49 protein-coding genes, 1 tRNA gene and 1 pseudogene (1 of these 51 running past the window's edge) are annotated in these 55985 nt (G+C 67.8%); 28 read left to right on the top strand and 23 right to left on the bottom strand.

The genetic code is table 11. From position 1 onward, the window contains the following. Both LRG10_RS09275 and recJ read left to right on the top strand, forming a co-directional pair. Nucleotides 1-852 carry the 3' portion of a hypothetical protein gene (locus tag LRG10_RS09275; protein WP_238632870.1) on the top strand. The gene continues 150 nt to the left of window position 1, outside the view, so 852 of the gene's 1002 nt are visible here — the last part of the coding sequence; its start codon lies off the left edge, out of view; its stop codon occupies nt 850-852. Continuing rightward, nucleotides 845-2578, top strand: coding sequence for a single-stranded-DNA-specific exonuclease RecJ (gene recJ / locus LRG10_RS09270; RefSeq protein ID WP_201167657.1), 1734 nt, complete (start codon nt 845-847; stop codon nt 2576-2578). Before LRG10_RS09275 ends, recJ begins: the two co-directional genes overlap by 8 nt. A 39-nt stretch (nt 2579-2617) precedes the next feature. Here the strand turns inward: recJ and LRG10_RS09265 are convergent, their stop codons facing one another. Next, nucleotides 2618-4738: a carboxy terminal-processing peptidase gene (locus tag LRG10_RS09265; RefSeq protein WP_201167653.1), complete on the bottom strand. Its 2121-nt coding sequence runs from the start codon at nt 4736-4738 to the stop codon at nt 2618-2620. 51 nt (nt 4739-4789) lie between these two features. Then, nucleotides 4790-7426 (bottom strand): aminopeptidase N, encoded by a 2637-nt coding sequence (pepN, locus tag LRG10_RS09260; protein ID WP_238635256.1) that lies wholly within the window; start codon nt 7424-7426, stop codon nt 4790-4792. A gap of 102 nt (nt 7427-7528) precedes the next feature. Here pepN and LRG10_RS09255 point away from each other — a divergent pair, with 102 nt between their 5' ends. Together LRG10_RS09255 and LRG10_RS09250 are read left to right on the top strand one after the other, a co-directional pair. Next, the gene (locus LRG10_RS09255) at nt 7529-8389 is read left to right on the top strand and encodes an alpha/beta hydrolase (protein WP_238635254.1); all 861 of its coding nucleotides are present in this window, start codon (nt 7529-7531) and stop codon (nt 8387-8389) included. 209 nt (nt 8390-8598) lie between these two features. Next, nucleotides 8599-8907: a cytochrome c5 family protein gene (locus LRG10_RS09250; RefSeq protein WP_238635252.1), complete on the top strand. Its 309-nt coding sequence runs from the start codon at nt 8599-8601 to the stop codon at nt 8905-8907. A 77-nt stretch (nt 8908-8984) separates the two neighbouring features. Here LRG10_RS09250 and LRG10_RS09245 read toward each other — a convergent pair whose 3' ends face one another. After that, on the bottom strand, nt 8985-10115 hold the full coding sequence (locus LRG10_RS09245) for a ChaN family lipoprotein (RefSeq protein WP_238635250.1): 1131 nt from the start codon (nt 10113-10115) through the stop codon (nt 8985-8987). Nucleotides 10116-10291: 176 nt separating this feature from the next. Between LRG10_RS09245 and lipA the strand changes: the two genes are divergently transcribed. Genes lipA through LRG10_RS09230 form a run of 3 tightly spaced genes read left to right on the top strand, consistent with a single transcriptional unit; the run spans nt 10292 to nt 12980 of the window. Then, nucleotides 10292-11296, top strand: coding sequence for a lipoyl synthase (gene lipA / locus LRG10_RS09240; RefSeq protein ID WP_201167630.1), 1005 nt, complete (start codon nt 10292-10294; stop codon nt 11294-11296). 7 nt (nt 11297-11303) lie between these two features. Beyond that, the gene (locus tag LRG10_RS09235) at nt 11304-11909 is read left to right on the top strand and encodes a CoA pyrophosphatase (protein ID WP_201167624.1); all 606 of its coding nucleotides are present in this window, start codon (nt 11304-11306) and stop codon (nt 11907-11909) included. A gap of 36 nt (nt 11910-11945) precedes the next feature. Next, nucleotides 11946-12980, top strand: a complete 1035-nt coding sequence (locus LRG10_RS09230) for a L,D-transpeptidase family protein (RefSeq protein ID WP_238635249.1) — start codon at nt 11946-11948, stop codon at nt 12978-12980. Nucleotides 12981-13141: 161 nt separating this feature from the next. Here the strand turns inward: LRG10_RS09230 and LRG10_RS09225 are convergent, their stop codons facing one another. Genes LRG10_RS09225 through LRG10_RS09215 form a run of 3 tightly spaced genes read right to left on the bottom strand, consistent with a single transcriptional unit; the run spans nt 13142 to nt 14333 of the window. Continuing rightward, complete coding sequence (locus tag LRG10_RS09225; protein ID WP_201167612.1) at nt 13142-13441, bottom strand: Lpp/OprI family alanine-zipper lipoprotein; 300 nt, start codon at nt 13439-13441, stop codon at nt 13142-13144. Nucleotides 13442-13494: 53 nt separating this feature from the next. Beyond that, a complete protein-coding gene (locus LRG10_RS09220) occupies nt 13495-14073 on the bottom strand; it encodes a murein L,D-transpeptidase family protein (protein ID WP_207189875.1) in 579 nt (192 codons plus the stop codon). A gap of 5 nt (nt 14074-14078) precedes the next feature. After that, on the bottom strand, nt 14079-14333 hold the full coding sequence (locus LRG10_RS09215; RefSeq protein ID WP_201167597.1) for a glutaredoxin family protein: 255 nt from the start codon (nt 14331-14333) through the stop codon (nt 14079-14081). A 97-nt stretch (nt 14334-14430) separates the two neighbouring features. On the opposite strand from LRG10_RS09215, the gene dusA reads away from it, so the two are divergent. Next, the gene (gene dusA / locus LRG10_RS09210; RefSeq protein WP_238635247.1) at nt 14431-15417 is read left to right on the top strand and encodes a tRNA dihydrouridine(20/20a) synthase DusA; all 987 of its coding nucleotides are present in this window, start codon (nt 14431-14433) and stop codon (nt 15415-15417) included. A gap of 19 nt (nt 15418-15436) precedes the next feature. Here dusA and LRG10_RS09205 read toward each other — a convergent pair whose 3' ends face one another. Beyond that, on the bottom strand, nt 15437-16165 hold the full coding sequence (locus LRG10_RS09205) for a UDP-2,3-diacylglucosamine diphosphatase (RefSeq protein ID WP_238635245.1): 729 nt from the start codon (nt 16163-16165) through the stop codon (nt 15437-15439). A gap of 115 nt (nt 16166-16280) precedes the next feature. Between LRG10_RS09205 and gltX the strand changes: the two genes are divergently transcribed. The 3 genes from gltX to LRG10_RS09190 are packed head-to-tail and all read left to right on the top strand — an operon-like array spanning nt 16281 to nt 19532. Then, nucleotides 16281-17714 (top strand): glutamate--tRNA ligase, encoded by a 1434-nt coding sequence (gltX, locus tag LRG10_RS09200; protein ID WP_201167591.1) that lies wholly within the window; start codon nt 16281-16283, stop codon nt 17712-17714. Then, the gene (cysS, locus tag LRG10_RS09195) at nt 17714-19093 is read left to right on the top strand and encodes a cysteine--tRNA ligase (protein WP_201167589.1); all 1380 of its coding nucleotides are present in this window, start codon (nt 17714-17716) and stop codon (nt 19091-19093) included. Before gltX ends, cysS begins: the two co-directional genes overlap by 1 nt. 13 nt (nt 19094-19106) lie before the next feature. Then, nucleotides 19107-19532 (top strand): DUF2802 domain-containing protein, encoded by a 426-nt coding sequence (locus tag LRG10_RS09190; protein WP_201167587.1) that lies wholly within the window; start codon nt 19107-19109, stop codon nt 19530-19532. On the opposite strand, the gene LRG10_RS09185 is transcribed toward LRG10_RS09190, so the two are convergent. The 3 genes from LRG10_RS09185 to LRG10_RS09175 all read right to left on the bottom strand — a co-directional run bounded on the left by LRG10_RS09185 (nt 19493) and on the right by LRG10_RS09175 (nt 22380). After that, nucleotides 19493-19762: a hypothetical protein gene (locus tag LRG10_RS09185; protein WP_201167585.1), complete on the bottom strand. Its 270-nt coding sequence runs from the start codon at nt 19760-19762 to the stop codon at nt 19493-19495. The two genes, LRG10_RS09190 and LRG10_RS09185, sit on opposite strands and share 40 nt — an antisense overlap. Next, on the bottom strand, nt 19749-20807 hold the full coding sequence (locus tag LRG10_RS13165; RefSeq protein ID WP_274519777.1) for a flagellar hook-length control protein FliK: 1059 nt from the start codon (nt 20805-20807) through the stop codon (nt 19749-19751). The genes LRG10_RS09185 and LRG10_RS13165 overlap by 14 nt, the downstream gene beginning before the upstream one ends. A 73-nt stretch (nt 20808-20880) precedes the next feature. Then, nucleotides 20881-22380, bottom strand: a complete 1500-nt coding sequence (locus LRG10_RS09175; RefSeq protein ID WP_238635233.1) for an AAA family ATPase — start codon at nt 22378-22380, stop codon at nt 20881-20883. Nucleotides 22381-22508: 128 nt separating this feature from the next. Here LRG10_RS09175 and LRG10_RS09170 point away from each other — a divergent pair. From LRG10_RS09170 to LRG10_RS09155, 4 genes are all read left to right on the top strand, one after another. Further along, nucleotides 22509-22585, top strand: a tRNA-Glu gene (locus LRG10_RS09170). 376 nt (nt 22586-22961) lie between these two features. Next, a complete protein-coding gene (locus LRG10_RS09165) occupies nt 22962-23576 on the top strand; it encodes a hypothetical protein (protein WP_201167579.1) in 615 nt (204 codons plus the stop codon). A 95-nt stretch (nt 23577-23671) separates the two neighbouring features. Then, complete coding sequence (gene sohB / locus LRG10_RS09160; RefSeq protein WP_238635226.1) at nt 23672-24679, top strand: protease SohB; 1008 nt, start codon at nt 23672-23674, stop codon at nt 24677-24679. A 57-nt stretch (nt 24680-24736) separates the two neighbouring features. Continuing rightward, nucleotides 24737-25966, top strand: a complete 1230-nt coding sequence (locus LRG10_RS09155; protein WP_238635223.1) for a hypothetical protein — start codon at nt 24737-24739, stop codon at nt 25964-25966. 24 nt (nt 25967-25990) lie between these two features. Here LRG10_RS09155 and bcp read toward each other — a convergent pair whose 3' ends face one another. Both bcp and LRG10_RS09145 read right to left on the bottom strand, forming a co-directional pair. Next, the gene (bcp, locus tag LRG10_RS09150) at nt 25991-26461 is read right to left on the bottom strand and encodes a thioredoxin-dependent thiol peroxidase (RefSeq protein WP_201167570.1); all 471 of its coding nucleotides are present in this window, start codon (nt 26459-26461) and stop codon (nt 25991-25993) included. A 75-nt stretch (nt 26462-26536) separates the two neighbouring features. Next, nucleotides 26537-27160, bottom strand: coding sequence for a Yip1 family protein (locus LRG10_RS09145; protein ID WP_201167567.1), 624 nt, complete (start codon nt 27158-27160; stop codon nt 26537-26539). Between the two features lie 274 nt (nt 27161-27434). Here LRG10_RS09145 and LRG10_RS09140 point away from each other — a divergent pair, with 274 nt between their 5' ends. After that, entirely contained in the window at nt 27435-27851 is a 417-nt protein-coding gene (locus LRG10_RS09140) for a CBS domain-containing protein (protein ID WP_238635221.1), read from the top strand. 86 nt (nt 27852-27937) lie between these two features. On the opposite strand, the gene phnE is transcribed toward LRG10_RS09140, so the two are convergent. The 3 genes from phnE to LRG10_RS09125 form a co-directional block, all read right to left on the bottom strand. Continuing rightward, a complete protein-coding gene (gene phnE / locus LRG10_RS09135; RefSeq protein WP_238635214.1) occupies nt 27938-28741 on the bottom strand; it encodes a phosphonate ABC transporter, permease protein PhnE in 804 nt (267 codons plus the stop codon). A 54-nt stretch (nt 28742-28795) separates the two neighbouring features. Next, nucleotides 28796-29587, bottom strand: coding sequence for a phosphonate ABC transporter ATP-binding protein (gene phnC, locus LRG10_RS09130; protein ID WP_238635213.1), 792 nt, complete (start codon nt 29585-29587; stop codon nt 28796-28798). Nucleotides 29588-29666: 79 nt separating this feature from the next. Further along, nucleotides 29667-30248: a PhnD/SsuA/transferrin family substrate-binding protein gene (locus LRG10_RS09125; protein ID WP_338018471.1), complete on the bottom strand. Its 582-nt coding sequence runs from the start codon at nt 30246-30248 to the stop codon at nt 29667-29669. Nucleotides 30249-30328: 80 nt separating this feature from the next. Here LRG10_RS09125 and LRG10_RS09120 point away from each other — a divergent pair, with 80 nt between their 5' ends. After that, nucleotides 30329-32233 (top strand): pyruvate kinase, encoded by a 1905-nt coding sequence (locus LRG10_RS09120; protein ID WP_238635211.1) that lies wholly within the window; start codon nt 30329-30331, stop codon nt 32231-32233. Nucleotides 32234-32318: 85 nt separating this feature from the next. On the opposite strand, the gene LRG10_RS09115 is transcribed toward LRG10_RS09120, so the two are convergent. Continuing rightward, nucleotides 32319-34064 carry a bifunctional diguanylate cyclase/phosphodiesterase gene (locus tag LRG10_RS09115; RefSeq protein WP_238635210.1) on the bottom strand — a complete coding sequence of 582 codons (1746 nt, stop codon included), beginning with the start codon at nt 34062-34064 and terminating at the stop codon, nt 32319-32321. Nucleotides 34065-34219: 155 nt separating this feature from the next. Beyond that, complete coding sequence (locus LRG10_RS09110) at nt 34220-35386, bottom strand: OprO/OprP family phosphate-selective porin (protein WP_238635209.1); 1167 nt, start codon at nt 35384-35386, stop codon at nt 34220-34222. Between the two features lie 196 nt (nt 35387-35582). Here LRG10_RS09110 and phoB point away from each other — a divergent pair, with 196 nt between their 5' ends. The 7 genes and pseudogenes from phoB to phoU all read left to right on the top strand — a co-directional run bounded on the left by phoB (nt 35583) and on the right by phoU (nt 44507). After that, nucleotides 35583-36272, top strand: coding sequence for a phosphate regulon transcriptional regulator PhoB (gene phoB / locus LRG10_RS09105; protein ID WP_201242042.1), 690 nt, complete (start codon nt 35583-35585; stop codon nt 36270-36272). Between the two features lie 24 nt (nt 36273-36296). Further along, nucleotides 36297-37637 carry a phosphate regulon sensor histidine kinase PhoR gene (gene phoR / locus LRG10_RS09100; protein ID WP_238635208.1) on the top strand — a complete coding sequence of 447 codons (1341 nt, stop codon included), beginning with the start codon at nt 36297-36299 and terminating at the stop codon, nt 37635-37637. Between the two features lie 68 nt (nt 37638-37705). Further along, complete coding sequence (locus LRG10_RS09095) at nt 37706-38671, top strand: PstS family phosphate ABC transporter substrate-binding protein (RefSeq protein WP_370645257.1); 966 nt, start codon at nt 37706-37708, stop codon at nt 38669-38671. Nucleotides 38672-38856: 185 nt separating this feature from the next. Next, on the top strand, nt 38857-41190 hold the full coding sequence (locus LRG10_RS09090) for an ABC transporter permease subunit (protein WP_238635207.1): 2334 nt from the start codon (nt 38857-38859) through the stop codon (nt 41188-41190). A 19-nt stretch (nt 41191-41209) separates the two neighbouring features. Further along, on the top strand, nt 41210-42886 hold the full coding sequence (pstA, locus tag LRG10_RS09085) for a phosphate ABC transporter permease PstA (protein ID WP_201167522.1): 1677 nt from the start codon (nt 41210-41212) through the stop codon (nt 42884-42886). Nucleotides 42887-43002: 116 nt separating this feature from the next. Then, nucleotides 43003-43755 (top strand): annotated as a pseudogene (pstB, locus tag LRG10_RS09080) (phosphate ABC transporter ATP-binding protein PstB); the annotation flags it as partial. Between the two features lie 11 nt (nt 43756-43766). Further along, on the top strand, nt 43767-44507 hold the full coding sequence (gene phoU / locus LRG10_RS09075; RefSeq protein ID WP_238635206.1) for a phosphate signaling complex protein PhoU: 741 nt from the start codon (nt 43767-43769) through the stop codon (nt 44505-44507). Between the two features lie 211 nt (nt 44508-44718). Here phoU and LRG10_RS09070 read toward each other — a convergent pair whose 3' ends face one another. From LRG10_RS09070 to LRG10_RS09045, 6 genes are all read right to left on the bottom strand, one after another. Then, entirely contained in the window at nt 44719-45249 is a 531-nt protein-coding gene (locus tag LRG10_RS09070) for a phosphatase PAP2 family protein (protein ID WP_238635205.1), read from the bottom strand. After that, entirely contained in the window at nt 45234-46439 is a 1206-nt protein-coding gene (locus tag LRG10_RS09065; RefSeq protein WP_255772168.1) for a glycosyltransferase family 1 protein, read from the bottom strand. Before LRG10_RS09065 ends, LRG10_RS09070 begins: the two co-directional genes overlap by 16 nt. 77 nt (nt 46440-46516) lie before the next feature. Further along, the gene (locus tag LRG10_RS09060; RefSeq protein WP_201167498.1) at nt 46517-47689 is read right to left on the bottom strand and encodes an ABC transporter ATP-binding protein; all 1173 of its coding nucleotides are present in this window, start codon (nt 47687-47689) and stop codon (nt 46517-46519) included. Beyond that, a complete protein-coding gene (locus LRG10_RS09055) occupies nt 47686-49368 on the bottom strand; it encodes an ABC transporter permease subunit (RefSeq protein WP_238635203.1) in 1683 nt (560 codons plus the stop codon). Before LRG10_RS09055 ends, LRG10_RS09060 begins: the two co-directional genes overlap by 4 nt. 121 nt (nt 49369-49489) lie before the next feature. Next, the gene (locus tag LRG10_RS09050; RefSeq protein WP_238635202.1) at nt 49490-50638 is read right to left on the bottom strand and encodes an ABC transporter substrate-binding protein; all 1149 of its coding nucleotides are present in this window, start codon (nt 50636-50638) and stop codon (nt 49490-49492) included. A gap of 220 nt (nt 50639-50858) precedes the next feature. Continuing rightward, nucleotides 50859-51077 carry a helix-turn-helix domain-containing protein gene (locus tag LRG10_RS09045; RefSeq protein WP_201167496.1) on the bottom strand — a complete coding sequence of 73 codons (219 nt, stop codon included), beginning with the start codon at nt 51075-51077 and terminating at the stop codon, nt 50859-50861. Nucleotides 51078-51269: 192 nt separating this feature from the next. Here LRG10_RS09045 and LRG10_RS09040 point away from each other — a divergent pair, with 192 nt between their 5' ends. The 4 genes from LRG10_RS09040 (at nt 51270) to trpD (ending at nt 55893) form a co-directional block, all read left to right on the top strand. After that, entirely contained in the window at nt 51270-52562 is a 1293-nt protein-coding gene (locus LRG10_RS09040; protein WP_238635201.1) for an acetyl-CoA carboxylase biotin carboxylase subunit family protein, read from the top strand. A gap of 134 nt (nt 52563-52696) precedes the next feature. Continuing rightward, nucleotides 52697-53755 carry a UDP-3-O-(3-hydroxymyristoyl)glucosamine N-acyltransferase gene (lpxD, locus tag LRG10_RS09035; protein ID WP_238635200.1) on the top strand — a complete coding sequence of 353 codons (1059 nt, stop codon included), beginning with the start codon at nt 52697-52699 and terminating at the stop codon, nt 53753-53755. 36 nt (nt 53756-53791) lie between these two features. Next, nucleotides 53792-54784 carry a zinc-binding dehydrogenase gene (locus LRG10_RS09030; protein WP_238635199.1) on the top strand — a complete coding sequence of 331 codons (993 nt, stop codon included), beginning with the start codon at nt 53792-53794 and terminating at the stop codon, nt 54782-54784. Between the two features lie 26 nt (nt 54785-54810). Beyond that, entirely contained in the window at nt 54811-55893 is a 1083-nt protein-coding gene (gene trpD / locus LRG10_RS09025; protein ID WP_238635198.1) for an anthranilate phosphoribosyltransferase, read from the top strand. Nucleotides 55894-55985: the final 92 nt, after the last annotated feature.

Genomic DNA, 55985 nt, shown 5'->3' with positions numbered 1-55985 from the left:
GAGGCGGCCGGTGCCCTGGGATGGCTGGCCGACGGCGGGGATCCGGGCTGTGAGGCTTACTGGAGCCGTGCGCAGCCATTGCACCTGCGCCCGGAGGCAGCGGGTGTGCGCCTGGTGCAGGTCGCGATCAACGAGTTCGAGGCCGCGCGGCTGGAGACCGATCTGGCCGATCTGCTGGCCGGACGGCGCGTGCAGCTGCACCGGACATCCGCCGGGCGTTGGTACTTGCAGAGCCAGGCGCCGCTGCCGGAACGTCCCGCACCGGAACAAGTCTGCGGCCGTTTCATCGACGCCTACCTGCCGCGGGGAGGCGACGCCCTGAGGTGGGCGACGCTCTTCAACGAAGTCGAGATGGCCCTGTGTGACCACCCGGTCAACCGCGATCGGGAAGAGCGCGGCGAGCCGCCCATCAACGCCCTGTGGGCGTGGGGTAGCGGGCGGTGCCCTACGCCCCCGGCGTCGTTTCCCTGGCAGCGCCTGTTCAGCGACGATCCGGCCTGGTTGGGGCTCGGGGTGCTGGCTGGGGCCGAGGTGGCGGATCTGGCTGGATCGACGCCCATCCTCCCGGGGCCGGATACGCTGGTCGCGGTCCCTTGGGCGGAGCAGGCGCTGGCCGTGGATGATGGGGCGGCGTGGATCGACGCCGTGGCGGCGGTTGAGCGCGCGATCGCCGCGCCGGCGCTGGTGGCGCTGCGCGAGGCCGCTGCGCAGGGGTCGCGCTGGGATGCGCTGGAACTGTGTTTTGGGGCCGATGACCACGGTGTCACTTTGGGACGGCGGGAGCTGCGTCGGTTCTGGCGCCGGCCCCGGCCCCTCGGCGCCTGGGTCCGGGAGGGCGGCGAGGATGCCTGAGCGCATCCGGCGGCGTCCGGCGGGTGCACTTCCGGACGGCGTTGCGCAGGACCTGCACCCGGTCCTGCGGCGGGTCTATCAGCGCCGCGGCCTACGCGATGCCGCGGAGCTGGATCTGAGCCTGCGGCGGCTGCAACCGCCGACCGGCATGGCCGATCTGGACCGTGCGGTGGCTGCGCTGGTTCCGGCCCTGAGCCGGGGCCAGCGCATCGTGGTCGTCGGCGATTACGATGCCGACGGGGCGACAGCGACCGCGCTCATGGTCCTTGCGCTCCGACGTCTCGCTGCGGCGGCTGGCGGTGATCCGACGGCCGTCCAGTCTTTCGTTCCGGATCGGTTCTCGCTGGGCTACGGCTTGAGCGCGGCCGTCGTCGAACGGCTGCGCCCCACGGAGCCGGCCTGGCTGGTGACGGTGGATAACGGCGTCAGCAGTCTGGAGGGGGTCGCTGCGGCACACCAGGCGGGCATGGGCGTGGTGGTGACTGATCACCACGCGCCCGGCGCAGCGTTGCCGGCCGCCGAGGCGGTTGTGGATCCGCTACGCGATGACGACCACTTCCCGAGTACGGCCCTGGCCGGGGTGGGCGTGGCTTTCTACCTGGCTCTGGCGCTGCAGCGTGGCCTTGCGGCGGACGGGTGGCTCCGCGAGGAACCGGTCTCGCTGCTGGGGCTGCTGGATCTGGTCGCCGTGGGGACCGTGGCAGACCTGGTTCCGTTAGATCACAACAACCGCATCCTCGTCGAGCAGGGACTGCGCCGGATCCGCGCCGGTGTTGCCCGTCCCGGCATCGTCGCGCTGCTGGAGCAGGCCGGCCGCGAGCCTGCCGAGGCGACGGCGGCCGATCTGGCTTTCGCCGTCGGGCCGCGCCTGAATGCAGCCGGGCGCATGGACGACATGACCGCCGGGGTCGAGTGCCTGCTCGAGGAAGATCCGCATCGAGCCCGGGAGCGGGCGGTCGCGCTGGATGACCTGAATCGTCAGCGCCGCGCGGTGGAGTCGCAGATGACTGAGGAGGCACTGGCCGGGCTCGAGGCCCGCGCCGAGGATGTAGGCCTCGGCGTGTGCGTGGCGGCGGAGGGCTGGCACCAGGGGGTGACCGGGATCCTCGCTTCGAGGTTGAAAGAGCGCTATCACCGCCCGGCGGTGGCTTTCGCTCCGGCAGACCAGGGGATGCTGCGCGGCTCAGCGCGCTCGGTGCCCGGGCTGCATATCCGCGACCTATTGGCGCGCATCCATGGGCGTTCGCCAAAGCTGATCGAGTGTTTCGGCGGGCACGCGATGGCCGCTGGACTCACCATCGAATCCGGGCAGCTGGATGCGTTCCGCCGCGAGTTCGCCGGTGCGCTGGATGAGGCGCTGGGTGGTGAGTTGCCCGAGCTGCGTGTGGAGACCGACGGCGAGTTGCAACCGGAGGAGCTCAACCTGGAGACGGCCTGGGCCCTGCGCTACGGCGGTCCCTGGGGCCAGGGGTTCCCCGAGCCGTGCTTTGACGGCGTTTTCCGGATCCGTCAGAGCCGGGAACTGCGCGGTGGCCACCTGCGGCTGGAGCTGGATGCTGACCATGGCAATGGGCCCACTGTCCCGGCCATCGCCTTCGGTGGGGTCGAACGGGGTTGGAACCAACTGGAGGGTCCGGTTCGCGCGATCTACCGCCCGGAGGTCAACCGGTTTCGTGGCAGTGTCACCCTGCAGCTGCGCATCGAGTACCTAACCACCGCAGGTTGACCGGGAGGCGGGCCGTCCGGCCGCCTCCCGGCTCCGGTCTCAGTCTTCTTCCCGGGCCTCCGCGGTGAGGACCTCGTCGCCCGCTTCGCGCAAGAGCTGCGCAAAATCGGCGATGATCGCTGCGCTGGCATTGAGCAGGGCGTCCGGCAGCTCATCCGCGTCAACATCCGCGTAACGCTCCACCGGCTCCTTGCCGTGGGCCTTGCGGCGCTCATTGTGAAGCTCCAGCAACCGCTCCTCGCGTACCTTCTGCTCCTCCTGCCGGGTGGCCTTGTTCAGGGCGACCGAGGTGTCCTCCCGTATCTCGCGCTTGGCCTCAAGCTCCCGCTCCAGGGCGCGGAAGGTCTCGGTCTGATCCATCCGTGTCTGGTGGCGACGGGCCAGTTCGTCGATGATTGTCTCGAGTTCGATATGCACCGTGACATCGAGCCCGGCGATCTCCGTTGCCGGCAGCGGGTTCCGGGTGGCGCGCTCGCCGAACTCCTCGTGGCTGAACTCCGAGGGCAGGTGGATATCCGGTTTGACGCCCTCGAGCTGCGTGCTCTCGCCGGTGACCCGGTAAAACTGGGCCAGAGTCAGCTTGAGCTGCCCGGAACGCTCCTCGCCGGGGATGGCGTAATTGTCCAGGCCGATCATCTGCTGCACCGTGCCCTTGCCGAAGGTCTGGTCGCCGAGGACGATGCCCCGTCCGTAGTCTTTAATGGCCGCGGCGAAGATCTCGGAAGCCGATGCGCTGCGTCGATCGACCAGCACCCCCAGGGGCCCATCGTAGGCCGGCTCGCCCCTGGATTCGCCAACCTGCTCGGGGTGGCCGCGGGCGTCGCGAACCTGCACTGCCGGTCCGCCGCCGGTGAACATGGCGGTGAGGGCGGTGGCCTCGCGCAGGGCCCCCCCGGAGTTTCCGCGCAGGTCGATCAGCAGGCCGTCGATCCCCTCCTCGAGCAACTCCCCAAGCAGGCGCTGGACGTCACGCGTGGTGCTGCGGAAATCGTCCTGCCCGGAGTGCGCGGCCTCGAAGTCCCGGTAGAACTTCGGGATGGTGATCACGCCGACCCGCTGCTCCTCGCCCTGAGCGTCGGTCTTCTCGATGACCTCCTTGCGGGCGGCCTGGTCTTCCAGATCGACCTTGTTGCGGACCAGCCGCACCTCGCGCGGTGAACTCTCACTGGCCCCGGCTGGCGGCAGGACGTTGAGCCGGACCACTGACTCCTTGGGGCCGCGGATCATGTCCACGATCTCATCGAGCCGCCAGCCGACCACGTCCTTCATCTCGCCGTCGTCGCCGTCAGCGACGCCGATGATGCGCTCGCCCTCGCGCAGCTCACCGGACTGCTCGGCCGGACCGCCGGGGATGAGTTCGACGATCTCGGTGAAGTCCTGGTCCATGGTCAGCTTGGCGCCGATCCCCTCGAGCTGCAGCGACATCTGCATGTCGAATTCCTCCGAGCGCTGGGGCGAGAGGAATGTGCTGTGGGGGTCGTAGGCGCCTGCCCAGGCGCTCAGGAACTGGTCCATGATGTCTTCGTTGTCGGCATCCACGGCACGGTCACGAAGGGTGTTGTAGCGCCGCTCGAGGTTCTCGCGGATCTCCTCGGTGCTGCGCTCGGCCAGCTCCAGGGTCAGGGCATCATGCGTGACCCGCTGGCGCCAGAGGTCGTCGAGGGCGTCGCGATCGGCCGCCCAGTCGGCCTCGCTGCGGTCCTGCTCGAAGCGGCCGTCGCCGTCGAAGTCGAACCCCTCCTCGAGAAGCCCGAGGGCGAATTGGGTCTGCTCCGCGACGCGCTCACGGTAGCGGGCGTGCAAATCGTAGGCCGCCTCGAGGATCGCGTCCCCCTGACCGGGGCCGAGTTCGCCCATGCGCTCGCGGAACGCCTCGACGTCCTCCTCGAGGAGGAAGAAGCGGCCGTGGTCGAGCTGCTTCAGGTAGGTCTCGGTGGCCTGCTCCATGAGCTTCTCGTCGGACTCGGGACCGCCGTAGTGGTAGCGCTGGAGCAGATCGGCAACCACGCGTGCCTTTTCGAACTCGGTCTGGCCGGGCACCACGCCGTTCTCGCCGGCAGCTGCCGTCGGTATACCCGGTGATCCCGGCAGCGGAGCCGTGGAGAACAGGGCCAGGCCGAGTGCCAGCACAGGGGTCAACAACAGGTGACTTCGGGCCAAAATACGCCTCCAATCCAAGTATTCGGTTGCCGCGAGGCTTGTTACCTCACTTTAGCTCATCGCCCCCAGGCTTTTGGAAGCGACCTCGTATACGTCTTTCGACAGCGTATCGCGCTCAAGGATCCGTTCGAGTTGCTGGCGCATCGAGCGACGCCGGCCGGGGTCGTAGCGGCGCCACTGTGTCAGCGGTGCCAGCAGCCGGGCGGCGAGCTGCGGATTGCTCCGGTCCAGGCGCAGCACGTGATCGCTGAGCAGCCGGTATCCGCTGCCGTCCGGGCTGTGAAAGTGGGCCGGGTTGCCCTGGGCGAACGCACCGAGTAGGGCCCGGGCTCGATTGGGGTTTTCCAGGGTGAAGTCCGGGTGCTCGGCGAGCTGGCGCACCCGGTGGACGGTCTCCGGTCGATCGGCCAGGGCCTGCGTCCGGAACCACTTGTCGACCACCAACGGTTCCCCGGACCAGCGCTCGTAGAAAGCGTCCACCGCCTGCTCGGCCTCCGGGCGCGAGCTGTCCGCCAGTACAGCCAGGGCAGCCAGCCGGTCCGTGAGGTTGTCGCTGCGCTCGAGCTGTTCCAGCGCCCGGCTCAGGTGGCGCTCCGAGCCGGCGTGGAGATAGCTCAAGGCCAGGTTGCGCAGTCGGCGCCGGGCGGCTTCGTCCGGGTTGTAGCGCCAGGGGCCTGTCGCCTGGCTGTGCAGGATCAGCCAGTGCCCCTCCAGCGCCTCGCCCAGGCGGGCACGGACGCGCTGGCGGGCGTCGTGGATGGCCTGCGGGTCGACCACCTCCACCTGCTCGGCGAGGTAGGTCTCGGCGGGCAGGGTGAGTGCCTCGGCAACCAGCGCGGGGTCGGCTTCGGGCGCCTCGAGGGAGGTGCGGAATGCCTGCTCGAGCCGCTCCACCCCGTCGGGCCGCGGGGTGCCCCGCGCCTCGTCGAGGAGAACGCGCATGGCCAGCTGTTGCCCCGCTTCCCAGCGCGCGAATGGGTCGGTGTCATGGGCGAGCAGGAAGCCGAGGTCGTCGTCGCTGTACGGGTAGTGCAGCTTGACCGGCGCTGAGAAGCCGCGCAGCAGCGAGGGCACGGGGCGCTCTGGGCAGTCCTCGAAAACGAAGCGCTGTTCGGACTCGCGCAGTTCGAGTACGCGGGTGCGACTGTGTGCGGTGGAGTCCCGGGCCTCGCGGACCGCTAGCGGCGAACCGTCCTGGCCGATTAGCCCCACGGCCAGCGGGATGTGCATGGGATCCCGGTGCGGCTGGGTCGAGTTGCCGGGCAGGGATTGACGGCAGATCAGGGTGTACTCGTTCCGCTCCGGGTCGTAGTCGTCCTCGATCTCGATCTCAGGGGTGCCGGCCTGGGTATACCACAGGGCGAACTGCTGGAGATCGACCCCGGCGGTTTCCTCCATGGCGGCGAGGAAATCCTCGATGGTGGCGGCCTCACCGTCGTGGCGTTCCAGGTAGCGCCGCACGCCGCGCCGGAAGGCGTCGTCGCCGAGCAGCGTGTGGTACATGCGGATGACCTCGGCACCCTTGGCGTAGACGGTGGCCGTGTAAAAGTTGTTGATCTCCACGTAGGCATCCGGGCGGACCGGGTGGCTCATGGGCCCGGCGTCCTCCGGGAACTGGGCGGTACGAAGCAGGCGCACCTGACCAATGCGCTGGACCGCCTCGGAGCCGGTGGTCTCGGCAAACTGGTGCTCGCGGAAGACGGTCAGCCCCTCCTTGAGCGAGAGCTGGAACCAGTCGCGACAGGTGACGCGGTTGCCCGTCCAGTTGTGGAAGTACTCGTGGCCGATGACCGCCTCGATGTTCTCGTAGTCGCTGTCGGTGGCGGTGTCGGGGCTGGCCAGGACGAACTGGGTGTTGAAGATGTTCAACCCCTTGTTCTCCATCGCGCCCATGTTGAAGTCCCCCACGGCGACGACCATGTAGGTATCCAGGTCGTACTCTAGGCCGTAGTGTTCCTCGTCCCAGCGCATGGCTCGCTGCAGCGCAGCTAGAGCGTGATCGGTACGCCCCGTGTTCTCTGGCTCCACATAGAAATGGAGGGCTACCTCGCGGCCCGAGGCGGTTACGAAGGACGCTTCCTGACAGGCCAAGTCGCCGGCAACCAACGCGAACAGGTAGGACGGCTTGGGGTAGGGGTCGTGCCAGATGGCGTAGTGGCGCCCGTCGTCAAGTTCTCCCCGTTCGATGCAGTCGCCGTTGGACAGCAGCACCGGGCAGGTGGCGCGGTCGGCGACCACGGTGGTGGTGAACGGCGCCAGGACGTCGGGGCGATCCGGGTAGGGCGTGATGCGCCGGAACCCCTCCGCCTCACACTGAGTGCAGAACATGCTGCCGGAGCGGTAAAGGCCGGAGAGGGCGGTGTTCGCCGCGGGATCGAACCGGCTGACGGTCTCCACGCGGCAGCGCTCGGGGGCATCATAGAGGATCACCGCCCCCTGCTCATCCTGGTGCGCGCTGGGCTCCAGTTCGACCCCGTCGACGGTCAGCGCTTCCAGCTCCAGGAACTCTGCGTCCAGGCGCAGCGGCGCCTCATCGTCGGTGGCCGCAGGGTTGCGGCGCAGCTCCAGCGCCGCCTCCACGCGGGCCATGCCAGCATGGAGGTCCACGCGGAGGTGGATCCGGTCGACCAGAAAGGCGGGCGGACGATAGTCGCGCAGGCGGATGGTCTGCGGTCGGGGTGCACTCATGGGGACGCTCGTGTTGAATATAGCGAGGTGATCGGTGTGGAATAAGCAGCTTACCTGATCAGGGCACTCCGGGCACACGGGTGACCCAACGCGGGAGGCTGAATGTACGCAAGTTTCGGGGGGATCGGGGGCGGCGGCCCGGAGACGGGGCTGGAGCTGATCCGGTACGCGGGCAGCGACGGGGCATCGGATGCCGTGTTCCCGCCGCTGCTGTTCATCCACGGCGCCTTCGCCGGTGCCTGGTGCTGGGAGGTCCACTACCTGCCGCACTTCGCCGGCCTGGGCTACGAGGCTCACGCGCTGAGCCTCCGCGGCCACGGGGCGAGCGCAGGCCGGGAGACGCTCAACTCGGCCTCCCTGAGCCACTACGTCGAGGACGTGGCCGAAGCCGTCGAGTCGCTGCCACATCCGCCGGTGCTCATCGGTCACTCCATGGGCGGTTTGGTGGTGGATATCGCCCTGCGCCAGGGCGTACCGGCCGCCGGCGCTGTGCTTTTGGCCTCGGTGCCCCCAACCGGGCTCGCCCCCTCCGGCATGCAGATGATGCTGACCGAGCCGCGGCTGCTCTGGCAGATGGGCATTCTTCAGGGGCTCGGACCGGCCTGGGTCGATGTGGATGAGGCCCATCGGGCCCTGTTTGCGGAAGAGATGGATCCGGAGGTGCTGCTCGATTACACCAGCCGCATGCAGCCGGAGTCGCAGCTGGCCCTGTTTGAGATGGGTTTCCCGCGCTGGCCGCGATGGGGCGGCGTGTCCGTGCCGGTGGCGGTGATCGGGGCCGAGGAGGATGTCATCATCCCGCAGTGGATGGTGCGCACGACGGCGTGGCTCTATGGCGTGGAGCCACGCTGGATCCCCGGCGCCGGCCACGCCACCATGCTTGAGCCCAGTTGGCGCCGCGGCGCGGACTGCCTGGAACGGGCGCTGGCCGATCTGGTCCGGACGGGGGCGGGTCGGTCCTGAAGGTTTTCCGGCAACAAAGCAGGGAATTCGTGGTACCGCTTTGCGCCTCGTTAGGCTAGACTGATCGAGATAGTCCAACCCGAGGGGCGCCACTGAGAACGTCGGCTGGCGCACCGGCACCCGTCCAGGGGATGCTCGACGGGCTATTGAGCGGCCCTGCTACCGGGCGCATCAAGCATAGAGACTAAAAGACCGAGGAGTAGCCGATCATGAAACGCATTGTTCTGGCCGCGGGTACCGCGACCGCGCTGATCTTCGGCGGCATGGGGGCGGCCCTTGCCGACGGCGAATCCATCTACATCAACGGCACGGCACCGACCTGTTCCTCGTGCCATGACCGCGGGGTGGCCGGCGCACCGGAGCTCAACGCCCCCGAAGACTGGGCCGACCGGCCCTCCTCGGTGGACGAGCTGATCGAGAGCACGCTCGCGGGCAAGGGCGCCATGCCGGCCTACGACGGGCGTGCCGACCGCGAGGATCTGGTCAAGGCCATCGAGTACATGCTCTCGACCCTTTGATCCTGCGGGGCGGCCGGGTCGCCAGGGCCCGGCCGCCAAAGCGGAACCCCGCGCGAAGCCCAGCCCAACGCTCACGGCTACTCGGCGGGGAACCGCGCCACCTTCTCCAAGGTCTCCCCATTCCGCTCGATGACCAGCGGCAGCCAGGTGCCCGGCGCCTGACGGGACACGATGTGCTGCAGGTCGCGAGGATGCCGGATCTCGGTCTCCGCTGCCTTCACGATGCGGTCGCCGGCGGCCAGCCCGGCCTGATCGGCGGGTGTATCGGGGAAGACTTCGAGGATGGTCACCTTCGAATCGTCCTCCTCCATGGCGATGCCCAGACGCGGCGGATCGGGGGTGGCGCGCTCGGGCTCGAGCGCGAAGACGAAGTCCGCCCGATCGGCGTCCGGGCACGCGGCGGCGGCGTCGAGCGGCAGCAGGATGCGGATCGAGTCGTGGCCGAGATCCCGGAGCTGGTGGGCGATGCCGTCACCGTACTCGGCGTGACCCCTGCCGACGATGCCGACGACCGGGCCGCCGTAGGCCTCTAGGGCGGAGACCATCGACTCGGCCATCGCCCGGTCCCAGAACGTCTGCGCCTCGATGAACCGATCCAGGTCGGCATCGTTCTCGCCGGCGCCGGGGTGATGACGGAAGATACCCTGCAGGCGGTCCCGGTACGCCTCGCTGGCCGCTGCCGGCTGGCCGACGGATTCACGCTCGTCCTCATCCAGATCGTCGAAACCGCGTTCCCGCACGGCGCGCACGGTGTCTCGCTCAACGTTGAGGGCTTCGGCCGGCACGCGGTGCGCGCGGACGAATTCGAACAGTGGCATGTAGAGTTCGGCGTCGTAGCCCCAGACGCGCTGCCATTCGGTCTCCTCGAGGAACGCCTCGCGCGTCAGGTTGCCCGTGCGCCAGTCTTCTAGCGGTTTCTGTTTGCTGCGTGGGAACATCTCGAAGCCAATGGCCCCAAGCTCCCCTCGCCCGTGCAAAGCGGCCAGGGTATGGAGCTGCCAGCGGTGGTGGGCGGCATCGTCGTGGCGCTCGCCGAGCAGGATGAAATCGACGCCCTCGAGGGCATCGAGCACCTCATGGGTGCCGAGGGTGCGTTGGTGACCCGGATCGTACCATTGCCCCGGTTCGGCACAGGGGCTGGTGATGGCGCTGCCGGCAAACAAAAGGCCGGCGAGCAGGGTGGTGCTGCGCAGCAGGGGCGTGGACATGGGGCGATCCTTCCTGTGGCCTCGGCCCCATCTTAGGGCTCCTGGCCTGGGTTGGCGACCGCTGCCGGGCTTCGTCCCCGGCTGGGTGGTTCGGCAGGGCAGCGCTGCTGCGCGTACAATGGGATCCTACCGGATGGTACATCCGGTGCGGTTTCGATGGCGGCCAGGGGTAGGGTATGACCGATTTCAAGGGGATTCCGGTGAGCAGCGGTAGTGTCTTTGAACGCGACGGGGTGCGCACTATCAAGGACGGCGTGAAGCGCCGCGGCGATGGGCAGCAGGCGCCGCGCGCACGCAAGCCGCAGTGGCTCAAGGCGCGTGCTCCCGGCGGCGAGGGCTATCGTCGGGTGCGCGGTATCGTCCACGACCACCACCTGAGCACGGTCTGCGAGGAGTCCCATTGTCCCAATCTGGGCGAGTGCTGGAGCCACGGCACGGCCACCTTTATGGTTCTCGGATCGGTGTGCACGCGCACGTGTCGGTTCTGCTCCGTGGATACCGGCAACCCCAAAGGGCGTCTGGATGACCGGGAGCCGCAGCACTGCGCCGAGTCGGTGCGCCTGATGGGATTGCGCTACGTCGTTCTGACCTCCGTCGACCGTGATGACCTGCGCGATGGCGGAGCGGAGCATTACGCCCAGTGCGTTCGGGCGATCAAGGCGGAGAATCCGGAAACCGCGGTCGAGGCCCTCACGCCGGATTTCCGTGGCGATGAAGAGGCCGTGCGGACGGTGGTCGAGTCCGGGTTGGAAGTCTTCGCTCACAACGTCGAGGTGGTCCGGCGCCTCTCACCGCAGGTGCGCGACCCGCGTGCCGACTATGAGCAGAGCCTGGACGTGCTGCGGGCGGCCAAGCGGTTGCGCCCCGACGTGGTGACCAAGTCGAGCCTGATGGTGGGGCTCGGCGAGACGGATGCCGAGCTCCATGAGGCCTTCGAGGATTTGCGCCGGGCGGAGGTGGACATCGTCACCCTGGGGCAGTATCTGCAGCCGACCCGCAACCACCTTCCGGTGGAGCGGTTCGTGAGCCCGGACGAGTTCGAGGCCCTTCGCCAGGAGGGGCTGAGGCTGGGGTTCCGTGAGGTCGTCGCGGGTCCGCTGGTGCGTTCGAGCTACCGGGCGGACCGCGTGCTCGAGGGCAACAACGTCGGCTTGCCAGCCCCCGGCCCGGACGCTGGTTGACGGTGCCATGCCCGTCGCCCTGTCCGGACCGGCGTGTTGCCCGGAGGCCCTGCGGGCCCGTCTGACCGGGCAGGCCTGGCCTGAGCGCGGGTGGCGCCGATCCCCGGGGCACCCAGTGCCGGCATCGGTGCTGATCGCCCTGCTTGAGCCGCAGCATCAGCCGCGAATCCTGCTGACGCGGCGCGCCGGCGGCCTGCGTGATCACCCGGGGCAGGTGAGCTTCCCGGGGGGGCGCGTCGATCCGGCCGATGCCAGCGCCGAGGCGACCGCCCTGCGCGAGGCGCACGAGGAGGTTGGGCTTGAGCCCGACGCGGTGCGAGTCCTCGGGCGGCTCGGCCGCTACCATACGGGTACCGGGTTCGTGATCCAGCCGGTGGTTGCCGTCATTCGCAGCCCGGTCATCTGGCGGCCGGATCCGGGCGAGGTCGAGTCGGTCTTCGAGCTGCCCCTGGAACGGCTGCTCGAGGGGCGTGTCGACGGCGAGGTCCGGGTGCCCGGCCCCTTCGGACGGATCGAGCGCTTCCCGGCGCTGATTCATCAGGAGCAGCTGATCTGGGGGGCGACAGCAGGTATGCTCTGGCAACTCCGAGAAGCATTACAGGGCATAGGCTAAATGGCGGGACGTATGGCGGGCAGGGTGCGGTGTCGGATGGACGCTGCGCGAGGTGCAGGGTTGCTCGGGTCGGGGATCTGGTTGCTGTTGCTGGCGATGCCGGTCGTGGCTGACGAAGCCCCTCCGCCCGAGCAGGCGGGCGAGGGCGAGGTGGTCGACGAGGACGCCTTCGAGGAGCACGACTGGGATCGGACCCTTCACCGCTTCGAGCTGCAGGACGGCGTCGACGTCGTTGGTGAGGAGCAGACCGCCCGGGCGAATGCCGAGGATACCCTGCTGGATGTCGCCAAGCGCCATGCGGTCGGCTACGAGCAGATCCGCATGGCCAACCCGGGCGTCGATACCTGGCTGCCGGGGGAGGGCGCGGAGGTTCGCATCCCGTCACGCTACATCCTCCCCGATGCGCCGCGTGAAGGCGTGGTCATCAACCTGGCCGAGATGCGCCTCTACCACTACCCGGAAGACGAGCAAGTGGTGGAGATCTTCCCGGTCAGTATCGGACGCATGGACTGGTCAACCCCGCTCGGGCGTACCGAGGTCACCGGGAAGATCGAGGACCCGGCCTGGTACCCGCCGGAGTCGATCCGCAAGCAGGCCGAGGAGCGAGGCGAAACGATGCCACGCGAAGTGCCCCCGGGACCCGACAACCCGCTGGGTCGGCACGCCATCCTGCTCGACATCAGTGGCTATCTGCTTCACGGCACCAACCGCCCCTGGGGCATCGGGATGCGGGCCACCCACGGGTGCATCCGGCTGCATCCGCGGGATATCGAGTACCTCTACGATCAGTTGTCAGTGGGCACGCCGGTGAAGATCGTCAATCAGCCGTTCCAGGCAGGTTGGTCTGCCGACGGGGTGCTCCACCTCCAGGCGTTTCCGTTCTTCGAGGAAGACGATCCGTCGCGGGCGGAGCGCGTCGAGATGGCCGTCGAGAGTGTCGCCCACGCCCTCGGCGATACGGCCCATCGGGTGGACGGCGCGCGGGTCCGCGCGGCTGCCGATGAGCAGGACGGGCGGATCCGCCGTGTGTCCCGGAGTAACGCCACCCCGCATCGTCCGTCCGGGGAGTGAGCACCCCCCCAAGCCGCATAGCGGCTATCGGCGGGGTGCTGCGCCGCCGTGGGGTCGACGACCCTTGCTGCCATGCCCGGAGCGAAAAAAAAAGCCCGGCGCGGGGCCGGGCTTCCGGGGATGCCGGGCGTCGCGTTAACGCCCGAGGTTCCGACGGTTGGTTACTTCTGCATCGTCCGCTCGAACATGCGGTCGATCTTCTCCTCGTTGTCCTCAGCCTTGCGCAGCGCCTCCTCGGCGATGCTGTGTGCCTCGGCCGCCCGCTCGTCAGCGCCCTCGGCGGTGTCGCGGGCGTCTTCAGCGATGGCGCGGGTTTCGTCCATCTCGGCGTAGAGGTCCTCAAGCTCACGGTCCACCGCGGCGCCAATCTGATCCTCATCCACGGTGGCGCAGGCGGCGACCAGGCCGAAGGCGGCGCCGACAGCCGCGAGCTTGGCAACGGATGCGAAACGTTGAGGCATCGAGTATCTCCTTGTGCTGGGAAGGTTTTTTTGCGCCTATTCGTGTTTGAATGCTAGCGGATATACACGCGTGTGCCAATGCCCACAAGGCTGGCCAGCGCCTCGACCTGATCGTCTTCCAACGCCACGCAGCCATCTGTCCAGTTGACATGCCGGTGGAACCGGACATCACCATCGCCCACCCCGTGGATGCCGATATGCCCGCCCAGAGCCGTCCGCTGGGGCGGACGACCCAGGCGGGCAAAGTCATCCAGAAAATCAAGATACTCCTCTTGGTCGATGGTCCCGTCATCCCGGGCCTTGCGCGCATTCTCCAGACTTGGGTAATTCAGCCCGAGAAAAAGATGGTACTGGCTCTCTTCATTGATCCGGTTGATGCGGAATTTTCCCAGCGGAGTGGTCCGGTCGCCGCGACGGCGGGTTTCCGCTGTGCCGTAGCGGCCCACGGCGAGGTTTTCAAAATGCGCGAAGGGGCGGTCCCCTTCAAACACGGTTATCCGGTAGGTATCGGTGTCCACCAGAACCCATCGTTCATCGTCCTCCGGCTTGAACGGCAGGTCGTTCGGCGGCTCCTGCTGCGCCGCGAGCAGACCCGGCGCAAGCATTGCCAGGCACAGGAGCAGCCGCGCCATCCGGCTCACGGTCGGCCTCCGGTCTGCAGCCACTGGTGCAGGTCCCCGGCATCGAACGGCCAGAACAGGCGCCCGCCGGGGTGCTCGCCCTCCAGGAAGGGAATGCGCTCCTGGAGCGCCGGGTCGTCCGGGAAGTGGTCGAGGACGTCGGCCTCGTGCAGCTGCAGCGGGGTGTAGGCCGCATAACGGCGGATGAGGTCGCGCGCCTCGTCGCAGAGGTGGCAGCCGCTGGTCCCGTAGAGCGTCACGGATTGGGTCATGGGTGGCGTGTGTGCCGCTGGCAACCGTACCTTGGCGTATAATACCCAGCCGACCGGCCCCGGCAAACCATCGCTGAGTGACTGCAGAGAGGGACTGATGACCGAGCCGCCGTGCATACACGGGCGTTTGAGCGTGGCCCCGATGATGGAGTGGACCACGCCGCCGGCACGCTACGTCCTGCGCCTGCTGGCGCCCAACGTGCGTCTCTACACGGAGATGGTGCCGGCCGTGGCGCTCTGGCACGGGGCGGCGGGACGTTTTCTGCCGTTTCACCCGGCGGAGCACCCGGTGGCGGTGCAGTTCGGGGGTAGCGACCCGCAGGAGCTGGCCCACGCGGCGCGCCTCGCCGAGCGGTGGGGTTACGACGAGGTCAATCTCAACGTCGGGTGCCCCAGTGACCGTGTGCAGTCGGGGCGTTTCGGGGCCTGCCTGATGCTCGAGCCGGCCCGGGTGGCCGACTGCGTCGCCGCGATGCAGGCGGCCACCCGCTTGCCGGTGACGGTCAAAACCCGCATCGGGGTCGACGATCACGACAGCGAGGCCTTCCTGGACGCTTTCGTGGAGGCCGTGGCCGCAGCGGGGTGCCGGAGCTTTATTGTGCATGCCCGCAAGGCATGGCTTTCGGGGCTCAGCCCCAAGGAGAATCGCGAGATCCCGCCCCTGGATTACCTCCGTGTGCATCGGCTCAAGGCGCGGCGGCCGGATCTGGAGGTGGCGATCAACGGTGGTATTGCGGATGCGGCGACGCTGCGGGAGCAGCTGCAGTGGGTCGATGGGGCGATGATCGGCCGCGAGGCCTTCTCCAATCCCTACGTGCTGGCACAGTGGGATTGCATGCTGTTCGGAGGCGAGTTGCCCGGGCGTCGCGCTGTGGTGACCGCGTATCTGCCTTATGTCGAGGCGCGTCGGCGCGAAGGGGTGCCCATGAGCCAGCTGGTCAAGGTGCTCATGGGGCTGTTCAATGGATTGCCCGGTGCCCGCGCCTGGCGTCGGACCCTGACCGAGGGCAGTCAGCAGCCGGGGGCCGGCCCCGACGTGATCGAGCGCGCGCTGAAGTGCGTCGCCCATGGGGAGGCTGCATGACGGCGGCGCCTGCTGCCCGCTAGGCGTCGTGGGGCAGGGTCTCCAGCCTCCAGCCCTCTGGTTGACAGCGCAGCAGGCTGCCCTGATCGAACCAGTCACCCACCACGAAGCGTTTGCCCCAACCGAAGGGTGTGTCCAAGTCGTGAATGGCCGGACGATGCGTGTGGCCGTGGATGAGCCAGCGCACCTGGTGCTCCCTGAGTGCCGCATCCACCGCCACCGGGGTGACATCCATGATGGCCTCGTCCAGCTGCTGGTTCCGCTCGGTGCTGGCGCCGCGCGCCTGGTGCGCCTGCTCGAGTCGCTCCGCCACCGGCAGCGCCAGGAACTGCTGCTGCCATGCGGGATCGCGCACCATGGCGCGGAACTCCATGTACTCGGCGTCATCGGTGCACAGGCTGTCGCCGTGCATCATCAGCGCGTGTTGGCCGTGGATGGTCACCACGCTGGGATCGGGGAGCAGGTGGGTGCCGCTGGCTGCGGCGAAATCGGCACCGAGCAGGAAATCCCGATTCCCGTGCATGACGTAGATATCCGTGCTCGCCGCGGCTGCACGGAGGGCCTGCAGGACGGGGTCGTCGGCGGAGACCGCGTCGTCGCCGATCCACGCCTCGAACAGGTCGCCCAAGATGTAGACGGCTTCGGCGCCCGGCGCCTCCTTCTCGAGGAAGCGCAGGAAGGTGTCCGTCGCAGCCGGGCGGCTGCGGTCCAGGTGCAGGTCGGCGATGACCAGAACGGGTCGGGGCATGGCGTCGGTCCGAGTCCGGTGTCATTAACGGAGCGCCAGTGTCCCTCGAGGGCGGAGCGCGGGCAAGGCCGTGGGATGCCCCCGGAATAGGGCGACGCTGTTAAAATGCCCCGCCATGAACGAGATGACCGTCAAGACGCGCTTTGCACCGAGCCCGACCGGGGCCCTGCACCTCGGCAACCTGCGCACGGCCCTGTTCAATGCCCTGCTGGCCTACGGCAACGGCGGGCGGTTCGTGTTGCGGATCGAGGATACTGATCGTGAGCGCTACAGCCCGGAGGCGACCCGCTCGCTGATGGGCGATCTGCGCTGGCTGGGACTGGACTGGCAGGAAGGCCCGGAGGTGGGCGGTCCGGCGCCGCCGTACCACCAGTTTGACCGGGGATTTCTCTACGACGCCTACTACCGACAGCTCGAGGCCGAGGGGTGGGCTTACCCCTGCTTCTGCAGCGAGCGCGAGCTGGAGATGGCCCGGCGTGCCCAGCGCTCGGCCGGGCAGCCGCCGCGCTATCCCGGCACCTGCGCACGCCTCAGCGCCGATGAGGTGGCGCGCAAGCGCGCCGAGGGGGTGCAGCCGGCTCTGCGGTTCCGGGTGCCGAGCGGTGAGCAGGTGCGCTTCGATGATCGCATCCACGGTGAGCAGAGCTTCCGGACGGATGACATCGGCGACTTCATCATCCGCCGCGCCGACGGCACCGCCGCGTATCTGTTCACCAACGCTGTCGATGACGCGCTGATGGGGATCACCGATGTCCTGCGGGGGGATGATCACCTTACGAACACCCCGCGGCAGTTGCTCATCCTGAAGGCCTTGGGGCTGTCGGCGCCGCGTTACGGCCACATGGGGCTGATCACCGGGGCCGATGGCGCGCCGCTGTCCAAGCGCAACGGCAGTCGCTCCGTCGGTGAGTTGGCTCGAGAGGGGTATCTACCCGAGGCCATGCTCAATTACCTGGCTCGGGTCGGGCACACCTGCGCGTCCGAAGCGCTGCTCGATCTCGCCGGCTTGGCCGAGGTCTTCGATCCGGCGCGTATCAGCACGGCGCCGTCGCGTTTTGACCCGGACCATCTGCGGCACTGGCAGGACGAGGCAGTGCACCGCAGCCCGGCGCGGCGCCTGCGGCCGTGGATGGGGATCGATGCCCTGGTGCCCCCGGGGTACGCCGACGACCTGGTCAACGCCGTGCGCGATAACGTGCGTTTCCCGGCGGATGCGCGGGACTGGGCCAAACGGGTCTTCGCCGGGCCGCCGGGGCTCGATGCCGACGCCGAGGCGGCCATCGTCTCGGCGGGGCCGGAGTTCTTCGAGGCTGCCGTGGGTGCCGCTGAGGAGGGCTACACCCGGTTCAAGGGGCTGACCGAGGCGGTCAAGGAACGTACCGGGGTCAAGGGCAAGCGACTCTTCATGCCGCTGCGCGCGGCGCTCACCGGTCGATGTAGCGGTCCGGAGCTGCAGCCGGTGGTCGACCTGATGGGCGGTGAGCGGGTGGTTGAGCGGCTCAGGCGCGCCGCCACCCTCGCCGCGGAGCAAGGCGCGCAGGGGGAGTGATGCTGAAGATCCACAACAGTCTGACCGGAGCCAAGGAGCCGTTCCGGCCCATTGAGCCGGGGCGGGTGCGGATCTACGTCTGCGGCATGACGGTCTACGACCTCTGCCATCTGGGCCACGCCCGTGCCCTGGTGGTCTTCGATGCGGTGGTCCGGTATCTGCGCTGGCAGGGTTACGAGGTGACCTACGTGCGCAACATCACCGACATCGACGACAAGATCATCCGCCGCGCGGCGGAGAACGGCGAGCCAATGAGCGCCCTGACCGATCGCTTCATCCAGGCCATGCACGAGGACTGCGCGGCGCTGGGCGTCGAGCGCCCCGACCATGAGCCGCGTGCCACCGAGCGCCTTGAGTCGATGATCGCGCTGATCGAGGAGCTGATCTCCGGCGGCCACGCCTACGTTGGCGAGAACGGCGACGTCTACTTCTCGGTGGCCAGCTTCCCGGCGTACGGCAAGCTGTCCGGGCGTCGGGTGGAGGAACTGCGCTCGGGCTCGCGCATCGAGCCGGACGAAGCCAAGCGTGATCCGGTGGATTTCGTCCTCTGGAAAGCGGCCAAGAGCGGTGAGCCGGCCTGGCCCTCGCCGTGGGGAGATGGTCGGCCCGGCTGGCACATCGAGTGCTCGGCCATGTCCCGTGACCTACTCGGCAGCCACTTCGATATCCATGGGGGCGGGGTCGATCTGCAGTTCCCGCACCATGAGAACGAAATCGCCCAGAGCGAGTGCGCCAGCGGTCACCGTTTCGTCAACTACTGGATGCACAACGGCCACGTGCGCATCGATGACGAGAAGATGGCCAAGTCGCTGGGCAACTTCTTTACGGTGCGCGACGTCCTGGCCGAGCATCCGGCCGAGGCCGTCCGTCTTTTCCTGCTCTCGAGTCACTACCGCAGCCCGCTCAATTACACGGGGGATGCACTGGGCGAGGCCCGCGGGGGGCTGGAGCGGCTCTACAACGCCCTGCGCGGACTGCCGGAGGCAGAACCGGCGTGCAGCCGGGCGCGGGAGCGCTTCCGTGAGGCGATGGACGACGACTTCAATACCCGCGAAGCCCTCGCGGTGCTCTTCGAGAGTGCCCGTGAGATCAACCGGCTGCGCGAGGGCGGTGACGAGGCAGGAGCTGCTGCGGCAGCCGCCGAGCTGCGTGAGCTCGGCGCGGTCCTCGGGCTGTTGCAGCAGGACCCGGAGAGCTACCTGCGCGGCGATGTTGCGGATGCCGAGGTCGACGAGATCGAGGCGCTCGTGGCGCAGCGGGCAGCGGCGCGCAAGGCGAAGGATTTCGCCGAGGCCGATCGGATCCGGGACGAACTCCAGGCGCGGGGGATTGAGCTGGAGGACACGCCGGAGGGGACCAAGTGGCGGCGAACCCGCTAACGAGGAGGGCCGCATGGCGTGGCTGATCGGGGTGGTGCTCGCCGTTCTAGCCGGTGCCCTGGTGGCGTCGGCCTATGCCGTTTACCGCGTGCAGCGCACCCTGGAGCGGGTCCAGCAGGCTGAGCAACGCATGGAGAGCGTCGAGACCACGACCCGGCAGATCCTCGAGCACTTCCGGGGGCTCTCCGCGGGGGCGGTCGGCCAGGGGGAGCACCTGGCCCGGCTGGAGCAGAACCTGGCCCGGCTGCGGCGGCGTCTGGATCAGGTGGCCGCAGCCGGCGGCACGGATGGCAGCCGCTTCAATCAGGCGATCCGCATGGCGCGCAAGGGGGCCGAGGCCCGGGAGATCGCCGATACCTGCGAGATCAGTCAGGTGGAGGCGGACCTGGTGGTTCTGCTTCACGGTCCGGGGCGCGGAGAGGGCGGCGCCTCCGGGTGATCGAGTGACGGGCCGGCGCCGGCGGGCCCGACATCCTGCTCCACGGTCCAGGTGAACGCCAGTAGGGCAGCGATGGCCTCCGCAACCTCGGGGGGTGGTTCCGCGTCGTCCTCAAGGCGGGCCAGTGCCGCGGCCAGGTCGGGGTCGTCGGGTAGCGCGAAGCCCCGGGTTGCGGCTCGCTCCAGGAGGGTCCGCCCGAACTCGTCCGGCTCCGGATCAGATCTGCTCATCGATGATCCCCTGGGTTGCGGTGGATGAAGGGGCGGTACCGTCGTGAGCCGGCCACCCGTGGTAGCAGGTAATCGCGCCGGGTTCGAGGCCGGCGGCGCGGAGGCGTTGTTCAAGCTTCGGGAGCGCGTTGGCCAGGCGCTCGGCGCTGACACGCTGCTGGGCCCACCAGGCCAGATCGGCGCGCCCGCCGGCCAGGTGCAGCGAGACTGCCACCGGGCCCAGTCGCTCGAGTGCCAGACGGGCCTCGATGGTCCACGCTGCGCCGCCGTCTGCCCCGGTGGCGGGGCGGATGCGCAGTCGCAGGGCGTGCAGGGCGTCGCCCTGGCGTACCGGGATGTCGAGCGTCCAGTCGCGTGTCCCGCGGGTGTGGAGGGCACGGTGGGCCTGAAGGGCCTGGATGCGCCAGAAGAAGGCCTCCAGTTGGTCGAGCAGGGCGCGCTCGGCCGGCGGGAACTCCGGCGTGGGCCTCTTGCGGTCGCCCCCCTCCGGGTGGCGTGGGCGCAATGCAGCGAGCCAGGCGCTCAACCGCCCCTTGAGATCCGCGCCCGTGTCGGCACCGCGGGCCAGTCGAGCCTCCAAGTAGAGGCCGGCGTGGGCCAAGGTCTCGCGGATACCGGCGGCGGAGCTCAGTGAGCGTGCCGACGGCACGGCATCCTGGAACTCTTGGCACGCTGTGTGCGAATCAAGGTTGGTAAGAGGGCGCCGGAGTGCGCTGCGCAGGTCGCCTACCAGCGATTCCGCAGTGGCCTGGCGGGGCAGGGCCTGGCGCAGGGTCCACTGCAGCGCCGGGCGGGGGCCAAGGTGGTCGGTGACCTGTAGCACCAGGGGGTGGCCCACGCTGGCCACACGCAGTCGCAGGCGATCGCCGTCGGCCACCGGTACATCGGCCCGTGCGGGGAGGCGGTGGGCGCCGAGGATCAGGATCAGCCCGGCCCCGGTGAGCCGGGCCCGCGCCTCCAGGGTGTCCCCCAGGCGCAACGGCAGATCCGGCCGGCCGCTGGCCTCTGGGAAGCGGATCCACACCGTGGGACGTTGTGCTGACATGTCAAGCAATTGACACCCTTGGTGCGTCAAAAAAATGTCGCTCTGCTACAGGTGTCGCCCTGGTGACGCCGGACTAGTCCTCGGCCGCCAGGCTCTCGGCTACGGACTCGAAGGAGCGCACCCACGCACCGCGCTCCGCGACCGCTTCTGGGAGGGCGTCAAGGGCTGCGTGAGCGGCCTCTCGGTCTTCGTGGGAGCCGTGTAATAGCAGGAACCACAGATCGCCGTCGTCGCGCTCCGTAGCGACCACGTGGGTCGGCTCATCCAGTGGCTGTTGCCCCGCGTATTCCTGCAGCGGAGCTGGCTCAGAGGCGGCCAGCAGCTGGATGGTGTAGCGCTCCCCGTCCTCGCCGCGGATCCAGTCCGCGCTATCGGCCAGGTCCTCCTCCGCGGTTTCGGTGCCCGGCTCGCCCTCGGTCGGACCGCTGTCAGTTGGCCCTTGCGCAGCATCCGGGGTGTCGAGGAGCTGCAGGTTGGTCGTCGACTGTCCCGTGGGGGAGGGTGGCTCCTGTTCGTCAGGGCTGTCCCGGAAGCTGTAGCGCCCGGGTAGATCCAGGCCAAAGGGTGTGTCGCTTGCCGGCTCGATCTCTTCGCTTTCGGCCGCGACTGTCTCCTCCTCGGGTTCCTCGAAATCCTCGATGGCGAGTTCCTCCGTCGCCGGGCCGGTGGATAGCTGGTGCGTGAGCAGCCAGTAGGTGCCCGCCGACGCGGCCGTGATCCCGGTGACACCGGCCAGGGCCCACCGTAAGCCGGTGCCGCGGAGCCCGGGCGATTTCGCCGGGCGCGGCCCCGGCTTGGGCGCCGGCTGGTCGGAACTGGCCAGCCGGGCGGTCAGGCGTCGATAGGCCGCCTCGTTGATCCGCTCCGGGTGTCCGCCGGATTGCCGGAATATGTCCGCGATCTCGTGCGGGTCGAACAGGGTGTGCTCGGCACCGGCGCTTCGGGTTCGGTGGTCCAGGTAGGCGCCGGTCTGCTCCTGGCTCAGCGGGTACAGGGTCGTGGTGTGAAACCGCTCCGCGGGCGGCGTCTCCGGGAGGCTCTGCAGGCCGGCGGGCTCGAGGGCCATGGCGAGGCTGAAGGCCTCGTCGTCCTCGGCGAGTTCTGTCCACAGTCCAAGCAGCTCGTCGATCTCCCGTGCGGGCAGGGCGTGGGCATCATCGATAAGCAGGGCGGGGCGAACGCCGCCACGGCGGGCACTCCGCACGTAGTTCAAGGCCTGTTCGCGGGATCGAGGAGCCAGGGTGCCTTCCTCGGCCTCCGCGGCGGCGACCAGAGCGCCCCACAGGGTATCGATGTCGGCACCGTCGCCCTGGACCCGCTGCATGCTCAGCCCGGGGGGCTGAGATTCGGCCAGGCGGCGCAGGAGTGTCGTCTTGCCCAGGCCCGCGTCGCCGCTAATGAGCACGATGCGTTCGCCGCTTTGCAGGAGACTCAGCGTGACGTTGATCTGCGTGATTCGGGCGCTGTCCTCGAAGGGAGGGTCGGGGATGCCGACGAAGGGCTGTGCGGTCAGCCCCAGTCGGTACAGGGCCGCCTCCGGGAGGTGTAACGTCGTGCCGGTTTGCGGAGCCATGCAGGACCTGGAGGGTGCTCTTCGGTCAGTGTTCCGCCAGTTTAACAGAGCCGGTGCGATCGTCATGGCCGGAAGTGTTGACACCCCCGTCAGCCGCCCTTACCATTGCGCTCGCTTTACGGCACAGCGTCCCCATCGTCTAGCTGGCCTAGGACACCACCCTTTCAAGGTGGCGACACGGGTTCGAATCCCGTTGGGGACGCCATTTCCTCCCCTGCCCGTGAAACGACCTGCCCCAGGTTCCATTGTCCTCTATCGCAGCTTGGCCGGCGGCATTGTCAGGGCCTGCAACTCCCGATTCTGACCGCGCTTTCCGCCCAATCCGCCTCACCGGGCGCTCAGGCGCTGTCGGCGGCTTCGTTCCTTCCCCCGACGCTCACGCCCTGGGGGGGCGGAGCGCATCCGTCATCAAACATCGATCGAATGTCCGTTGGGCACGCCCAGCGCGGTATCTGGACGCATTGCGGTGCCAGGTTCACGTCGTTGCCGTTACCATCCATCGGTTTTCGATGAGTCGGCGGCCCACAGCGGATCGGTGCCGCGGGGTGTCTCGTTGACCAAACAGAGGGGTGGAGTCGCGTATGGCCAGTGTATTTTCCCGGCTGATCGTCAAGAATCCGGTCGGTGTCGCTTTCGAGTCGCTGCTGTTCCTGCTGGCGTTCACGGGGCTGCTCGTGATGCTGGTCTTCTCCTTTGTCAGCGTCTTCCTCGCTGCGGATACCTGGGCCGCGGTGCTCGGTCTATTCCAGGGGGTGCTGCCGGCCGGGTTGCTCCAGCTGGGCCTTGAGGCGGATGCCGCTGTGCGGCTGTTCTACGTGGTCGTCGCAGGTTTCGCCCTGGTTTTGGTCTCGATGGTGGTCGGAGTGCTCTACAACCTACTGCTGGCGCCTTTCCTCCGCCAGCGCAACGTGAGCCGGCTGGCGAAGGAAGGCTTTGAGATCAGCGAGGTCTTTCAGGGGCGGGGCGAATGGGCGGTGCTCGACAAAGAGAACCGGCATGCGTTCTTTGTGACCGCGGCCCGGGCCCTGCAGGTGCAGGTCGATGAGATCCGCAAGGTGGAGAGTCGATCCATGCCCCTGGCCCGGCAGCTGCGGGTGCGCGTGGATCTCACCGACCCGGATACCCCCTATCACGAGGTCTACTTCAAGGCCAAGGACCAGGGGGACGCCTTGCGTATCGCGCTCCAGCGGCTCTGAGAGGCGGGGGATCTGCCGCTGCTTCCGGAAGGTAGGAGCATCGGGCCGCGCGCATGCTAGGGTTACCGAAGCGATGCCCTGCCGAGATCCGACGGATGCTAAACGAATACCTGCTGTTCCTGGCCAAGACCGCTACTGTGGTGCTCGCCGTCCTGTTTATCCTCGCGGCGGTATTCCGCATGCGCCAGGAGGGAGGCGCTGGGGCGGGTCGGCTGCAGGTGCGAGCGCTCAACGGTGTCTACCGGCAGCGTGCGGAGGCGCTGCGCCGCGCCGGTGCCCCGAGCTCCTGGCGAGGTCGGCTGCGCAGGAAGCTGCAGCGTAAACCGGTGGATCCACCGCCCGCCGAGCTGCCGGATAAGCGCGTCTACGTCCTGGATTTCCGCGGCGACATCCGGGCCCGTGCCGTGGAGGGGCTGCGCGAGGAGATTACCGCGGTGATCGCCGCGGCCCGCCCCGGGCAGGACGAGGTGATCCTCCGCCTCGAGAGCCCCGGCGGTGCCGTGCCGGCCTATGGGCTGGCAGCCTCGCAGCTGGCGCGCCTGCGCGAGGCCGGGATTTACTTGACCGTATGTGTGGATCGGGTTGCCGCCAGCGGCGGCTACCTGATGGCGGTGGTCGGGGACCGTATCGTGGCGGCACCGTTTGCGTTGATCGGGTCCATCGGTGTGGTCGGGAGCCTGCCGAACTTCCACCGCTGGCTGCGCAACCGTGACATCGATTTCGAGCAGCATACCGCCGGGGCGTACAAGCGGACCCTGACCCTGTTCGGGGAAAACACCGAGGCCGACCGGGAGCGCTTTCGCGAGGACCTGGCCCACATCCACGAACAGTTCAAGGGGTTCCTCCGTCGTTACCGCCCGCAGCTGGATGTTGAGACGGTGGCCACTGGAGAGTTCTGGCTGGCTGAGCGGGCCCTGGAAGCGGGATTGATCGACGCGCTGCAGAACAGTGATGACTGCATCATGGCTCAGCGCGAGCAGGCGCACCTGTTGGAGGTCGATTTCCGTCAACGGGAGGGCTGGTCGCAGCGCCTGACGATGGTCACCGAGCGCCTGCTCGGGCAGCGCGGTGTGCTGGACCGGTTCGGGCCCGGCTTCGGGTAGGTGTAACGTACCGTCGCCCGAGTGGGGGTGCGACCGATCAACCGGGAGGGTTGGGCGATGGGTTGGTACCGATTCCTGGTCGGCTGGCTCGGCGTGGCGCTGCTGAGCCTGACTCCTGCGGTTTCTGGCGACTCCACCGCGACCCTGCGCATCTCTACCGAGCCGGGCGAGGCGGAGCTGCGCATCGACGGCGAACCCTACGGGATCTCGCCGCAGCGGACGCGGGACACCTTCATGGTGCGGCTGCCGCCGGGCACGTATGCCATCGAGGCGAAGATCCCTGCCGAGGATACCGACCACGGTGAGCCCATGCGCGCCGAACGGGAGGTGACCCTACGTGCCGACACCGAGCAGACCTTCCACCTGACGCTGAGTGGCCCGGGCGATCCGCTGGCCAGCTACCGGGAGCATCGCGACGCCGTGCGGGCCGTCGCGTCTTTGCCGGACGGCCGGGTGCTCACCGCGTCGGCGGACCGCCGGATCAAGCTATGGCGCCTGGAGGACGGACAGGTGCTGCGCACCTACCCGGGGCACGCCGCGGCGGTGAACGCGGTGACGGCCAGTGCCGATGGGCGCAGCTTCCTCTCGGGCGATGCGGCCGGGGTGGTGAAGCTCTGGCAGATCGACCGGGATCAGGCGCAGCGAACCCTGGTTGAGGCCGATTCGCCGATCCGTGCACTGGCGCTGAGCCCTCGGGGGCAGCGGGCCCTGGTGGCCACCGAGGCGGGCAAGCTGCAGCTCTGGGATACGGCCAGCGGCCGTCAGCTGCGCACGTTCCGCGAGCAGCAGGCCGCCTTCCACGCCGTGACCTACGACTCTGATGGTGCTCGGGCCCTTTCCGCCGGGGCTGGCGATGAGCCCCTGGTGCTTTGGAATGCCACGTACGGTCGCGCGATCGGCGCCTTTGCGCCGGATGAGTCAGGGCCGGTGGAGGCGGTGGCGTTCACCCCGCGTGGCCGGCACGCGCTGGCCGGCGCCCAGAGTGGTGCGGTCAAACTCTGGCAGCTCGACCGCGGCCACCTTGCTCTGCGCCTGGAGGGCCATCGCACGGAGGTGCTGGCGGTGACCGTCAGCCCTGACGGTCGGCGGGCCCTGACCGGGGCGCGGGATGGCACGCTCAAGCTCTGGCCGTTGGACGCGGAGCCGGAGGATGATGAGCCGATCGAGCCACTGCGCAGGTACCTCGGGCACGATCGTGCCGTGCGCGGCATCGCCTTCAGCGGTGACGGTGCGCGGGGCGTCTCGGTGGGCGAGGACCGCCGCCTGCGCCTGTGGCAGGTCGACTGATCCACGACCGGCTTCCGGGCGCGACTAGACCAGCTGCTGCAGGGCCTCCAGGACCTTGTGAGGATGGGCCTCGGCCTTCGAGACCCGGCGCCAATGCTTGCGGACAACCCCTTCGGCGTCGATCAAGACCGTAGAGCGGATCACGCCCATGCTCTTGCGCCCGTACATGTTCTTCTCGCCCCAGGCGCCGTAGCGGCTCATGACCTCTTTATCCGGGTCGCTGAGCAGCGTGAAAGGGAGTTCGTGCCGGTCCCGGAAGCGTTGGTGGGAGGCTGCGTCATCGGGGGAGATCCCCAGCACGGCCGCTCCGGTCTCCTGCAAATCGGCCCAGATATCGCGAAAGGCGCAGGCCTCCTTGGTGCAGCCCGGCGTCTCGTCCTTGGGGTAGAAGTAGACGACCACCGGCTGACCCCGCAGGGCGCTGAGGGTCACGTGCTTGCCGTCGGCGTCTGACAGGGTGAAATCGGGGGCGGGCTGGCCTTCTTCGATCGACATGGGCGTATTCTCCGTGGGCGGCACCGGGCTCTTGCACGGAGGATAGCGTCACCAGGCCAGGGTTGCAGCCCGTCGCTAGATCAACCAGGTGGTACCCAGGCGAACTTCCGGTGCAGCCCCGGGGATCAGGCTCATGGCTTGCCAGCCGAAGGCAAACGTCACCAGCAGGGCGGCGCCAAGCGCGGCCAGGTAGTGGCCCAGGCGGTTGCCCTTGCGCACCCCGGCGATGACGGCAAAGGCGGCGTAAAGCAGCCCCAGGCTGTAGAGGATCAGCAACAGGGCCAGGTGTGGCCCCACCGGCCAGGGCAGGGCAGCCACCACGTTGCCTACCCAGGCGGGGATCAGAGCCACGGAGACCGCGGTCAGTGGACGCCGGAAGTCCGAATAGCCCTGGAATAGGTCGCAAAGATAGTGCGCTGCGGCCGCCAGGGCGATGACGCCGACAAACTGGGTCAGGGCGCTGTAGATGCCGAAACCGATGGGGTCGGGGCGGGTCTCTGGCGGGAACCCGCTGGGGATCAGGGCGTGGGCGATCCCGGCCCCGAGCACGCTGGCCAGCAACAACGGTACCGTCAGCCGCGCCAGGATCCACGGCACGTCCGGATCGGCGTCGTGCCACTCCTCCAGGATCCGGCGTGGCCGGAAAAAGACGCTGGCGAGGGTGTGCCAGCGACCGGGTAGCGCGGGGGCGTCAGCCATCGATAGTCCTCGGAGTCTGTATGTGGGTCGGCAGCCTGAACGGAGGATGCTAAGTACGCCAGATGTGCTTGGCTACCGTCGTGAAGTCGATAAGCGCAACGCAAAAGTCGCGCGACATTCACGTTCCGGACAACATTGGCGGGTAGCCTCCTCGACAGTTTCTGACCGCAATGGAGGTGCCGCTATGATGATGTCCCTGGAAAGTTCCCCGGACCGTGCCCCGGTCTCCGCGCTGACGTCCGACCCAGGGGGAATCCGCGAACCGGCACCGGCTATGGCAGGCCATCCCGCAACGCTGGGTGAACTCGCCCGGCGGGTGCCGGCCATCGCGGCCACTGCCCCGTTGGTTGCGGTCCCTCTATCGGCCGGGTACTGGTACGGGTTGCGTAGTTTGCCGGTCATTGATGAGTGCGGGCTCCCGGCTGGCATCCTGCGGCGGGACGATCTGACCGCGTGGGTGCGCCAGAACGACGGTTGGGTGACGCTGGAACGGCCGAGTCGCGTCCATGAGCTGTCCCGACCGCCACGCGCCATCTGGCGCGCCGAGGAGCCCTGGCGCCTTATGCTCGGCCGTTTCCGGGAAGGGCTGCCCTCGGCCGGGGACGAGTGCCTGGTCGTTGATGAAGAGGGACGCTACGTCGGCATCGTGACCACCATCGACCTGCTGCGTCGCGCGGCCACGATCGCGTAGATCGCGAGCCGCTCCCGTTTGACTCTGTCCGAAGGGCCTGTCCCCTGCGCAGCACAGGCTGCGCAGGGAACGCAGCGTGCCGACGGCTAGAGAAGCCGCTGTCGAATCGCCGAAGAGACCTGCTCGACGCCGATGACCACCAGCAGGATCACGATGATGATCGCCAGTGCGGCGTCGTAGTTGAACATGCTCATGGCGGTGCTCAGTTCCACCCCAATCCCGCCGGCGCCGACCAGTCCCAGAACGATGGCCGAGCGAATCCCTTTCTCGATACTGTAGAGGCTGGTGGCCGTCATCGACGCGCTCGCTTCCGGGAGGATGGCGCCGATGATCGTCCCTGTTCGGCTTGCGCCGGTGGAGGCGAGTGCCTCGGAGGGCCCCTTGGGGATCTCCTCGATGCGTTCTGAAAAGAACCGCGCCGCGAAGCCGATGGTGTCCATGACGATGGCCAGGATGCCGGCCAGAGGCCCCAGGCCAACGGCCGCTACGAAGATCAGCGCCCAGACGAGTTCAGGGACCGTCCGTAGGGTGGCCACGACGCCCCGGGAGATCCACGCGATGCTCCAGTGCGGTGTGGTGTTGCGGGAGCAGAGCAGCGCCATGGGCACGCTCAGGATGACGCCTGCGGTGACGCCGACCACCGCCATGTTGAGGGTCTCCAGCATCGCCCCGGCGATGCTGTCGAAGCGGCTGAAATCAGGTGGTACTGCACGGGCGAAGAAATCGCCCAGGTTGCCCATGCCTTGCAGAAGCCGCTCGAAGGCTGTGTCGATCGTGCTCAGTCCCTGGATGAGGAATGCCAGGAACCCGACGAGTACCACCCAGGTAAAGACCGACGGCCGCTGGAAACGCTCCGGCGTGGCCGTCGAGCGGGGCTCGTGGCTAGTCATCGCTGACCTCTTCGAAGACGGATTGGTGCGGTGTTTGACGTAGGGCGGTCCGGCTCAGGAAGCGACGGCGAGCCGGGGTTTCGTCTCCGCCTCATCGACGCGCACGGCGCCCTCGTAGAGGGCGTCAAGCTCAGCGCGGCGGATGTCCGCCATGGGGCGGTCGAGCACGATTCGGCCAGCCTTCATGCCGAGGGCCCGTTCACCGAACTCTTCGGCAAAGTCGAGTTGATGTAGGCAGCAGAGCAGGCTGAGTCGCTCCTCTCGGACGATCCCCCAGAGCAGCTCCATGACCTCGCGGGCCGAGCGCGGATCGAGACTCGCAACCGGCTCGTCGGCGAGGACGACGGTGGGTTGCTGCATCAGCGTACGGGCGATGGCCACCCGCTGCTGCTGTCCGCCGGAGAGCTGGTCGGCGCGCTGGCCAGCACGATCGGCGAGGTTGACCCGCTCCAGGCAGTGCATGGCGTAGTCCCGTTCCTCGGCCGCCGCGAAGGGGGCCGTGACGGACCAGAAACTGCGGTGGCGGCCGCTGGCCCCGTAAAGGACGTTCTGAAAGACGCTCAGGTTCTGCACCAGATTGAACTTCTGGAACACCATACCGATGCGGGTGCGCGCCTCTCGCAGTGAGCGGCGCCCGGCCTGGGCCAGATCCGTACCCAGTACACGGACGCCGCCTTGTTGCGGTCGTTCCAGCCCGCTGATGCACCTCATCAGGGTCGATTTCCCGCATCCATTGGCACCGAGGAGAACGACACCCTCGCCGGCTTCCATGCGGAAGTCGATCCCGCGCAGTACCCGAAGCTTTTCGTAACTCTTGTGCAGGTCGTTGCACTCGATGATGGCCATATCCGCCTACCTCAATGAATGGGACCCCGGTAGCGGGTCATGCTGCCGGGGTCGGGCTTGTCCCGCTGATGGCAAGGGGTTAAAGGTCGAATCCGAGGTAGTCGTACGCCTCCCGGACCATGTCGTATTCGTCGTCCGAGATGTCGTACACGAACCGGGCGCCGAGGTACTTCGCCCGCTCCTGGGCCTCGTTGAAGCCCTCATCCTTGCCCGGCTCGACGAAGGCCGAGAAGAGCTCCTCCTCGTGCTCCTGGACGGTATCCCGAATAGCGGCGATGCAACCTTCACCGAGCTCGGCGCGGGCAACCATCGGGTCCCTGGGCATGGTGCCGCTGTCGGCGACCACGTCGTAATCGAAGTCCGCGTCGTACTCCGGGATCAGATCCAGGTCGCGATAGCCGAGAGCGGCGGCGTCCACGTCGCCGTTGACCAGAGCCTGGATGCGGGCATCGCCGGCGTGGACGGTGTCGAGGTCACGATCCAGGGAAAGGCCGGCGTCTTCGATCATCCAACCCTGGGTGATGTGGTTGGTCGTCGAGCCGACATCGCCGAAGGCCAGGGTCGTGCCCCGCAGGTCCTCGATGTCCTCGGCGCCCAAATTGGCGTTGGCGACAATCTTGGCCCCGTAGGCGTCGCGCTCAAGGCCGAAGGCGACGTCGATGTCTGCCGGTGGGACGATGTCCGGGACGTCACCGGCCTGTCACGCGGCTGTCACCGCGCGGGGTTAGCCTCGGTGGCGCTATGAACGAGAAAACCGGATTCGACGGTTCTGTCTGGCAGCCGGAGGCGTTGCTGGACGTCCTGGAGGCGCTGCGCTGGGACATCGAGGAGGGCGCAGAGCGTTGGCTGCGTCGCTACGAGGACGCCTTCCCGGATGGGGTCACCACCAGCGCCGAAAACTTCGCCCACTACCTGGCATTGCGCAACCGCGATCTGCGCAGTGTGCAGCGCTCCCTGGCCCGCTTCGGGCTTTCGTCGCTGGGGCGTCACGAACCCCATGTACTCGCGGGCTTGAATGAGGTCATTGAGGCCCTGGGTGCCCGGGTCGGGCGGGTGACGCAACGAAGGCGGGGTGGACCGACTTTCGAGCAGGCCCACCTCCGCCTGGCGACGCATGCAGCCGATCTGCTCGGTCCGGTGCCGGAAGGCCGTGACAGCCGTGTCATGGTGACCCTGCCATCCGCCGCCGCCGATGATCCGGATCTGGTGCGCTCGTTGGTCGCTTCCGGGATGGATATGGCGCGAATCAACTGCGCCCACGACGATCCGGCCATGTGGCGCCGCATGGCTCGGCATGTGCGGGACGCCGAGGCCCGTACCGGGCGTTCCTGTCGGGTCCACATGGACTTGGCTGGCCATAAGGTGCGCACCGGCCCTGTTGCCCCGCGAACTCCAGTGGTTCGGCTGAAACCAATGCGGGATGCCTACGGCCGGACCGTTCGACGCGCACAGGTCGATCTGGTGCACCCTGAGCAGATCGGTGACACCGGCCGGGGCGGCGTCCCCCGTCTCTGCCTGGACGGTGAAACCCTGGCCAGTATCAACGTCGGGGACCGTCTGCGCTTTCGTGATGCCCGGAAATCCAGTCGCCTGCTGGCGGTCCGCGAGGCGATCCCGGGCGGCTTTCGGGCGGATATCGGGAGCACGGCTTACGTGACGCCCAGGACCCGCTTTGCCCTCCAACGGCGGGGCGCTGGTAAGTGGCAGACCGTGATTCGCGGCCTCCGGTGCGGGGGATTTGCGGAAGCGCAGATGGAAATCCGCCTTTTTGAAGGGGACACCCTGGTGCTCCTGCGTCGGCCCGAGCCGGGAACCCCCGGGCGGCGGGACGAGGACGGGGGGATGGTTGTGCCCGCGCGCATCGCGTGCTCGCACCCGCAGGTGATCGACCAGCTCGGCCCTGGCCAGGCGGTGTGGATCGACGACGGCAAGATCGGTGCCGAGGTGGAGTGTGTCGACGCCCACGGCGCCCGGTTGCGCATTACGCGGAGCCGTCCGCAAGGTGCCGTGCTGCATGAAGACAAGGGCCTGAACTTTCCAGGGCTCGATCTGGGTCTGCCGGCGCTGAGCGCGCAGGATGAGCAGGATCTGGATTTCGTCGCCGAGCTCGCGGACACGGTGGCTCTTTCCTTTACGGAGTCCCGCTCGGATCTGGAAGCCCTGGGGGCGGCGCTGGCCCGGCGCGGCGCCGTGGACCTGGGTGTCATCGCCAAGATCGAGACCCAACGCGGCGTGCAGAACCTACCGGACATCCTGCTCGGCGGGATGGGGCGCTTCGATCTGGGCGTGATGATCGCCAGGGGGGATCTCGCCGTGGAGATCGGCGGCGAGCGTCTTGCAGAGGTTCAGGAGGAACTGCTCTGGCTCTGCGAGGCTGCCCACGTGCCGGTGATCTGGGCCACACAGGTCCTGGAGAGCCTGGCCAAGAAAGGCATTGCCTCGCGCCCGGAACTGACCGATGCGGCGATGTCCGGCCGCGCCGAGTGCGTGATGCTGAACAAGGGGCCCTACATCGTGACGGCCCTGCGCACGCTCGACGGTATCCTCCATCGAATGCAGCAGCACCAGCGCAAGAAGACCCCTCGGTTGCGGGCGCTCGGCATTGTGCAGAATCAGCCGGCGCCGCAGCCTGCGGCGGACGAGTAGTGCTGGGGGGACCCGGGCGCCTTGCTCAAGGGGGAGGGGCTGTGACCGGGCGCGCTTACGTCTCCTTCCTCATTCGAGGCCTGGCTCACTCGGCGGCTGTTCGCCGCTCCACGAAGAGCGAGTTGCCGGGCTGACGCTTTGCCTGAGCCTTGAGTTCGGTCAGCGTATCGGAGATCTCGTGGGGCTGGCTGTAGTGCGCCGCCGTCACGGGCAGGACGGCCAGCGACAGGCTGCAAATGGGGAAGAAACGACGCCGCTGCTGTCGATCGATGCTTTCGATACCGCCACGGCCGCGGGCATGGGCGTCGTAATGCTCCGGCGCCAGCCATGCGAAACGCGCCAGCACAGATTCGCACTTCGCTTGCCAGGACTCCGGTCCGAGGATCATGAGAAAGTCGTCGCCCCCGATGTGTCCGAGGAAGTCGTCGCGCTCATGCAGTTGTTGCCGGAGTGTGTCCGCCAGGGCCTGGATGAGTTGATCACCCTGAGCATACCCGTAGTAATCGTTGAACGCCTTGAAGGCATCGATATCGCAGTGAACGACCACGAATGCCCTCTCTGTGGCCAGGCGGCGCGCAAGCTCCTCTTTGATGGGGACGTTGCCGGGGAGGTCCGTTAGCGGGTTGGCGTGCCGGGCATTGCGTAACTGTAGGTTGGTGATCTCGCGCAGCAGGTCGATCGCGGAAGCGGTTCCCGCGTATCGGCCGGCTGTGTCCACGATGATGAAATCTTCCTCGATGGTTTCGTTGCATTCGGTGAGCTGCCGGCTGAGGTCCTCGAGCGAGGTGTCCTCTTGGACGAATCGTGTCTCAGGATCGGCGAAAGCCCGTGCAGGCCGTCTGCCGTAAAGGGAGTGGGCGTAGGGGTTGGCGAATCGGGACAGGAATCGGGAGGTACGGATCAGGCCGATCGGCTCTGTCCCCTCGGTCACCGCGATGGTCCGCGGCGGCTGTTCGGCACATCGGAGCAGCTGGGCCACTTCAGCCATCGGAGTCTCCGCGGCAACGGTCGCGCACCGTCGGGAGAGCGAGGCGACGGTCCCCCGTGGGGGGCTCGTGTGTCGGCGATTCGATCCGGCGGCGCAATCGAGCTTCCGGGGCGGTACGGCGCTTGGACGGGCGAAAAAGAACCCCTGCATCAGGCGCCAATTGCGGGCCCAGAGGCAGTCATACTCCCCCTGCGTCTCGACCCCTTCGGCGATGACCTGGCAGTCGAGGTCGGCGGCGACTTCCTGAAGCCACTCCATGAAACGGCGCTTTCCCGCGTCATGGTCGATCTGCTGCACGAAGTGGCGGTCGATCTTGACGAAATCCGGTTTCAACTCCGACCAGTGGCGCAATCCGGAATAGCCGGTGCCGAGGTCATCCAGCGCCACGCGGAAGCCCATGCGCCGGTAGTGAGCGACAGCCTCGCCGAGCAGCGTGTAGTCGTGGATGGGGTGTTGTTCGGTGAGTTCGATGATGACCCGATGTGGCGATACGCCGTACTCATGGAGGAAATGCAGCGTAAGTCCTTGCTGGAAGGTCGGGTCGAGCAAGGACTGGGGCATGACATTGATGAACAGGAGCCCGGGTAGGTCCAGCGACGCGAACCGTTGGATACACGCGCGGCGTGCCGCCCAGTCCAGCTCCAGCAGCCTGTCCTGCTCGGCCGCCGCCTGGAATAGGGCGGCGGGCGTGGCCAGGTCGGTGCAGACCGGGCCACGGATCAGGGCTTCATACCCGAAGATATCGCCGCTGCGGGTATCCAGGATCGGCTGAAAGAACGGGCGGAGCCCTCCACCTTGGATGACCGCATCGAGCGACGCCGATTTCAATGCGAATTCGGTCATGGTGTTGGCTACCGAGAAAGCGGCGGCGGCCCGACTGGACCGCCGCCTAAAGCTGGCCGTGGCCAGAGGGAGCACCCGATCCCGGCGCTGCCGGGATCCATGGCATGTACGGGAGGCCCGGTCAGGGTCTCCGGGACCTCCCGTCGCAGTGGCACCTACCAGTTGTACTGGGCGCGGGCGCCGACCAGGGTCGGACTCTCGTCCGGCTCCCCATTGCGGTCCTTGACGTCGGCGAAGACGACGTTGCCCATAAAGCGCAGGTTGCTGCTGGCGTAGTAGTTGATACCCAGGGTGACGTTGTTCTGCTCACCGCCTGCGAACCCGGAGTCGTTCAGGTCCATGTGGCTGTAGCGGGCCGCCAGCTCCCACGCCCCGCCGGAGCCGCTGGGGGTGACGCCGCCGAAGCCGCCGGTGGAGTAGGTGCGGCTCTCGCCGGTGAGCACGTAGCTGCCCTGGACGTGCCAGCCGCTGAAGGTGGGCTCGTCGCCGTTGTCGCGATTCATCGAGACGGTGAGGTACTCCGTTTCGGCGGAGAGGGGGCCGGCGATGTAGGCCGCTTCCAGGCCGAGCTTGGTGGTGTCGGTCACGTCGGGGACGTCGACATCAAGCAGGCGGGTACCGCCGCCGTCGCCATCGCGCAGTTCCGGGCGATCGCTGAAGCCGAGCTCGTGCGGCTCGTCCTGGTCCTCGTAGACCAGCGAGGCGCCCAGGTGCAGCCGCGGCGCCTCGTTGTGGCGGGAGGCGGTCAGGAACGGGGCGTAGACGCCGCGCACCGCGTAGCCCTTGGGCTGATCGCCGGTGTAGTCCTTGCCGTCCCCCTCATCGTCCCCCAGCGATCGGCCGAAGAACATGGTCTTGAAGCCGAGCTCGTCGCCGGTCTGCTCGTAGGCGATACCGATGCGCCGCGAGTCGGGGATGATGTTGCTGACCGAGGAGCGCTCCATGAAGGTGTAGTCGTTGGAGCTGGTCAGCTGGTTCAGACCCTGCGGCACCTTGTATTGACCCAGCCACAGCCGCCCCGGGCCGAGGCTGCGGCGCAGGCGGAAGTCAGCGGCGCTGACGCTACCCTCGGCCACGTTGATCTCCACCCGGCCGTCCCAGTGCTCGTCAATGCTGCCGTCCATACCCAGGCGGGCGCGACGGTTGTTGAAGCCGTCGACGAAGTCGGTCTCGTCCTCGTCGATCATGTGGTGGTCCATCTGCAGCCGGCCGCGGATGTCGAACTCGGGGTTGGCCAGGGCCTCGTAGGGGAAGGCCACGGCCAGACCCGCGCCCAGCAGGGCGGTGGTCGAGAGGTACGGCGCGATTCGTCTCGTTGTCATCAAGGGTCCTCCTCGGATTTGGAGCGTCGCCGGGGAGCACGGCCCCGACTCGGAGGACACGCTAGGCGGTGTTTCTTACGTCGCGATGACGGTGGTGTGGGGTTTGTGTGAAGCTTGCGTTGTCACAATCCTGCAATGTGCTTGCCTTTTAATGACGCGGGCATGAACGGCCATGCCGAAAAGGGGATACAGCCTGATGGCAGCAAGGATACTCGTGGTTGAGGACGACTCGGCGGTGCGTGAGATGCTGATCACCTCCCTCGAGCGGCAGGGGTTCGACGTCATACCGGTGGTTGATGCCATGCAGGCCTCGGAGCAGCTGCGCGAGCGGCCGCCGGATCTGATTCTGCTCGACTGGATGCTGCCGCAGGTCAGCGGTGTCGAGTGGGCGCGGGGACTCAAGGAGGATGAGCAGACCCGCGGGATCCCCATCATCCTGCTCACCGCCCGGGGTGAGGAGGAGGACAAGGTGCGGGGCTTCGATTCCGGGGTGGATGATTACGTGACCAAACCGTTCTCGCCGCGCGAGCTGGCTGCCCGGGTCAAGGCCGTCCTCCGGCGCACGGCCCCGGCGACAACCGATGCCCCCTTGGAGGCGGCCGGCCTGCGCCTGGATCCGGTCAGCCACCGGGTCACCGGACACGGCCAGGCGCTGGAACTCGGTCCCACCGAGTACCGGCTGCTGCGATTCTTCATGGCGCATCCCGATCGCGTCTTTACCCGCACGCAGCTGCTCGATCAAGTCTGGGGCACCAATGTCTATGTCGAAGAGCGCACCGTGGATGTGCACATCCGCCGATTGCGCAAGATCCTGGCCGCGACGGGCCACGACGCCCTGGTCCAGACGGTCCGTGGGGCCGGCTATCGGTTCTCGGAACAGACCTGATCCGCGGCTGAGAGAGCGGATCCCATGACACGCAATCCCTGGCCGGGGTTTCTGCTGACGCTCCTCGCCGCGCTGGCGGTCTGGTTGATTGCCGGGCTGGCCACCGGCTGGTGGGTGGAGGCCGCGGCGATCCTGCTGGCGCTGGGTTACCTGTGGAACCAGTATCAACTCTGGCGGCTGGAGCGCTGGCTGCGGGTCGGCCGCAAGCTGGATCCGCCGATCTCCCGCGGGGTCTGGGGCGAGGTGTTCCATGCCCTGCATCGCCGCCAGCGCCGACAGCGGGAGCGCAGGCACCGGCTGCGCCGGGTCATCCGCGAGTACCGGGAATCCGCCAAGGCGATGCCCGATGCCACCATGGTGCTCTACGCCGATGATCGTCTGCTCTGGTGGAACAATGCGGCACGCGAGCTCCTCGGCCTGACCTGGCCGGGCGACGAGGGGCAGCGTATCAGCAACCTGCTCCGGCAACCGGAGTTCAGGGCCTTCCTGGATACCGCCACCAAACACAGCGCGCCGCTGACCATGCCGTCGCCGGTCGACCCGCGGATCACACTGGAGCTTCGTCTGGTCCCCTACGGCCGCAATCAGCGGTTGCTCATCGCCCGCGATATCAGCCGCACGCAGCGGCTCGAGACGATCCGGCGGGACTTCGTGGCCAATGTGTCCCACGAGCTCAAGACCCCCTTGACCGTGATCTACGGCGTTGCCGAGGAGATGGGTGAGGAGTTGGCCGCGGAACAGCCTGTCTGGGCCGGCTCGATTCGGCTGCTGCAGGAGCAATCCGCGCGGATGCAGCGACTGGTCCAGGATCTGCTTACCCTGTCCCGTCTGGAGACCGGGTCGCTGGCTGAGGAAGAGGATCCGGTGGATATGCAGGCCCTGCTCGAGGAGGTCTGTGCCGAGGCGCGGACGCTCTCCGGAGACCAGAATCATCGGATCGAGCTTGAGGCGGAGCCGGGCCTGTTCGTGCGCGGATCGTACGGAGAGTTGCGCAGCGCGGTTGCGAACCTGGTCTCTAACGCCGTGCGCTACACACCGGGCGGTGGTGCCATCCGCGTGCGCTGGCAGGCCGATGCGCACACGGCCCGGTGCGAGGTCGCGGACAGCGGCATCGGCATCCCGCGCGAGCACCTGCCGCGGATCACCGAGCGTTTCTATCGGGTGGACAAGGCCCGCTCCAACGCCACCGGGGGTACCGGGCTGGGGCTGGCCATCGTTAAGCACGTGATGCATCGCCACGGTGGTTGGCTGAACGTGCGCAGCGAGCCCGACCAGGGATCCACCTTCACGTTGGTCTTCCCGGCGCGGACTTTGGAGCGCGACGGCGTTTCATCGAATCGTCACCCTGCCTTCACGAGCCGGTAAGGGAAGCGGCGCAGACTCTTTCGTGCCTGGAGTCAGGCTTCCCGAACAAGCTGAGTGGAGCAGAGATCATGTGGAAGAGAGGTTGTTTCCTGGGCATGGCCAGCATGGCCCTGGTGGCCGGCGGGCCGCTGGGTGCTGCCGAGGTGGATGACGACCTGCCGAATTACGAGCGGGTTTCGGGCATTTCGGGCAACCTGGGCAGCCAGGGCTCGGACACCCTCAACAACCTGATGACGCTGTGGGCAGAGGAGTTCCAGGATTTGTACCCCAACGTCTCCGTAGAGGTCGAGGGGGCGGGCTCCGGGACGGCGCCGCCGGCGCTGGCCGAGGCGACCGCGAACTTCGGCCCGATGAGCCGCGAGATGCGCTCTTCGGAGATTCGGGATTTCGAGGATGCCCACGGTTACGAGCCCACCAAGGTGCGGGTGGCCATCGACACCATCGCGGTCTTCGTCAACCGCGACAATCCGATCGACGGGCTGACCATGGAGCAGGTGGACGGGATGTTCTCGGTTACGCAGCGCTGTGGTGGCAGCGATGTCACGCGCTGGGGCGACGTGGGGCTGGACGGCCCCTGGCAGAATCGGGACATCACCCTCTATAGCCGCAACGCCGTCTCCGGCACCTACGGCTTCTTCCGCGAGCACGCCCTGTGCGACGGCGACTTCAAGGACGCCATCAACGAGCAGCCGGGCTCCGCCTCGGTGGTCCAGGGTGTGTCCGAGTCGCTCAACGGCATCGGCTACTCCGGGATCGGCTACCAGACCTCCGGTGTGAAGGCGATCGCCCTGGGCGACGACGAGGACAACCTCTACGAGCCCAACGCCGAGAATGCGGTCAGCGGCGACTACCCGCTGTCGCGGTTCCTCTACGTCTACGTGAACAAGGACCCCAACGGCGAACTGCCGCCCATCGAGCGGGAGTTCCTGAAGCTGGTCCTCTCCGAGGAAGGCCAGGACGTGGTCCGCCGCGACGGCTTCATCCCCATGCCCGCACAGGCCGCCGAGCGCGAGCGCGAGCGTCTCGGTCTGTAAGGGGCAACCCACTGGCCGGGGCCCATACGCCCCGGCACCATCGTTGAGCGCTACGCGGGCCGGCCCTACGCCGGCCCGTTCTGTTTAGGGGGTTCAGCGGGTGTTCATCGTTTCGTCACGAAACCGTCATCCGCCCCCCTTAGGCTGCGTCAGCGTTCATTTCTCGCAGGGTGCGATCAAAGATCATGAGCGATCAGACGACAGGGCTCACCGAACCGGGCCGAGGCAGTGGCAAGGGTCCGTCCCGGGGCCTGCCGGACGCGGCCCGTCGGCGCCGCCTGCGCCGCTGGCGCGGGGCCAAGGACTGGATCAGTCGTGGCAGCGTGGCCACCTTCGGCGTGGGGGTCATCGGCGCGCTGGCGCTGATGTTCGTCTACCTCTTCTCCGAAACCATGCCCATCTTCGGCGAGCCGGAGATCCGGCCCGCTGCCAGCTACGCCGCCCCCGGCGGACCGGAACTTGGCGAGACGGTCCACGTTGCCATGGAGCGTTACCGCGAGGTCGGAGTGCGCTTTACCGACCGGGCCGGCTACGCCTTTTTCAATCCCCGCAGTGGCGAGCTGATCGAGCAGGGGCAGCTGAACAAGCCGTCCGGGGCACAGATCCGCAGTTTCGACACGGCCGAAGCCCGCCATCGGCTGGTGGGCTACGGCCTCGATGACGGCACGGCGATCTTCGCCCGTCACGACTACGACGTCAGCTACCCGGACGGCGAGCGCCAGGTCACCCCGTCGATCACCTATCCGGAGGGCGAGGGCGAACCCCTGGCGATCTGGGCCGAGGATGGCCATCCGCTCGACGCCATCGGGGTCCAGCGGGGGCGCCGTGGCTCCGCCGTGGTGGGTGCCAGCAACGAGCAGGAGGCCCTGCGCCTGGTACTCTTCGAGGAGGAGACGGACTTCATCACCGGTGAGGCGACCGTTGAGCGCGAGGTCTACGACCTGCCTTGGCCGGAGTCGGGGATCGAGGTCACACGGATCCTCCTCGACACCACCATGCGTAACCTCTTCGTTGGCGATGCCAAGGGGCGGTTGCACTACTTCGATGTCTCAAACCTGAACCGCCCGCGTCTGGTCGGCACAGTGCGCGCAATCGAGGGGGACGATGCCGAGGTCACGCAGCTTCAGTTCCTGCTCGGGGCCGCGTCGATGATCGCCGGTGGCTCCGACGGATCGGTGTCGCAATACATGGTGACCCGGGACGAGGCGGGGGATCGGCAGCTCACGCGCATCCGTACCTTCGATGGCCACCCGGCGGCGGTGACTGGCATCGCACCGGAGCACGCCCGTAAAGGCTTCGCTACCGGCGCCGCCGACGGCACGCTGCAGCTGCACTACGCCACCTCGTCGCGCACGTTGACGCAGCTGGCGCTGGAGGGCGGCCCCTCAGTGGCCGCGCTGTCGATGGCGCCGCGACAGAACGCGCTGATGGCCGTCGGTGCCAATGAGCGGTTCAACTACCTGGACGTCGACAACCCGCACCCGGAGGTTTCGTTCAAGGCCCTGTGGCAGAGGGTCTGGTACGAGGGCCGCGATGCGCCCGCCTACGTCTGGCAGTCATCTTCCGCTACCGACGAGTTCGAGCCCAAGTTCTCGCTGGTACCGCTGACCATCGGCACGTTGAAGGCGGCGTTCTACGCCATGCTCTTTGCGACACCCATCGCGATCCTCGGGGCGATCTACTCGGCCTACTTCATGTCCGCACGCATGCGGCAGATGACCAAGCCCGCCATCGAGATCATGGAGGCGCTGCCAACGGTCATCCTCGGCTTCCTCGCGGGGCTCTGGGCTGCGCCGTTTTTCGAGCGGAATCTCCCGGCAGTCTTCTCCATCCTGATCGCCCTGCCCATCGCCATGGTGATGGCCGCTTGGCTGTGGACCCGGGTCTTCCCCGAGGGCATCCGCAGCCGGGTGCCGCCGGGCTGGGAGGCCGCACTGCTGATCCCGGTGGTGATCGGGGTCGGGTGGCTCGGCGTCACCGCCAGTCCCTACATGGAGCTCGCTTTCTTCGGCGGTGATATGCGCCAGTGGCTCACCAATCAGGGGATCGACTACGACCAGCGCAACGCCTTGGTTGTGGGGATCGCCATGGGCTTCGCGGTGATCCCGACGATCTTCTCCATCTCCGAGGATGCGGTGTTCAACGTGCCGCGCCACCTCTCGCAGGGGGCCTTGGCGCTCGGCGCGACGCCCTGGCAGGCAGTGGCCACCGTGGTCCTGCTGACGGCCAGCCCCGGCATCTTCTCGGCGGTGATGATCGGCTTCGGCCGGGCCGTCGGCGAGACCATGATCGTGGTCATGGCCACCGGCAACTCGCCAGTCACCAATTTCAACCTCTTCGAGGGCATGCGCACGCTCTCGGCCAACATCGCTGTGGAGATGAAGGAGACCGCGCAGGGGAGCAGCCACTACCGGATCCTATTCCTTGCCGCCTTAGTGCTCTTCGTCCTGACCTTCGCGGTCAACACCGTGGCGGAGATCGTGCGCCACCGCCTGCGCAAGAAGTACAGCGCGCTCTGATACGGAGGATGCCGCAACGATGCGCGACTGGTTCAACAAGGGAACACCCTGGATTTGGCTCAACGCCGGGGCCGTGGCCGTATCACTGGTCATGGTGGCGGGGCTCATCGGCCATATTGCCTACAACGGCCTGCAGCACTTCTGGCCCAGCAATGTCGTGGCCTTCGAATACCAAGAGCCCGGGCGTGACGCCGAGCAGGTTCTCGGCGAGGTCGACGCCGCGGAGACCCTGACCGCGCCGGCGGCCCGCGAGCGCGGCTTCGAGGTGGACGACGACGATGCGCTGATCACCCGCTACCGGATCAAGCGCGGCAACCGGGACGTCGATGGCCGGGACTTTGTTTGGTACGCCGACGTCAACATGTCGGAGTGGAGTCACCCCAAGGATGCGGTGGTCATCGAGCGCCGGCAGTGGGGGGATTTCATCGGCTACCTGCGCGACGTGCGCATCGACGGGGAGAAGGTCGAGACGGTCAGCGACGAGGGCGACGCGACCTGGGACCGTTTCCTGGAGCTCTACGAGGAGAATCGCTCGCGGATCCAGGAGATCCAGCGCATCGAGCGCGTGGAGATCGGCGCGGTTAACGCCGAGATCGAGGAGATCCGCCTGACCGAGCGCCAAATCGAGGCCGACCTAACCCTGAGCGAGGAGGAGCGCACCGAGCAGCTCGAGGCCCTGGAGGCCGAACGGGACCGCTGGGAGGGGGAGTACGCGGAGCTCGAGCAGCGGCGCAACGAGCTGCTTGAGGAGGTCGGACGCTACGCCGTGGGGATGGAGACCGCCGCGGGTAAAGAGGTGGTCATCGCCATGGGCGACGTGGTCAAGCCATGGCGACCGAACGCCATGAGCGTCTGGGACAAGGCCCGTTTCTACGTCGGCGACTTCTGGGACTTCGTCAGCGGCTATCCGCGGGAGGCCAACACCGAGGGCGGCATCCTGCCGGCGATCTTCGGCACGGTGCTGATGACCATCGTCATGGCCGTCTTTGTCACACCCTTCGGCGTGCTCGCGGCGATCTACCTACGTGAGTACGCCCGACAGGGGCCGCTGACGCGGATGATCCGCATCTCGGTGAACAACCTCGCCGGCGTCCCGTCCATCGTCTTCGGCGTCTTCGGCCTCGGCTTCTTCGTCTACTTCGTCGGGGGTGGAGTGGACCAGCTCTTCTTCGAGGAGCGCCTACCGGCGCCAACCTTCGGCAAGGGCGGCGTGCTCTGGGCCTCACTGACCCTGGCGCTGCTGACCCTGCCGGTGGTGATCGTCTCCACCGAGGAGGGTCTCTCGCGCATCCCCGGGTCGATCCGGCAAGGGGCGTTGGCCCTGGGGGCGACTAAGGCGGAGATGCTCTGGCGGGTGGTGATCCCGTTGGCGACGCCGGCGATGATCACCGGGCTGATCCTGGCCGTGGCCCGTGCGGCCGGCGAGGTAGCGCCGCTGATGCTTGTCGGCGTGGTCAAGCTGGCCCCGCAGCTGCCGGTGGATGGGAGTTTCCCGTACATCCACCTGGAGCGCAGTTTCATGCACCTGGGCTTTCACATCTTCGACGTCGGCTTCCAGAGCCCCAACGTCGAGGCCGGGCGGCCGCTGGTCTACGCCACGGCGCTGATCCTGGTGCTGGTCATCATTGTGCTCAACCTGACGGCCATCTCGATCCGCAACTTCCTGCGCGAGAAGTACAAGGCCGAGAGCGATTAAGAGAGGGAGCTATGAACGCTACCAATTCCCCGTCCGCACCCACCCACGGTTTCAGCAGCGAGGCGCTGCAGGACCGCCAGCGGGATGGCTCGGCGGCGAGAAAACGGCTGGGCAGCGATATCTGTCTGCAGACCCATGAGCTCAGCCTCTGGTACGGGGAGGAGCAGGTGCTCAAAGGGGTCGACCTGGAGATCCCCCGAGGCCAGATCACCGCCTTCATCGGGCCTTCAGGTTGCGGGAAGTCGACGCTTCTGCGGTGTTTCAACCGGATGAACGACCTGATCGACAACTGCCGGATCGAAGGGCGCATCACCCTCGACGGTGACGAGATCCACGCCCGGCGCATGGATGTACCCGAGCTGCGCCGCCGGGTCGGCATGGTCTTCCAGAAGCCGAACCCCTTCCCGAAGTCGATCTACGAGAATGTGGCCTACGGTCTGCGTCTTCAGGGCGTGCGCAATCGCCGTACCCTCGATGAGGTTGTCGAGAAGTCGTTGCGCCGGGCCGCACTCTGGGACGAGGTCAAGGACCGGCTCCACGAGAACGCCTTCGGCCTCTCCGGTGGGCAGCAGCAGCGGCTCGTCATTGCCCGGGCCATCGCCGTGGAGCCGGAGGTGCTGCTGCTCGACGAACCGGCATCAGCCCTCGATCCGTTGGCTACGCTCAAGATCGAGGAGTTGATGTTCGAACTCAAGGAGCGCTACACCATCGCCATCGTCACCCACAACATGCAGCAGGCCGCGCGGGTGTCGGATTTCACGGCGTTCCTCTACCTCGGTGAGCTCATTGAGCACAACGATACCGATACGCTCTTCACCAATCCCGGCAAGAAGCAGACCGAGGATTACATCACCGGCCGTTACGGCTGAGGAGACCGCCGATGACCGACGAGAACCCCACCGAAAAGAGCTTCTTCCAGGAGCACATCTCCCAGCGGTTCAACGCCGAACTGGAGGCGATCCACGACCGCGTTCTGAGCATGGGCGGCCTGGTGGAGCAGCAACTGGCCGATGCCGTGGCGGCGATGGCCGAGTCGCGGACGGAACTGGCGGAGAAGGTGGTAACCAGTGACTACCAGATCAACGCCCTGGAGGTGGCCCTGGACGAGGACTGCACGCAGATCCTGGTCCGCCGACAGCCCACCGCCTCGGATCTGCGCCTGGTCATGGCGGTGATCAAGACCATCACGGATCTGGAGCGCATCGGCGACGAGGCGGAGCGGATCGGGCGAATGGCGCTGCACTTCCTCGAGCTGGACCGGCAGAACGGTCCGATCGAGGAACTCGGCGAGATGGGCGAGCATGTGCAGGGGATGCTGCGCGGTTCACTGGATGCCTTCGCCCGCATGGATGTCGAGCAGGCCGTGCGCGTGGCGCAGCAGGACATCCAGGCGGATAGTCAGTACGAGGTGATTGTCCACCGTCTGATGGATCAGATGATGCGCAGTCCGGAGACCGTGCCGCGGGTCATGGACGTGGTCTGGACAGCTCGTTCGCTGGAACGCATCGGGGATCGCGCCCGCAATATCTGCGAATACGTGGTCTACTTCGTCCGCGGCAAGAACGTGCGCCACACCAGCTTCGAGCAGATGGCCCAGGAGGCCACTGGGGATCGGCATTAAGGGGCCGCACCGGGTGCCTAGGTTTGCCCCGGCCCGGCTGGCTGTCCGGGCCGGGGAGTAAGGACGGCGGTCTGCGCGGCTCCCGCTTGGCCGGGGTGGCAAGGCCGCTTGAGCCCCTCTCTTGAGTCCGGGGTCGGCAGGGTTGTCCGTGCCGAGGGGGCAGGCCGCGCGTCTTGTGCATCGCAGCCTTCCACCGCTTGGGGGGTCGCATCTACACCACGAGCAGCCACAGGCTGCCATGGGCGATGAGGGCGCCGAGCAGGGCACCGGCGAGGACGTCGGTCGGGTAGTGGAGCCCCAGGACCACCCGCGAGGCGGCGATGAGCCCGGCGACCGGTATCAGCCACACGGCAAGGGCCGGGTAGTAGGCGCTGGCCAGCAGGGTGAAACCGACCGCGTGCAGGGTGTGCCCGGAGGGGAAGCTGTAGCGGTCGAGGGCCGGGGTGGCCGGGATCAGGGCCGGATCCACCTCATACGGACGCAGTCGTCGCGTGCCGCGCTTGATGAGCGTGTAGAGCAGGGTGCCGACCAGGCCCGCTGCGGCCATGTGCAGCACCGCAGTCGCTCCGTTGATCCCCTCGATCAGGAGGATACCGGCCATGAGGCCGTACCAGAGCCCACCGTCGCCCAGACGACTCGCCGCGACGAACACCCGGCGCGACAACTGCCGTTGCTGGACCCGGCGCAGCGCCAGGCAGAGAAGCAGCTCCCACTGCTGAAAGCGGATCAGGGCTTGCTGCATAGCGTGACCCCTCCTCGGTTCAGGCCATCGTGTCCCCGCACGGCCTCGGCCAGGATGTGGCCGAAACGCCGAGCGACGTGTTGCCAACTCAGGGATTCAACCCCGGCGCGGGCGGCCTTTTGCCAGCGCTGGCGGGTTTCCGGAGCGAGGAGCGCGGATCCGACGGCGGCCTCGATCCAGCCGCCGGGGTCGTCCCGGGCAACAAGGCGGCCACTGACGGCGTCCTCGACGTGGCGATGGGCAGCGGCGTAGTCGAAGGCGATGACTGGCACCCCGCTGGCCAGTGCCTCGAGCGTCACGTTGCCGAAGGTCTCGCTCAGGCTGGGGAAGAGGAACAGATCCGCCGAGGCGTAATAGCGGGCGAGGTCCGCGCCGCGGCGCACACCGGCGAAGATCAGATCCGGGTGCTGACGCTGGAGTTCCGCGCGCATCGGGCCGTCGCCGACAAGTACCAGTCTTGCCGCCGGCTGTACGTGCTGGATATGGCGGAACGCCTCGACGGCCAGGCCTAGGTTCTTCTCCGCGGCCAGACGCCCGACATAGAGCAGAACCGGGGCACGGTCATCGGCTCCCCAGCCAGCGCGCAACGTGGCCGAGCGCCGGTCCGGGTGGAAGCGGTGGGTGTCGACCCCCCGGCCGAGGGTCTCGACGTTCCGGTAGCCCCGCTCGGTCAGTGCCTCGGCCAAGCGGGTTTCAGGAACCAGTGTCCGGTCGGTTCGATTGTGGAATCGGCGCAGGTAGCGCTGGACGGCCCCGTTCAGCGGGCCGAGCCCGTAGTGGCTGGCGTAGGTATCGAAGCGCGTGTGGAAGCCGCTGACGGTGGGTAGGCGCAGGCGGGCCGCCGCCCGCTGCGCCGACCAGCCCAGGGGCCCTTCCGTGGCGATATAGACGGCGTCCGGTCTTTGGCTGCGCCAGAGCTCTTCGAGGAGGCGGGGGCGGACGAGGCCGCAACGGACCTCCCGGTAGCCCGGTATCGAAACGCCGCAGACCGGGTAGAGGTTGGTCTCCTGGCCGCGTGGACGCGCCGGGTGGTGGGGCACGATCAGGTCAACCCGGGTGGTGTCCTGTCTCAAACCGGCGACCAGGTGCGAGAGCGTCGTGGCCACCCCGTTGGCTTCCGGGGCGTAGGTTTCGGACACGATGCTCACGCGTTGCAACGGGGCGGGCGGGGGTAAGATCTTTTTGCTCATGGCCCCCGAGTCTGCGGGGGCCATGTTGCAGGGTCGTGATGGCTGCGTGAGCCGGGGATGACAGTGATCCGCCGGCGTCAGGCTGTCCGCAGCTGGCAGTCTGCGGCGCCTTCCGGGGCGGAGTTGGCAGCGGTTGGCTCGTCGCTGTAGGCGCAGGTCCCTTCGGTATCGATGGCCAGCTGCACGGGGCCGGCGGCGTCCAGCGGATGGCGGGAAAAGAACGTCAGCGGCTCATCGCCGAGGCGGCATACCACCCGCCAGTGGTAACCCTCGAAACAGCACTGCTCCACGGTGGCCGTGACCAGCTGCTCGTCGGCGCGTGCTGGCTCGTCCGCGCGCAGCGGACGGATGGCTTCCGGACGGATGCGGACCGTGGCTCCAGTGCCGCGGGGCTCGCCCCGGGCATGGCCGCGAACCGTCATGTGCGTGCCGCCGCTGCGGACGCTGAGGCGGCCTTCGCCATCGTGGCCGACGATCTCGGCCTGCAGCTGGTTGTTGTAGCCCACCAGGCCGGCAATCCAGGCGTTCGACGGCGACTGGAAGACCTCCTTCGCCGAGCCCACCTGCTCGACCTGACCGCCGCGCATGACCACCAGCCGGTGCCCCAGGGCGACCGCCTCGTGGATATCGTGGGTGACGTAGATGGCAGTGGTCTCGAGCCGCTGCAGCAGCTCGGCGAGCTCGATGCGCATCTGGATCCGCAGCTGGGCATCGAGGTTGGACAGGGGCTCATCGAACAGAAGCACCTGCGGGTCCGTGGCCAGCGCGCGTGCGATGGCCACCCGCTGTTGCTGCCCGCCGGAGAGCTGGCGCGGGTAGCGCTGTGCCATCCCGTCCAGGCCGAGCATGCCGAGCAGCTCCGCCGTGCGCGAAGCCCACACGGCCTTGGGCACACCGCGATGACGCATACCGAAGCGGACAATGCGCTCCACGGTCATGTGCGGCCACAGGGCGAAGTCCTGGAAGACCATGTTCACGGGGCGCTGCTCGGGCGGAACGACGGCGCCGGGCCGGGATACGCACCGGCCGCCGATGCGGATGGCCCCCGCGCTGGGCGTGTCGAGCCCGGCGATCAGGCGAAGCAGCGTGGACTTCCCGCAACCGGAAGGGCCGAGGATGGCGATTACCTCGCCGGGGTGGATGTTCAGGGAGGCCTGTCCCAGCGCCGGGACCCCGTCGAAGTGGCGGCTGACGGCGTCCACCTCCACGCCGGCGGCCTGTGCCCGGTTGGCGGGTTTCGTCGTGGTCATGATCGTGATGTCTCCGTCGTGGTTTCGAAGTAGCTACGGAACAGCCGTCGGGCGCTGAAACGGACTGTGACGATGACCGCTGCGGTGATCAGGCAGACCACGACCGTTGCGGCGGTCGCCCATTCGTACTGCACCGTGCGGAAATGCTCGTCGATGATCACCGGGATGGTCGGGAAGCCCGGCGGCTGCAGCATGGTGGTGATGGCCAGGTCGAAGACACTGGTGGCGAATACAGCGAGGCCGGCGGAGAGCAGGCCGGAGAGGGTCAGCGGCAGGAGGATGGCGCGGATGCGCGTCCACAGGCCAGCTCCCTGGAGTGCGGCGCTCGACAGGAACGATCCCGGCGTCTGGGACATGGCGCCGAGCAAAACCCGCACGGCGATGGGCACCGAGGCCGCTGCCGAGCACAGGGCAATCGCCCAGCCGCTGCCGTAGACCTGGATGCCGATGTCGGCCAGCCAGCGCTGGTTCCACCAGAAGATGTAGCCCACGGCCAGAACAATGCCGGGAACCGCCAGCGTGACGGTCGAGGCCACATCGATGAAGCGCCGCAGCCGGTGCCCGCTGTAGGCCAGCAGATACGCCGCCAGGAAGCCAATGACCAGGGCGATGGCGGCAGCGGCGAAGGCGATCCCGAAGCTGTTCTTGAGCGCCGGCAGCAAGGCCGAGCCGCTGGATAGCACGGCCTGGTAGTTGGCCAGGGTGAGATTGTCCCAGCTCAGGCCGGCCCCGTAGCGCTCCATGAACGAGACGGAGAGGCTGGTTCCCAGCGGGGCGAAGACCGCCAGGCCGAGGAACGCGAAGGTGATCGCCGAGAGGAGCGGCCAGAACCGGGGCCTGGGGCGCTGCCGCGGCGTTGCCGCCGCGGTGAGGAAATCCCGGCCGCCGCCGCGCAGCACACGGATCTGGATGGCGATCGCCACGGCAACCATCGAGACCAGGACCGCGGCCAGCACGGCGGCCCCCTCAAAAGATACGGGTACGGTCTGGATCTCGGTGCGGATGACGTAGGGGATGAGCGGGAAACGGAACACCGAGATGAAGGCGGCTGGCAGCCCGAAGTCACCGATGGTATCCACGAAGACCAGGATGCCGGCGGCCAGCAGCGCCGGGAGGAGCAGTGGTAGCCGGATGGTGCGGAATACCGTCCACGGCCGCGCGCCGGAGAGCCGGGCGGCGTGTTCGTAGCGGCTGACGTCCCACTGCAGCGCGGCGCTGAAGGCCAGATAGGCCAGCGGGAAGTTGGCCAGGCTCATGACCAGGATCAGCCCCGGCAACGAGAAGATGACGTCCCCGGCCCAGGGGATGCCGAGCAGCGAGGCGGTGCCGCCGCTGCGTGCGAAGAGCACCCAGCCCTGGGCGATGATGAACGACGGCATCACCAGGACGAACCAGGCGGAGAAGTCGATCAGCCCCGACCCCGGGAAGCGCCAGTGGTGCCGCATCCAGGCGAGTCCGACGCCAATGGCCGCGCCGAGGACCATCGTCCCCAGGCCGAGCAGCAGCGAGTTGCGCACCGCGTTGCGCCAGAGGCTGCGTTCCCACAGGTCGCTGAACAGATCGAAATTGCCGAGTTGCAGGCTGCCCAGGTACAGCTGCGGGAAGGCCAGGTGGGCCAGCATGGCGGCCAGCGGGAGTCCGACCAAAACGATCAGGGCGGCCGTCACCGCCCAAGCCACTGATCGGTCCCCCGGGCCGGAAAGGCGGCGCCACCGCCCGGTCAATGCGGCCCCGCTGCGGGCCGCCTGCCGGGCGATGGTGCTGGTTGCTACCTGAGAGAGTCGAGCTGCCTGCACCGGCTCACGACCCCGACTGGTCGGCGAACCACTGCTTGATCTCGTTCTCGACGTCGCCGGCCCACTCGTAGTCCGTGAACTCGTAAGGGGTCACACGGTCGAGAAACTCGTTCGGCGGCAGCAGCTCGTTGGGATCAGCGCCTTCGACCAGCGGCACGAAGTACTTGTTGCGGTGCTCGATCTGGGTGAGATAGGTCTGGGTGTCCGCCTCGAGCATCCACTCGATGAAGGCCCGGGCGTCATCGGCCACGGTGGTGTCAGCGCTGATCCCGGTGGCGCGGGCGGCCCCGGGGGTGCCCTCCGCGGGGTAGACGATCTCGATGTCGGCGTCCTTCTCCACCTCGCCGTAGGTGTTCGGCTCCTCAAGGCCGGCGACGCAGATGTCCCCGGCCGCCAGGGCTTCGGCCACCGGGCTGTTGGAGCGGTACATGCGGACCCCGTTGTCGAAAACGTCCTCCCAGAAGGCGTAGCCGTCGTCCATGCTCTCCTCGAAGAACCAGGACACGTAGGGGTAGGCCGGGCCCGAGATGGCCGGGTCGGGCATGCCGACCTTGCCCTCGAAGGCCGAGTCGCGCAGGGCATCCCAGCCGAGTTCCTCGACCCGCTCCGTGTCGGCGCAGTTCGGGTTGTAGACCAGGAGCGCCGGGGCGTTGACGGTGACCGGCCACCACGCCGCATCCGGGTCCTGGTCGTAGATCTGGCGGCCCAGGTCGTTGTAGCGAGCCGCGTTGTCCGGCTGCCAGCCATCGTCGAGGAGCTGTCCCTCCTGGTAGAGGCGGTTCACGCTGCCGTGGCCCTGGACGTAGACCACGTCCCACTGCGGGTTGGCGCGCTCCGCCTCGATGCGGGCGAGGATCTCGCCGCCGCTCATGTCCACGATCTGGACCGGGATCCCGGTGTCGTCGGTAAACCGCTCGGCGATGGCATCGCCGTGGTCGTGGAGGTAGACGGTGAGCACGTCGTCGCGCAGTTCGACCTGACCGGCGTCCACGTCATCGGCATCGATCGCGCCGGTCGGGACGTCCTCGTCGCCGGAGCAGCCCGCCGTCATCAGGATACCTCCGGCGATGAGGGCGAGCACGGCGCTGCGCGTGCCCGGGCTGGGAAGGCCGATGCGGGCGGCATCGTGCCGGGAGGTTTGGGGTCGACTCATGGCGCACCTGTTCAGTTGCGGTGGGAACAGTGCGGCAGTGTGGGAGCCGCTTGTTGCGGTTCGGTTACGGCCGGATAACGGTGGGAAGACGTTGCGGTTGCGGGCTGTTTGCACGCGGGCACAGACGGCGCGCGGCGTATGCCGGCGCTAGGGGCAGGGGGTGCTGTGAGGAGAGGGGTGAGCGGCGGACAGCCGTATCGTCCGCCCTGCGCGGGTCAGATCAGAGTGCTGCCCGCTGGGGTTTGACTTGGCGGGGCTCTGCGGGGTAGCCATGAGTCGGGTGCTTACGGCGGGCAGCCGGATACACCGGGGCCGTCAGCCACGTTCGCAGCGATTGCGGGTGGATCGCCAGCTCGTCGGCGATCTGCTCGATCGTCCAGCCGTGCCGGTACATGCGCAGCGCGGTGTGGTAAAGCTCCGTGGGGCTCTTGCGGGCCATTGTCGAATCTCCTTTGAGTGCGTTTCGTGTCGATCTATTCAGATTAGACGGCAGCCTGGCAGTCTGCCGTGACGTGGCGATGCCGTTCGCGTGACATTTGCATGACGGGCGGTTCCGGGCGGGCCCGGTCCGCTATCCTCAGCGAGGCGCGCGAAACCGTGCTGGCGATCTTGGTTGCAGGGGGAAACCGATATGAAGTTCGGCGTTATCAATCCTCAGCCCTACATGGAGCCGGCGCTGGCGGAGCTGGAGCAGGAACATGAGGTGGTGCGTCTCCACCCTGAGCACTGGAGCGAGGGTGAAATCAGCTCCACGGCGCGGTTCTGCCGGGAGCAGGGGGTCGTGGCTGTCGCCGGGTTCGCGCAGAAGGACGCCTTCCACCATCTGCTCATCAATGAGCGCCTGGGCAACCCAGTCCCTTCGCGGGTGGCTTTCTTCTACTGCATGAACAAGTACCTGATGCGGACCCTGGAGCGGGATGCCTTCTTCTACGCCCCGGTCGACCCGCTTCAGGAGAGCGATGAACAGATCGCCGCACGAATCTCGGCGCACGAGTGGCCCTTCATGCTGAAGAACACCTCGCTGTCGCTCGGCCGGGGGATCTTCCGTATCGCCAACCTGGAGGAGTTGCGCCGGGTGCTGGCCGATTACCGGCAGGACCGGGAGCTGCAGCGGGCGCTGGCGCGGCAGTGTGCGGCCTACCTCGAGGGGGTGGCACCGCAGCAGGTGCCGGCGCTGGCACCCCCCTTCGTGGCCGAGCATCTGGTGGATATGAGCCGCGCCACGGAATACTGCTACGAGGGCTATGTCACCGCCGATGGCCAGGTTGTCCACTACGGCCTGACCGAGGAGATCTACTTCTCCAACCATCAGGCGCTCGGCTACCTGACGCCGCCGGTATCGATCAGCCGGGACATGGCCGACACCATCGAGGCGTGGGTCTCCGCCTACATGCAGCGACTGGCCGCTCTCGGGTACCGCAACCAGTTCTTCAATCTGGAGTTCTGGGTGATGCCAGACGGCTCGCTGCACCTGACCGAGATCAACCCGCGAGCGGCTCACAGTTACCACTACAACTACCGCTACTCCTTCGGTAGTTCTCTCTATGCGGACAATCTACTCCTCGCCGCTGGCCAGCGGCCGGCTCGTCCCACGCCTTGGGATCAGTGGCGCGCGGGGGCGCCGCACCGATTCACGCTCATCGTGCTGATCACCGCCCGGGAGCCGGGCCGGGTGGGGGATATCCTCGATTACGATTACGTGGATGCACTGGAGGCCGAGCAGGGCGTCCTGATCCGTCATGTGCGCCAACGCGACGAGGTCATCCGAGAGGCGGAACTGTCCGCCGCAGGCGTGATGCTCCAGCAGCTGTGGATCGCCGGTGACAGCTCGATGGAGATCATCGCGCGGGAACGCGAGATTCGCTCGCGCATCTACCGCAACCCGCAGGACGCCGTTGGCTATCCGCCCTTCTGGCGGATCTGATCGGAGCCGGCTGGAGGCCGGGCAACCCGTTCGGTTACGATCCCTCGGCTACAGTGGGGGGCCGGGGCGCGTGCGGGGATCCGGGATGGGCCCGGTCGGGGCCGGCTCCGCGAACACCGCCGCCAGGAGGAAGCATGACCAGCGCCATGACCATCCAGGAACTCGCCGCGCGGGTCGGCGCTCGGGTGGCCGGTGACGGGGACCGCCCGGTCCGCCGTGCCGCCACGCTGCTCGGGGCCGGGGATGATGCCGTAACCTTCTGCACCAGCCAGCGCCACTTGAGCGACCTGCGCCGCTGCGCCGCGGCGGCCGTGCTGGTGCGCGCCGAATACGAGAGCGAGTGCCCGGTCACCGCGCTGGTGGTGGGCGACCCCTACCTGGCCTTCATCGACGCGGTGGAGCTTCTACATCCCGAGGCGCCGGCGCCGACGGGGGTCCAGTCCGGTGCCGTGGTCTCGTCGGAGGCTGTGCTGGAAGACGGGGTCAGTGTCGGTCCCAACGCGGTGGTCGAGGCCGGGGCGATGCTCGGCGCGGGCAGTACAGTGGCTCCGGGAGCCTTCGTCGGAGCCGCGGCCCGGCTGGGGGCGGGCGGCTGGCTCGGTCCCAATGCGGTGCTCGGTGGCGGGTGTCGCACCGGTGAACGGGTGCGTATCCATGCCGGAGCGGTGATCGGTGCCGATGGCTTCGGTTATGCCCCTCTGCCCGATGGCAAGGGGTGGCGCAAGGTTCCGCAGATCGGCGCGGTCGAAATCGGCGATGACGTTGAGATCGGTGCCAATGCCACGGTGGACCGCGGGGCGCTTGAGGACACGGTCATCGAGGCCGGGGTCAAGCTCGATGACCACGTCCACATCGCCCACAACTGCCGCGTGGGTGCCCGTACCGTCATCGCTGGCGCCGCAGTCGTTGCGGGCAGCACCATCATCGGACGGGATTGCATGATTGGCGGGCTGGTCGCGATCACCGACAACATCCGCATCGCCGACGGCGTCTCTCTGATGGGGATGACCGGGGTCACCGGATCGATTCGGGAGCCCGGCGCCTACGCCTCGCCGCTGCCGGCGCAACCGGTCCGGCAGTGGCGACGCAACACGGTTCGTTTTACGCAGCTCGACAGCCTCTTCCGTCGTGTCCAGGCACTGGAGGGGCATCGCGGTGGGGCCGCCGAGGAGGGCGGGGGCAGCGATGGCTGACCGGTGCCGGCGTCGATGTTGGCGTGCAGTGGCTTGATGCCGGTGCGGGCGCTGCGACTCGAGGCGCCGGGGCAGGCGCGGATCGTCGAACAGGCGCTGCCGGCGGATACGGCGGAGGAGGTCGTGCTGCACGTCCTCGCTGCCGCGATCTGTCGGACGGATGCACGCATGTGGCAGTCCGGACATCGAGATCTGGTGTTGCCCCGTGTCCTCGGGCATGAGCTGTGTGTCCGCGGCGAGGATGGGCGTCGCTATGCGGTCTGGCCCGGGGCGAGCTGTGGCCGCTGTCAGGCCTGCCGGTCTGGCGCCGAGAACCTCTGCCGGGCAGTGGCGGTTCTCGGGTTCCATCGTGATGGGGGCATTGCGCAGCGGGTGCGCGTTCCGCGTAGCAGCCTGGTGCCGGTACCGGGGGAGGTGCCGGATGCCGTGGTCTGTCTGGCCGAGCCGCTGGGCTGCGGCGTCAACGCGCTGAACCAGGCCGGGGTCGAGGCGGGGGAGCGGGTGCTGATCCACGGTGGCGGGCCAGTAGGGCTGCTGCTGGCGCTGGCGGCCCGAGCGCGGGGCGCCCAACCGCTGGTTGTGGAGGTCGATGCGGAGAAAGCCGCACTGAGCAGTCGCTTCCAGTCCCTGAGCGGCGTGGTGGTCACGCGGGAGGAGCCCGGGTATGGCTGGGACGTGGCCATCAACGCCACTTCGTCGAGCCACGCCCTGTGTGCGGGGCTTCAGCGGTTGCGCTCCGGGGGGCGATACGTCGTTTTCAGCGGCCTGCGGCAGGAGGCCGGTAGGAACGATCTTTCGCGCCTGAACGAGGTGCACTATCGGCAGCTGCATCTGGTGGGGGCTTTCGGGTGCACGCACGCCTCAGTAACGGAGGCGGTGGACCTGTTGGCCGGGTACCGGATGGCGGCCGGGGCGCTGATCGAGGCGGTGATATCCCTGGAGGAGAGCCCGGACGCCCTGCGTCGAGTGGGGCAGGGGGGTGTTCTGCGTTTTGTCGTGCGCCCGGAGGGGGCCGGTTACCAGGCTTGAAAGGCAACCGCTACAGGGAATCAGTTATGTCCAGTGAAGAAGAAGCACTGCGGGGCTTCGGAAAGATAATCAGCCGGGTGGCCCGTGGGGAGGAGCTGTCCCGGGAAGAGGCTGCGGACGCTTATCGGCAGGTCATCCTGAACGAGCAGCCCGAGCTCCAGCAGGGCGCCTTCTTGGCGGCCCATCAGGCCCGGGGACCCACTACCGAGGAGTTTTCCGGGGCCTGGGATGCCCTCGATGCCCACGATACGGTGAAGATTCACCCGCGGGTGGACGGCCCTGTGGGCGACATCGTCGGCACTGGCTCCGACTCCCTGAAGACGGTCAACGCATCGACCCCTGCGGCCCTGATCGCCGCCGCCTGTGGATTACCGGTGGCCAAGAAGGGGGCGCGACTGGTCACCGGGGTATCCGGCGCATCCGACGTCCTAGAGCGCCTCGGCGTAGACCTGGAGGCCCCGATGGCGCGGGCCGAGGCCTGCCTGGAGGCCCACGGCATTGGCTATTTGCCCGGCGAGGCGTTCCTGCGGTCTGGATGGGCGCGGCTGATCCAGCGCATGCGCTTTACGTCGGCGTTCAACATTGTCGGCCCGCTGGCCATGCCCTGTGCCCGTACCAGTCATATCGTGATCGGGGCCTATTCGCCCGGGGTGTGCGATCAGCTGGTGGCGATCCTGCGCGAGATCGGTATGCAGGCGGCGCTGGCCCCATTCGGTCGAGCCGAAGGCGAGGATCCGCGGTTCGGCATGGATGAAGTCTCGCCCTGCGGCCCGACGCGGCTCGTGCAGCTCAAGGCTGGGCGGATCGACACGTTCGAGGTGACCCCGGCGGATTTCGGGCTACCGACGCGGCCGCTGGCACAGATCGCCAGCAGTAATCGCGCCGAGGATAACGCGCAGCGCATCCTGGCGACCCTTGAAGGCCGCTACGATACGCCGGAGGCCGATTTCTTCGCCATGAATGCGGCCGCGTTGCTCTGGCTCGCCGACCGGGCCCCAAGCCCGGCACGGGCCACGGAACAGGCCAAGGAGGCACTGGCCACCGGGGGCGCACTCAAGAAGCTCGACGCGCTGTGTCGCGTCCAGGGAGGGGTCGGGGCGGTGGCGTAAGTGGGTGGCGGGGGGGGGGGGCGGCCCCCCCCCCCGCGCCCCCCCCGGGGGGGGGGGGGCCCCCCCCCCCCCCCCCCGCCCCCCCCCCCCCC

This window comes from Halorhodospira sp. 9628, from assembly GCF_022228075.1.
Lineage (GTDB): Bacteria > Pseudomonadota > Gammaproteobacteria > Nitrococcales > Halorhodospiraceae > Halorhodospira > Halorhodospira halophila_A.
This window is presented reverse-complemented; position numbering and strand designations above follow the sequence as displayed.

Coding starts and splice junctions, on each gene's coding strand:
- LRG10_RS09205 (WP_238635245.1), bottom strand. CDS start 16,165: ATGCCCCGACCCGTTCTGGTCATCGCCGACCTGCACCTGGACCGCAGC.
- trpD (WP_238635198.1), top strand. CDS start 54,811: ATGTCCAGTGAAGAAGAAGCACTGCGGGGCTTCGGAAAGATAATCAGC.
- LRG10_RS09120 (WP_238635211.1), top strand. CDS start 30,329: ATGAACGAGAAAACCGGATTCGACGGTTCTGTCTGGCAGCCGGAGGCG.
- LRG10_RS09165 (WP_201167579.1), top strand. CDS start 22,962: ATGGCCAGTGTATTTTCCCGGCTGATCGTCAAGAATCCGGTCGGTGTC.
- bcp (WP_201167570.1), bottom strand. CDS start 26,461: ATGTCGATCGAAGAAGGCCAGCCCGCCCCCGATTTCACCCTGTCAGAC.
- recJ (WP_201167657.1), top strand. CDS start 845: ATGCCTGAGCGCATCCGGCGGCGTCCGGCGGGTGCACTTCCGGACGGC.
- LRG10_RS09230 (WP_238635249.1), top strand. CDS start 11,946: ATGGACGCTGCGCGAGGTGCAGGGTTGCTCGGGTCGGGGATCTGGTTG.
- pepN (WP_238635256.1), bottom strand. CDS start 7,426: ATGAGTGCACCCCGACCGCAGACCATCCGCCTGCGCGACTATCGTCCG.
- LRG10_RS09070 (WP_238635205.1), bottom strand. CDS start 45,249: ATGCAGCAAGCCCTGATCCGCTTTCAGCAGTGGGAGCTGCTTCTCTGC.
- LRG10_RS09235 (WP_201167624.1), top strand. CDS start 11,304: ATGCCCGTCGCCCTGTCCGGACCGGCGTGTTGCCCGGAGGCCCTGCGG.
- LRG10_RS09145 (WP_201167567.1), bottom strand. CDS start 27,160: ATGGCTGACGCCCCCGCGCTACCCGGTCGCTGGCACACCCTCGCCAGC.
- LRG10_RS09030 (WP_238635199.1), top strand. CDS start 53,792: ATGCCGGTGCGGGCGCTGCGACTCGAGGCGCCGGGGCAGGCGCGGATC.
- pstA (WP_201167522.1), top strand. CDS start 41,210: ATGCGCGACTGGTTCAACAAGGGAACACCCTGGATTTGGCTCAACGCC.
- LRG10_RS09060 (WP_201167498.1), bottom strand. CDS start 47,689: ATGACCACGACGAAACCCGCCAACCGGGCACAGGCCGCCGGCGTGGAG.
- gltX (WP_201167591.1), top strand. CDS start 16,281: ATGAACGAGATGACCGTCAAGACGCGCTTTGCACCGAGCCCGACCGGG.
- LRG10_RS09050 (WP_238635202.1), bottom strand. CDS start 50,638: ATGAGTCGACCCCAAACCTCCCGGCACGATGCCGCCCGCATCGGCCTT.
- phoU (WP_238635206.1), top strand. CDS start 43,767: ATGACCGACGAGAACCCCACCGAAAAGAGCTTCTTCCAGGAGCACATC.
- LRG10_RS09110 (WP_238635209.1), bottom strand. CDS start 35,386: ATGACAACGAGACGAATCGCGCCGTACCTCTCGACCACCGCCCTGCTG.
- LRG10_RS09250 (WP_238635252.1), top strand. CDS start 8,599: ATGAAACGCATTGTTCTGGCCGCGGGTACCGCGACCGCGCTGATCTTC.
- cysS (WP_201167589.1), top strand. CDS start 17,714: ATGCTGAAGATCCACAACAGTCTGACCGGAGCCAAGGAGCCGTTCCGG.
- LRG10_RS09140 (WP_238635221.1), top strand. CDS start 27,435: ATGGCAGGCCATCCCGCAACGCTGGGTGAACTCGCCCGGCGGGTGCCG.
- phnE (WP_238635214.1), bottom strand. CDS start 28,741: ATGACTAGCCACGAGCCCCGCTCGACGGCCACGCCGGAGCGTTTCCAG.
- phoR (WP_238635208.1), top strand. CDS start 36,297: ATGACACGCAATCCCTGGCCGGGGTTTCTGCTGACGCTCCTCGCCGCG.
- LRG10_RS09040 (WP_238635201.1), top strand. CDS start 51,270: ATGAAGTTCGGCGTTATCAATCCTCAGCCCTACATGGAGCCGGCGCTG.
- sohB (WP_238635226.1), top strand. CDS start 23,672: ATGCTAAACGAATACCTGCTGTTCCTGGCCAAGACCGCTACTGTGGTG.
- dusA (WP_238635247.1), top strand. CDS start 14,431: ATGACCGAGCCGCCGTGCATACACGGGCGTTTGAGCGTGGCCCCGATG.
- LRG10_RS09065 (WP_255772168.1), bottom strand. CDS start 46,439: ATGAGCAAAAAGATCTTACCCCCGCCCGCCCCGTTGCAACGCGTGAGC.
- LRG10_RS09255 (WP_238635254.1), top strand. CDS start 7,529: ATGTACGCAAGTTTCGGGGGGATCGGGGGCGGCGGCCCGGAGACGGGG.
- LRG10_RS09095 (WP_370645257.1), top strand. CDS start 37,706: ATGTGGAAGAGAGGTTGTTTCCTGGGCATGGCCAGCATGGCCCTGGTG.
- LRG10_RS09185 (WP_201167585.1), bottom strand. CDS start 19,762: ATGAGCAGATCTGATCCGGAGCCGGACGAGTTCGGGCGGACCCTCCTG.
- LRG10_RS09225 (WP_201167612.1), bottom strand. CDS start 13,441: ATGCCTCAACGTTTCGCATCCGTTGCCAAGCTCGCGGCTGTCGGCGCC.
- LRG10_RS09190 (WP_201167587.1), top strand. CDS start 19,107: ATGGCGTGGCTGATCGGGGTGGTGCTCGCCGTTCTAGCCGGTGCCCTG.
- LRG10_RS09155 (WP_238635223.1), top strand. CDS start 24,737: ATGGGTTGGTACCGATTCCTGGTCGGCTGGCTCGGCGTGGCGCTGCTG.
- LRG10_RS09215 (WP_201167597.1), bottom strand. CDS start 14,333: ATGACCCAATCCGTGACGCTCTACGGGACCAGCGGCTGCCACCTCTGC.
- lpxD (WP_238635200.1), top strand. CDS start 52,697: ATGACCAGCGCCATGACCATCCAGGAACTCGCCGCGCGGGTCGGCGCT.
- LRG10_RS13165 (WP_274519777.1), bottom strand. CDS start 20,807: ATGTCAGCACAACGTCCCACGGTGTGGATCCGCTTCCCAGAGGCCAGC.
- lipA (WP_201167630.1), top strand. CDS start 10,292: ATGACCGATTTCAAGGGGATTCCGGTGAGCAGCGGTAGTGTCTTTGAA.
- LRG10_RS09045 (WP_201167496.1), bottom strand. CDS start 51,077: ATGGCCCGCAAGAGCCCCACGGAGCTTTACCACACCGCGCTGCGCATG.
- LRG10_RS09175 (WP_238635233.1), bottom strand. CDS start 22,380: ATGGCTCCGCAAACCGGCACGACGTTACACCTCCCGGAGGCGGCCCTG.
- LRG10_RS09090 (WP_238635207.1), top strand. CDS start 38,857: ATGAGCGATCAGACGACAGGGCTCACCGAACCGGGCCGAGGCAGTGGC.
- phoB (WP_201242042.1), top strand. CDS start 35,583: ATGGCAGCAAGGATACTCGTGGTTGAGGACGACTCGGCGGTGCGTGAG.
- LRG10_RS09245 (WP_238635250.1), bottom strand. CDS start 10,115: ATGTCCACGCCCCTGCTGCGCAGCACCACCCTGCTCGCCGGCCTTTTG.
- phnC (WP_238635213.1), bottom strand. CDS start 29,587: ATGGCCATCATCGAGTGCAACGACCTGCACAAGAGTTACGAAAAGCTT.
- LRG10_RS09115 (WP_238635210.1), bottom strand. CDS start 34,064: ATGACCGAATTCGCATTGAAATCGGCGTCGCTCGATGCGGTCATCCAA.
- LRG10_RS09220 (WP_207189875.1), bottom strand. CDS start 14,073: ATGGCGCGGCTGCTCCTGTGCCTGGCAATGCTTGCGCCGGGTCTGCTC.